This is a genomic window from Corynebacterium qintianiae, from assembly GCF_011038645.2.
Classification (GTDB): domain Bacteria; phylum Actinomycetota; class Actinomycetes; order Mycobacteriales; family Mycobacteriaceae; genus Corynebacterium; species Corynebacterium qintianiae.
Window position 1 is genome coordinate 110887 of record NZ_CP064955.1, and the last position, 55995, is coordinate 166881.

Consider the following 55995-nt stretch of genomic DNA (forward strand, 5'->3'; position numbering starts at 1 on the left):
TGCAACGGATACGCAGGGGAGAAGCTTTGAATCTTGTCGCGCTTAAGTGCTGAAAGCTCATCAATTCGAGAGTTCATTCTCTTGAGAAGCGTTTCCAACACTGTCAAGTATTGGTCTGCATCTCGCGTCCCAGTAGCAGAAAGACCACTGGCACCAACTTCATTGAACGGAGCTGCTAACAGGGTTGTGATGTCTAGAAAATGAATTTCGACACCTCGGTGGCCTGCAAGTTCACTTAAGAAGTAATAGGTGGTAGCGCTCTTCCCACTCCGAGTCATACCCTGGATTGCAATATGAGTCGGCTCATCTATCGAAAACGACACCGGCCGTCCAGTTTGTGTTACGCCTAATTCAATGGCGCGATTCTTTTTCTCCTCCTCTATAGCCATTCCGTTGCATCCTCCAGGGCAAACTGGAACCACAGGTAACCCAAGTTCCTCCTAGCATCGGGTACCCGCACTTCGAAAGACGCCATGCCGAGAATGTCGCAAAGACTAGCGCCGTAGTTCTCCGCATTGGATGTCGACAAACCGCCATCATTTGTTCGAATCGGAATCGCTAGTTGGCCATCTTGAATTTTAGGATGGACCGAGATTTGCTTTACAACTCGGAAAGTACGGGTTGCTTCTTCCTTGTGGAATCGAGCGTGTACGAGCCCCCCGGCCCTGGCGTGGGCTATCCAAGTGTTCGGTATCACCACCACCAAAAGCGAATTCAAAAGTGGGTTTCGTTTTGTTACGAACCAGGAAACCACCGGGCACAAGAGAAAAACGACTACTAAGACCGCGAGCCACAGCGAGAACTCCTCCATTAGCCACGAACTCGCCTCATCCCATGCCAAAAGACTTAAAATTAGCAAAGCAACTAGCGAATAGGTCGTGGCAAGCGTTGCTACAAATAGCGGATAGCGTTGAAAGAAACTAATTCCCATACGCTCACCTACCTAATTAGACCCCGTTTCTACGAGGGTAAAATTATCGGTGTTGAAGTCCGCGGGAATACATCCGACGGATTGGAAAAAGAGTTTTGGGCCGCGTTCGGTTTCGAAAACTCCGCAATAGAGTTCCGGAAAGATTACGTATTCTCCGGGTGAAACGGCTGGCTTTTTAGCCGCAAAGATAGTCACTCGTTGAGTGTCAGACTCGACTTCCCGTATTAGCGAACCATCCGGCAGAGCGACCTCGTGTTCCTGCCGTATAACTTTTACTTCGGCTACGTACGGAACAAGGTCAGGAAATGCCGCTGACTTTTTCGAGCTCCCATCTTCGTTTCGCTTTTCTTGAAGTGAGATTAACCTGACCGCGTTGGTCAATTGTCCAACCGGAAATAAATAATGAGGTATATTTAACATAAAGTTCTCCTTGAGTAGTAAAAATTTTTTTGGGGAGTTTTCCTCCCAATGATTAAATATCGGAATTTTTTATTCACACCATTTGCAAAATGGATTTTTCCATTAACCGCTCTACATCCGAGCTCTTAAAACGGCGAACCCGCCCGTATGGGACTGAGCAGGGTAGTACACCATCGGCTACCATCCTGTTGAGCGTCGCTTTGGAAATCGACAAAAACGCCATGACCTCTTCTGGGGACATGTACCAATAGTTGCCTTTGTAAGTTTTTCGATTTTTATCTGACATTAGAATCTCCTATAAGTATATTAAGTGCTACCAAACGGCGCGGAGATAATATATCACACTTATGCATAATATGCAAACAGAATGAATAATTAATTCTCTTGTTCGGGAAATGGACCAAGGCTCTCAGCAACGAGGTTTGCGAGTGATTCTTCTCGACCTTGGGCGGTGTGTTGATAAATCATCGCGGTCTGAGGGGTTGAATGGCCCAGGCGGTCCATAATTTCTTTAATAGTCGCCCCGGATTGTGCATATGTTGTTCCGGCTAGATGCCGCAAAGAGTGGAAAGTAATGTCCTCCGAAATGTTTGCCCGAGCGCGCGCATCGCGGAAGCGTGTGCCCCAGCTACTCTGATGAACCTGCTTGCGGGCAGAAGTGGTGAAAATGAGCTGCTCAGGGGAATTTCCCTCGCAATACTTCTCGATATGGCGTTCCAAAACCTCGAAAGTTTGGTGGTCGAGCGCCACGCGCCGCAGTCTATTATTCTTCGGAGGGGTAATTAGCTTTTCGGATTTGCCGTTCCCTTTCTTGTTCCACACAACCTGACGAGATATGCGGAGATAGTGGGCTCCCCCCACAGTCTCTAGGTCCTTCAATCGAAGCTCGAGAATCTCGTTCCGTCTTAACCCTGTTGTGCCCGCGAGCCAGTACGCGGCCTGGTATCTAGGTGAAGCAGCGGCGATTAGAGCCCGAAATTCACTAGGTGTGGGAATGACCTTTTCTTTATGGGGAACTTTCTTCTTGCGGCCTGCTAGTTTCGCTACGGGATTTTCTTTTAGGATTCCCTCATTGACAGCATCTTCCGAAATTGAGTTGAGAAGCTCGGCGCTGCGTTTATGCGTAGTGAGTGTGTCTTTCGACGACGTTAACTCTTCCCACCAGTCGTGACAGCGCTCCACCGTCCATTGTTCGAGAGTCACGCCGGTCAAAAAAGGTGCGAAATTGTTTTCGTAAAGGGTCAGGTAGTTTGCCTGAGTAGTTTGAGCAATTTCTCCAGCCTTTGCGCGGTTTTCAATTTTTTGAAGCGCAAAGTCGAGCAGTAATACTGATTTCCGCTGCTTTTCTAACTGCTCCTTCGCTCGACGAGATTTAGGTGAAGTCCATCCCCCGACGGCGATTAGCCGTTCCTCTTTTTCCAACCACGCATGAGCGTGTCCTTTTGACCGGAAGGTTGGGCTGTAGTGCATGACTCCACCATGCCGGTATTTGGACCGCCACCGTATTGCTTTCCCTTTGTCGTCTTTCTTTCGAATCTCGACAGTCCCGAAAACCATAACGCCTCCTGATTAAGGGTTTGAATCAATTGATACGTTACAGAAAACCGCAGGCCAAGGGAAGATTTAGGAAAATTGCGAACCCAATTTGGGGCGCATGCTAGGGATTGCGTGTGATTGAATCAAAGACGAGAACCGCCCCGTAATCCTTTAACGCGCTAGAAAGAAGATATCGATGCCAAAACTCGCTTTGGAACCGTTCGAAGATTTAGTACGAATTCTCATCAAGGAACTTCAGCTCGTTGAATCACAAATCAAGTTGGACAAGCGTGTCAGCCCGGAGGACCAGCTAAAGCTGCCTGTGCGACGATTTCTGGCTGCCGTTGCCGAGCAATTAGGGCGGAAGGTCCATTTGGTGACGGAGCACCGTCAGCTAAGCACCGACGAAGTGAGTGCCGTTCGGCTTGACATTGCAGTGAAGAAATCTACTGGGCCCACAATCGGGCATATAGAACTGAAATCCACCAACAAGGGCGCGAACCCCTACCAACCGTTGGGGTGGTCGAAGCATGACCGGAAACAGTGGCAGAAAGTCAAGAACCACTCCAACCTAGTTTACACAAACGGATGGGAGTGGACGCTGGTACGTCGTGGGCAAAAGAAACCCGTCTACCACTGTTATTTAATTCCAGACTCTTCCGATGAGGTACCCGACTCTGTTATCGCCGACCTCAGAACACTGCTCACCGTCTTTTTTCGATGGGAGCCCAAGACCCCTTCAAGTCCGAAGGCCTTGGCTGAAACGTTAGCGCCGCTAACTGCCTATTTACGGGACAACGTGAGGGAAGTTATCGAAGATGACAATCACGATGCGTTGGACCAACTTTATTCGCGGTGGAAAGTAGATTTGATGCCGGGGGCGAGCAAAGCACAATTTGCGGACTCGTTTGCCCAAACGTTTACCTACGCGCTCTTGCTAGCACGAGTGGAGACAGCGCTTGCTCCAGATGAATTCTCGGTGTCTGCATTACCCGATTCGCTGAGGAGCAACGGGCATCGGTTACTAGGTTCCGTACTCGAGCTCATGGCTCAAAACCAGTACCGACAACTGGTGGAGGACCCTATCGCTCTTTTGGAAGCAACCATCGGGGCAGTTGAGTCCAAACGGTTTAACGATGTAGTCGACGCGTGGCTGTACTTTTACGAAGACTTTCTTGCAGAGTATGACCCAAAAATGCGGAAAGCGTCGGGGGTTTATTACACCCCGGTAGACATTGTCCAGGCTCAGGTCAAGCTAGTAGACCATGCACTCAGAACTCGGCTCGGTAGGCAGCGAGGGCTCGGGTCCACTGACGTAAACATCTTGGACCCCGCTGCGGGTACTGCCACGTATGGTTTAGCGATTGCAAATCACGTGCTCCATCGTGCCGATGCCAAACTGGACGCAGCCCGGTCCCTGGCAAGGCGTTTGAGCGCTTTCGAGCTACTAGTTGGCCCATATTCCGTGGCACATCTCAGATTGACACAGCTACTCGAATCCACTGGATTAGTCCTAAAAGATGAAGGTGTTCGTGTATATCTCACAAACACCCTATTAGCGGCGGGGGACCTCTCCCAAGATTCAGCACAATTCGCCCTATGGCAGGTTGAAAGTGACCTATCTGCAGAGGCTCGTAAGGCTGGGATTATCAAGGACAAACAGACCTCTGTTCGTGTCATTATTGGTAATCCGCCGTATAAGCGCGGTAAAGCTGTAGAGGCCCACGGGACTGAAAGTATTCCCAATGTCGTCCTACAACCATTTGGAGAGGAGACACCGCTCCTGGATGATTTCATCGTCCCCCTAAGGAGGACAGGTGCGGGTGCGCAAGCGAAAAACCTTTATAACCTTTACGTCTACTTCCTACGCTGGGCGCTTTGGAAGGCGTGTCAACAGAATCCCGAGGAGCCGGGGATTGTTTCTTTTATCACCGCTTCGTCTTATTTGAGGGGACCCGGTTTCGCTGGCGTGCGAGAACTGATGCGTCGCGTTTTTGATGAAATCTGGATTATTGATTTGGGGGGTGACAACAAAGGGGCACGCCCCGAAGAAAACGTTTTCAAGATTGAAACGCCGGTAGCTGTATTTGTAGGGATTCAACACGAAAACACGGTCAATCGGCAGACTGGCCAAATCACGAAAAAACGCCATAGCAACCGAATGACTCAGAAGTCCAGAGTATTGTATAGGCGAATTTATGGCACGAGGGCAGAGAAATTAGCCGCGATGCAGACCATCGAACCACCCGAAAAAAAGGAGAAATGGGTGGAAATTACGGCTGAGGACTGGAGTGCGAAATTCGTTCCTTCGACCGTTGCGGCGCTCGGTGATGGAGTCCCGCTGACCTCCGTGTTTCCGTGGTCATTTTCTGGCTCTAAGACGGGGAGAACCTGGGTTGTGAGCCCAGACGAAACGGCTTTAAGGGAAAGGCTGCGCCAACTTCAAGATGCGGGTGACCGTGAAACGGGGGGTGAGCTATTTGCGGATTCGCCGACCGGCCGCAAATTTGACATGCCGGTGAAGTCTGACCTGATACCGGGTTCTACTGCCTCAACTCCTATTTCTGAAGAACAGGTGTTGGAAGGGCTGCATATAGCACGATATGGATACCGCGCCTTCGACAGGAGCTTCTGTGTCGCTGACCATCGTGTTATCGACCGCCCGGGTCCAAGCTGGCGGCTCGCGGAGAACCCGGGGCAACTCTTCCTAGTATCACTAACGACGACAGCTCTCGGCTCTGGCCCCGCGATAGCGGTATCACCCTATCCGGTTGACCTCCATTTCTTCAGGGGGTCCTACGGAGCCAAAGATGTCATGCCTTTGTACAAGCGCCCACGCTCTATGGAACCGAACATCTCATCAAAGCTCTTGAGCGCTCTTAGCTCCGCTTATGGCGTCGAAGTCTCACCTGACGAAGTTGCGGGTTACGTCGTTGGGCAACTGGGCACCTCTGCGTATACAGAACGCTTTTCTGAGGAACTCGTCGAGTCGAACGCCTGCGTAATTTTCACCGCTGATTATGAGCTGTTCACGGCGGTCGCCGCGTTGGGCCGCAGCCTGATTTTTGAGGCCACCTGGGGTGAGCGATTTGGAGAAGTGAATGAGTTCGGACAAATCGAAAGTCAGCGTTATCGGGGTTCAGCCAGACTATCGGTATCACCGAACGAGGGTGACTACCCCTCCGATTGGTCGTACGACGCTGAAAAGCAAGTGCTTAAGGTTGGGGCTGGCATTTTCACAGACGTACGGCAAGACGTACTTGAGTTTTCCATCTCCGGGATGAAGGTCATTCCCTCATGGCTTGGCTACCGTATGGAGAACCCGGCTGGTAAATCCACATCGCCTCTTGACCGAATCTCTGCCGATGAGTGGACCCATGATACGGCTCTACTCGAACTGTTATGGCAGGTTGAGTTCGTGGTGGACACCAAGGAAGAGGGGGCAAGTCTCCTAAGTTCCGTAATTGGAGGAGAAATAATAGACCCATCGCAAATCGGTACTCCAGAGGAATACGAAACCATGGAACCTCGAGATGCTCCCGACGGCCAGGGGGTGCTCGAGGTCTAAGGCGGAAGGAAAGTTCACTGCAGGGACAAAAAGGGGGATAATTTCAGATTTTTTGGGAGTCATCCCGAAGCGTTGAGATTCTGTTGTTCTGCTGGTTAAACAGCATAAACGAGTAAAACCCCTGGACTCTGAAGCCCAGGGGTTTTACCTATGCGGAGGATGTGGGATTTGAACCCACGAGGGTATTGCTACCCGCACGCGTTCCAGGCGTGTGACATAGGCCGCTAGTCGAATCCTCCAAAAAGCAACGCCTAGAGCGTCGGGGAATAACTTTAGCCCATTCCGATTTACTGGCCAAAACGGCAGGTCACTCCGCGACCGGGGAGGGCTTTTGAGGTTGCCAGGCCAAGCCGCTAGAGTGTGATGCAGGATCCCACGCGGTGCTTATCTTGTGAACTCCCCCAGGGCGGGAACGCAGCAAGGGTCAGCGAGCTCTGGCAGGTGCGTGGGGTCCCTTTTTTGTGCCTGTGGCCCGCCCGTCGCAAATGTCTAAAACCAGATGTCTACTTTAGACGTTCGGAGCGAGGTAAGTCGCAAGAGCCAGACATAGGCGCGCTGTTCCTGTCTAAATTAGACGCCTGGAATTAGGCATTTGGAAGACACCACCCGCTGGCCCGAAACCCGCGCAGCCCCCAGGTAGCATGGTGTGAGAAATCCGCACCGACGAAAGTGATGCCTCCATGTCTCTGCTTGACCTCGAGAAGAACGAGCTAGACCAGCTCGCAGCCGACGTCCGCGCCCGCTACGACGCGCTGAAGGCGAAGGATCTCAGCCTCGACCTGACCCGCGGCAAGCCCTCCTCCGAGCAGCTCGACTTTAGTAACGTGCTGCTCGCTCTGCCGGGCGAGGGCAACTACAGGGACCAGACCGGTGCAGACGTGCGCAACTACGGAAACCTCGCCGGTATCGGCGACATCCGCGAGCTGTGGGCTGAAGTGCTCGGTGTGGACCACGCGAACGTCATCGCTGGCGATTCGTCCTCGCTCAACATCATGTTCGACCTCATCTCTTACTCCTACGCCTTCGGCAACAACGATTCCGAGCGCCCGTGGAAGGACGAGGAGAAGGTCAAGTGGGTGTGCCCGGTGCCGGGGTACGACCGCCACTTCACCATCACCGAGCAGTTCGGATTCGAGATGGTCCAAGTGCCCATGCTCGAAGATGGCCCGGACGTGGACGCGATCGAAAAGTTAGTGCAGGATCCCCAGGTCAAAGGAATGTGGGCGGTACCCATCTTCGGCAACCCCACCGGAATCAGCTACTCCAGTGAGGCCATCGAGCGCCTCGCCACGATGGAGACCGCGGCACCGGACTTCCGCATCGTGTGGGACAACGCCTACGCGGTGCACACGCTGACCAACGAGTTCCCGGACAACCCCGATGTGATCTCTATCGCGGCCGAGAAGGGCCACCCCAATCGCTTCTGGTACATGAGCTCGACCTCGAAGATCACTTTCGCCGGTTCGGGTGTGTCCTTCTTCGCCTCGTCGAAGGAGAACCTGAACTGGTACTCGCAGATTGCGGGCGTGCGGGGGATCGGCCCGAACAAGGTGAACCAGCTGGCGCACGCGCGGTTTTTCGGCGACGCCGAGGGTGTGCGCGCGACCATGCGCAAGCACGCGGCGTCGCTGGCGCCGAAGTTCGAGGCGGTCCTGGAGATCCTCAATGAGCGCCTCGGCGAGTACAACGTCGCCACGTGGACGGAGCCGAAGGGCGGTTACTTCATCTCCATGGACGTCATCGACGGCACGGCGGACCGCGTTTGGGAGCTGGCCAAGCAGGCGGGCATCACCCTGACCAAGGCGGGTGCCTCCTTCCCGCACGGTAAGGACCCGCGCGGGCGCAACATTCGCCTCGCCCCGTCGCTGCCGCCTCTCGACGAGGTCCGGGAGGCGATGGACGGTGTGGCAACCTGCGTGCTGCTCGCGGCCTTCGAGAAGCTGGGGGCATGACGGGCGACGAGGTCGCGGCCTGGCTCGCGGGTATCTTCCCCGGCTTGAGCCTCTCGCTTGTCGACGCCCGCCCCGTCGCCTTGACCTCCCTGAACGGCCTGCCCGTCGCGGTGACGGCGGGGTTCTCCGGGGTGGACACGGGCCTAGTCATGCAGGGTGACCAGCGCACGGAGGTGCGCTGCGAGATCGTCTGCCGCGCGGATGCGGATCCGCACGCGGTGGGGGAAGCAGTTGTGGCGGCGACCCGCATGATCGAGCGTCTCGGCGTGCCCGCCCAGCCGGGCGTGCTGCTGGAGGACCTTGCTCCCGGTAAGAACGTGCGCCACGGCCTGCTGCGCGAGCCGGAGCTGTTCGAGCGCGGCACGCCGATTTTCAACGAACCGGGCCGGATGACGTTGCTGCTCGAGCTCGTCATGCTCACCGGCGACGAGTTCGAGATCGTCTCCGAGCGCGGATATCCGGCGCTGGCGACGAGGCTGCGGCGCCGCGGTGCCCGAGTCAGTGACTGGGGCCGCGACGCCGATTAGCCGGAGCTTCTAGTTGGGGCTACTTCTTCAATGTCTGTTCGTACTGGGCAAGCGCGATACCGACGGTCATGAACGTCGGAGCCCACTGGCCGACGAAGATGCCCCAGCGGTCGGACTGGGCCTTCGAGTTGGATCGCTTGAACTGGGACAGGGCCCAGGAGGTGAAAGAGAGAGCGATGGAGCCGAAGCCCGCGGTGTAAGCGTGCTCGGAACGCAGTCCCATGTTGTGCAGTGACTTCAGGATCATGATGGATCTCCTTGAGAAAGGTGTGTGTTGCAGTGGGGCAACCGACGTATGCGGTATTTCTTACATTAGGGCTTAGATAGCGCGCCGGACGGACTTGTGCGCAGGTTCACACCCACTTACCGCGCCCCGGGTCTTGTCCACCCCGTCGGCTAAGCTGACTGCCGTGGCTTTGTACCGGAAATACCGCCCCGCGTCGTTCGGCGAAGTGATCGGCCAAGAGCAGGTCACCAGGCCGCTGTCCACCGCGCTGGACAACGGCCGCATCAACCATGCGTACCTGTTTTCCGGGCCGAGGGGCTGCGGCAAGACGTCGTCGGCACGTATCTTGGCGCGCTCGCTCAACTGCGTCGAAGGCCCGACGTCGACGCCGTGCGGGAAGTGCGCGTCGTGTATCTCGCTCGCGCCGGGCGGGCCGGGCAACCTGGACGTGATGGAGCTCGACGCCGCGTCGAACGGCAGCGTCGACGATATGCGTGAGCTGCGCGAGCGGGCGCTGTTCGCCCCGGCAGAGTTCCGCTACCGCGTCTTCATCATCGACGAGGCCCACATGATATCGACGCAGGGCAACAACGCACTGCTGAAGGTGGTCGAGGAGCCGCCGGAGCACCTCATCTTCGTTTTCGCCACCACCGAGCCGGAGAAGATGCTGGGCACGATCCGCTCGCGCACCCACAACTACCCGTTCCGCCTGCTCACTCCGCAGGCCATGCGGGAGCTGCTGGAGAACGTGGTGCGCGAGGAGGGCGTGCGCGTCGAGGACGCGGTGTACCCGCTGGTCATCCAGGCCGGCGGCGGTTCGCCCCGCGACACGCTCTCCATCCTGGATCAGCTCCTCGCCGGTTCCGGCCCGGACGGGCTGACGTACGACCTGGCTATCCCGCTGCTCGGGGTGACTGAGCTTTCGCTTATCGACGCCACAGTCGACGCCCTGGCCACCCGCGACGCGAGCGCAATGTTCGCGACAATCGACGACGTCATTGAGGCCGGCCACGAGCCGCGCCGCTTCGCTTCCGACTTGCTCGATCGCCTGCGCGACCTGATGATCATCCGCACCGTGCCCGACGCCTTTGGCCAGGGCCTAGTCAACGCGCCGACGGAGCGGGAGGCGGTGCTGCGCGGGCAGGCGGAGCGCTTCTCCGGAAACGAGCTGGCTACCCTCGCCTCCGAGGTCAACGAGCGGATGGTGTCGCTGCGCGGGGCCACAAGCCCGCGCCTGTTGCTCGAGGTGATGATGGCGCACCTCATCACCACGCCCGAGGTATCCGCGCCCTCGCAGATTCCGGGGCCCGACCTTCCGTCGCAGCCTGCGCGGCTCGCGCCGGAATCGCCGGCACCAGTCACAAAGGGTGCTTCCGGAGCCAGCGCCGCAGCCGCGGCGGCTGCTGCAGCAGGGGAGAGGAGGGCGCCCCGCTCTTCCTCGACGCCCGGGCCGCAGCGTGCCCCTGAGCCTGCCAAGCAGCCCGAGCAGCAACAGTCAGCGCAGCAGCCAGCACAGTCGGACGCGGAGGACGTGTTCGAGAAGGTGCGTGCGGATTGGACGCGGATGCGTCAAGCCGTCGGTGAGCGCAACAAGGTCGCTGAGATTATGCTTACTGAGGCCACGCCACTGGGGATGGATGGCACCACGCTCGTCGTCGGCCACAATACGGGAGCACTCGCGGAGCGCATCAACGCGGAGAAGAACAACGCCGATATCGCCGCGGTGTTCTCAGAGCACCTTGGGCGCACAGTGAAGGTGCGCTGTGTCGTGGGCACGGATCCTACCGCGGCGGGCTTGTCGGCTCCGGCGCCCGCAAGGGTGTGGAACCCCAATGTGCTGTCCACGGAGCGCGAGCCGGAGCCGGAAGATCCTGCGCCGGCCCGAACCGCCGCCAAGGAGGACTGGCGCCAAGCTGCAGCGGCGGCTAGCAAACGCGCCGCTACGCGCGCCCGTAAGGAACGCGAGGAGATCCCGCTGCCGCCGGAACCGGACGAGCCCGACGACCCGGAGCCCGATCCCGAACAGGCCCCGCCGCAACCGCAGCAGCCCCCGCAGGCTCAGTCATCTGCGCAAGCGCCGTACACGCGCGAGGACGAGGAGCGCGATATGGCAGACCAGGCGCGGGAGCAAGGGACCAAGGACCGTCGAGACGCGACGGCGGTGGCTATGGAGCTGCTCGCCTCCGAGCTTGGGGCGCGGCCGCTCTAGCGCAAGTACACTGGCGGTCAAAAATCACCGTGAAGCGAACCAACTTTCAGAAAGGGTGTAACCCACCATGACCCAGCCGAACATGCCGAACGACATGCAGGAACTCATCCGCCAGGCCGCCGAAGTCCAGGCGCAGCTGCAGAAGGCTCAGGAAGAGCTGCTCAACACCACCGTGGAGGGAACCTCCGGCGGCGGTCTCGTCTCCGTCACCATGACCGGTGGTGCTGAGATCCGCGACCTGATCATCAAGCCGGAGGCCGTGGACCCGGAGGACGTCGAAACGCTGCAGGACCTCATCCTCGCCGCCTACCGCGACGCCCACAACAAGGCCGGCCAGCTCGCCCAAGAAAAGATCGGCCCGCTGGCGAACCCGGGCGCGGGTGCGTCACAGCAGGCCCCCGGCGAGATTCCCTTCGGCGGCATTATCTAAGCTGTTAACTGTTTCACCGGATTCGGGCGCTCGGCACGCTGCCGGGCGCTTTTTCCGGCCTTCGTTTGGAGTTCGAGGAAGGTGCGCCGATGTTTGAAGGACCGCTGCAGGACCTTATCGACGAACTGTCCCGCCTGCCCGGCGTCGGGCCGAAAAGCGCCCAGAGGATTGCCTTTTACCTGTTGAAACAGGACCCGGATGACGTGGACAGGCTGGTCAGCGCGTTAAATGCCGTGCGCGACGGGGTGACATTCTGTCGCATCTGCTCCAACGTCTCCCGGGAGGAGGTCTGCCGCATCTGCGCCGACTCCGGCCGCGATGCGGGCCTCGTCTGCGTCGTGGAGGACGCCAAGGACATCCAGGTCATCGAGCGCACCGGCGAGTTCCGCGGCCGCTACCACGTCCTCGGCGGTGCACTGGATCCGTTGGCCAACGTGGGCCCCAAGGACCTGTCCATCGCGCCCCTGCTGCAGCGGATCGGTGCGGTATTGCCCGATATCGATGGCGCAGAGGCACCCAACATCTACGAGGTCATCATCGCCACTGACCCAGACACCGAAGGCGAGGCGACGGCGTCCTACCTGGCGCGCCTGCTCAAGGACTTCCCGGACCTGGTGGTGTCCCGGCTGGCCTCGGGCATGCCACTCGGCGGCGACCTGGAGTTCGTCGACGAACTGACGCTGTCGCGCGCGCTAACGGGTCGGCTCACACTGTAAGAGCGGCGCTAGCGCAGCCGCTCCAGTCGCAACCGGTCGATCTCGGCGAGCTCGAGCGGCTCCAGGTCTGTCAGGGCCACGTCGAGGGCGTGTGCCAGGAACAGGTCCGCGAGCTGCGGGTTGCGCGCCAGTGCGGGGCCGTGCATATAGGTGGCGATAACGCTGCCCTGCACCACGCCCTCCACGGACGCGTCCACATTTCCGACGCCCCGCTTCACGGTGCCCAGCGCCGACGCCTCGGGGCCGAGGACCGTTCCGCCCATATGGTTCTCGAATCCGGTCAGGGTCTCTGTCAACCCGGCGGTGATGCCCGCGCGGGTCGGTGCGGAGGACACCTCGCCGATGGCTCGCTTCTCCATGGCGGTGGTGGTGACGTCGATAAGCCCGAGCCCGTCGACGACGGTGCCGTGGGCGTTGAACGTGCGGCCGAGCACCTGCATGCCCGCGCAGACGGCGAAGATGGGGCGGCCGTCGGCGGCTGCGGACTGCAATCCGGGCGAGGCGGCGAGGCGCGCGGCTGCGATGACCTGTGCGGAGTCCTCCCCGCCGCCGATGGTGTAGACGTCGCAGTCGTCGGGCACGGGGTCGTCGAGAAGCACGCGCTCGACCTCGGCGTTCATCCCGCGCATACGCGCGCGCTGGCGCAGCACGAGGGCGTTGCCGTCGTCCCCGTAGGTGCCCAACACGTCCGGCAGGATGAGTCCGATGCGAAGTTGCTTAGCCACGGTAGTCCTCCTGCTTGGTCAAATCCTTCTTCAGGTCGCGGAAGGCGGTGTAGTTCGCCAACACTTCGACGCGTCCTGGCGGGCAGGCGCGAATCGCGTCAACCGGATCGTGGATCAGGGAGTGCTCGATGTCCGCGTAGAGCAGGCGCACCGCCAAGTCAGTTCCGCGCTCGCCGGCTGCGACGACCTTGAGGCCCTCGAAGTCCTCGAATTTCACGTCCCACAGCCACGACAAGTCCTCGCCGTCCGCGACCTGGCCGTTGGTGGCAATCACCAGGCCGTCCGCGCTGCGGTCGACCATGCTCAGCGCCTCCTGCCAGCCGGCCGGGTTCTTGGCCAGAAGCAGGTGCACCTCGCGCTCTCCCAGGCGGACGGTGGAGTAGCGGCCCGCGACGTTGTCCACACCCTCGGTGGCGCGGACCGCCTGATCGAAGGGCACATCGAACGCCTCGACAGCGGCCGCAATGGCCTGGGCGGCGTTACCGAGGTTGGCGCGGCCCGGCAACTTCAGGTTCAGCTCGGCGCTCCCATGCGGGGAATGCAGCGTAGTGCCTTCGAGCCAGTAAGAAGGGGTGGGGCGGCGGAACTCGCGGCCGTCGGCGAGCTTCTCCACGCCGTACCAGTCGCCCTCGGTCTGCACGACGTGGCCGCCGGAACGCGGGTTGGTCACGGAGTCACCCAGCCAGCCAGCTCCCGCCGCGACCCAGACGACGTTGGGGTGGTCGAAAGCGACCGACGTCATCAGCACGTCGTCGCAGTTGGCAATCACCTTCATCTCCGGGTGTGCCTCCACCGCCGAGCGCAGGGCGCGCTCGATCTTGTTGATCTCCCCGACGCGGTCCAGCTGGTCGCGCGACAGGTTGAGCAGAACGAGGGCCTGCGGGGACAAGCGCTGTGCCACCGACGGCACGTGCAGCTCGTCGACCTCCAGGACGACGTGGGAGGCCTTCCGGCCAGCCATCAGCGCGGAGATGATTCCCGCGTCCATGTTGTCACCGCCGTCATTGGTGGCAACCGTGTGCTTCGCCGACATCGCTCCGGCGAGCATCCGGGTCGTCGTGGACTTTCCGTTGGTTCCCGTGACCAGCACGGTGGGACGGCCGCCGCCAAGCGACTGCATGATCGAGGGGTCAATGGCGTTGGCCACAAGACCGCCGATCATTCCGCCAGCGCCGCGGCCGGTTGCGCGGGATGCGGAGGTGGCTAGCATCGCCGCGGTCACCGCCGCCCGCGAGCGCAACCGGGAGAGAGGACCTTTTTTCATGCGCTCCACCCTACGCCTAACGCGCTTTAACCCAGTCGTGCCACAGCGGAGTGGAACTCCTCCGCCGACAGTACCGGGATTCCCTTCCGGTCGGCGTGCATCGCCTTGCCGCGCAGCTCCACTCCACGGGCCTTGGCATCCGAAACCACGAGCGACGTTTGGCGCGTGAGCTTCTCGGCGTAGTTCAGGCCGTTGTCCACGGCGCCGGCGATGATTACGTCCGGGTCGGCGGCGATGTCGTCCGAGACGACGATTTCCATCCCCTCCTTCAACCCGCCGCCCACTGTGTAGGGGCCCGGGTTCTCCACCTCGAGGGTGTTGTTCTCCGCATCCACCCGTACGGCAGTGCGCTGCAGACCGAACCGATCCGGCACAAGGTCCTCGGTGGCCATCGTGGCCATCGCGCCGTTGCCGCACAGCGCGAAGTACAGCTCTTTCACCAACAGAGTCTCCGCCCGGGAGGTCTCCTCCTCGGGGCGGCTGGCACGCTCGACGGATGCAACCGGGTCCGCTGCCTCCAGACCGATCAGGCGCGCGACAGCACCGGGGCGGATGTCGAGAGGGATCACACCCTGCAACCGGGCGCTGGCGAGGGTGTCCACGATCGTCTCCGGTCGCGGGATGTGGCCCACGCGCTGGCGGCGCCGACCGTTGCGCTTCGCCCGCGAGCGGTTCGCCCGCGCCGCGGCGTTCATCGCGCGCCGGGCCTCGGCGACGATGAACCCCCACGCAAGGGGGGCGTCGTGAAGCACGATCGTGCGCTTGTCCACGAGGCGGTCCAGCGTCTTCAGGTGCCGGGAAAAGCGAGGGGCCTGCGCAAAATCGCTTGGCTCGAGCCCGTGGTTGTGGCGCGGGCCGGCGTCCGAACCAGTACTGAACACGGAGTGGAAGTCCTCGCCGATCTCACCCGCCTCGTTGAACGTGACGGCGTCGAGGGTGAGCATCCGACCCGTCGAGGGGTGGATGCCCGTGGTCTGGACGGTCACCGCCACGTAGGGAAATTCATCGGGCAAGATCTAGACCCCACCCATCTTCGCACCGGTCAGCCCGCGGTTGACCGAGGAAACGATCGCCTTGAGCGAAGCGCGCGTCGTCGAGCCCGCGACGCCCACACCCCAGGCCGTGGCGCCGTTGACGTCGGCCTGGATGTAACAGGCCGCGTCGGCGTCGTCGCCGGCGGAACGGGAACGCTGCGTGTAATCCTGCACCTCGAAGTCGATGCCCACGGCCTCGAGCGCGGCGGCGAAGGCGGCGACAGGGCCGTTGCCGGTGCCGCTGAGCTGGCGGGTTTCACCGTTGTAGCGCACCTCGGCGGTGATGGAGGAGTCCTCGTCCTCGTTGACCGCACCGGTGACCTCGTAGCTCACCAGCTCCAGCGGGGAGTCGAGATCCAGGTAGGTCGCGGCGAAGATGTCCCACATGTTCTTGGAGTTGACCTCGCCGCCCTCCGTGTCAGTGATGTTCTGGACGATGGCGGAGAACTCCGGCTGCATGGCCTTGGGCATGTTGATGCCGTGGTCCGTCTTCATGATGTACGCCACGCCACCCTTGCCGGACTGCGAGTTCACGCGGATCACGGCCTCGTAGGTGCGGCCGACGTCCTTCGGGTCGATCGGCAGGTAGGGGACCTCCCACACCGTGTCGCGCAGCTCCTCCCAGCTCACATCGGTGGACGACGCGCCGGGGCGAACCTTTTGCGCCAGGGCGTCGAGGCCCTTGTTTACGGCGTCCTGGTGCGAGCCGGAGAACGCGGTGAAGACGAGCTCGCCTCCGTAGGGGTGGCGCTCCGGAACGCGCAGCTGGTTGCAGTATTCCACGACCTCGCGGATGCGGTTGATGTCGGAGAAATCGATCTGCGGGTCGACGCCCTGGGTGAGCATGTTCAGGCCGAGGGTGACCAAGTCGACGTTGCCGGTGCGCTCGCCGTTGCCGAACAGGCAGCCCTCGATGCGGTCCGCGCCGGCGAGGTAGCCCAGCTCGGCGGCAGCCACGCCCTCGCCGCGGTCGTTGTGGGGGTGCAGCGACAAGATGATGGAGTCGCGCTTGGCCAGGTTTCGGTGCATCCACTCGATGGAGTCGGCGTAGACGTTCGGGGTGATCATCTCCACCGTGGACGGCAGGTTGATGATCATCGGGTTGTCCGGGGTCGCGCCCATGATGTCGACCACCGCGTCGCACACCTCAAGCGCGAAGTCCAGCTCGGTGCCGGTGTAGGACTCCGGCGAGTACTCCCAGCGCCAGTGGGTGTCGGGGTAGTCGGTGGCGATGGTCTTGATCAGCTCGGCGGCGTCGGTGGCGAGCTTCTTGATCGCCGCGCGATCCTTGCGGAACACCACCTCGCGCTGCAGCTTGGAGGTGGAGTTGTAGAAGTGCACGATGACGTTCTTCGCACCCGCGCATGCCTCGAAAGTGCGGCGGATCAGGTGCTCGCGCGCCTGGACGAGGACCTGGATGGTCACGTCCTCGGGGATCATGTTCTTCTCAATGATCTCGCGCACGAAATCGAAGTCGGTCTGGGATGCGGAGGGGAACCCGACCTCGATCTCCTTGTACCCCATCTGCACCAGCAGGTTGAACATGCGGCGCTTGCGCTCGGGGCTCATCGGGTCAATCAGGGCTTGGTTGCCGTCACGCAGGTCCACCGCGCACCACTGGGGTGCAACAGTGATCTTCTTATCCGGCCAGGTGCGGTCCGGCAGGAGGATGTCCTCTACTTCGTCCGCAAAGGGGAGGTAGCGTTTGACCGGCATGTGCGAGCCGCGCTGCTTGTTCCAGGCGGGCTGGCCCTCACTGCGGGGGCCGGAGGGGGTGCGGATGTCGTTCGGGGCGGAAAATTCGGGGTGCAGGGGGCTCATGGCTTTAAGAAATCCTCGTGTTATCGGTGTGGTGTGTTCCACGGCCGGCAACGACAATCTCCGCGGCGGGGTGCCGGCCGTGCTAGATCGTGGTGGCCTGATTCCCGCCGCGGCATAGAAGGAGAAGAGCCTTCGCCGATGACATGGGCCACATCTTACACCTTTCGTGCAGTCAGGTCACCTCTATGGCGGGGCGCTCAGATTATCTGATCTAAAGGTGCTGGTGGTCGGATGTCGGGAGGGGTTAACTGGACGGTGCTCTATGGGGCCGCTAGCAGAGTGAAGTGTGGCTGGTGTGGGGCTGGTTTCGTTGAGGTATAGCTGCTAGACCTCAACGCGCAAGGAAGGTCTAAATCACAAAGCCACACACGCCTTTAAAGACGACGTGAGAAAACCGTCACACCGTGTCCATCCTTACGCCACCGGTTTGCGCGCCAACATGCCGGTCGCCACGAGCATGCCGCCTATCGACGCCCCCATGACCAGCCACCCGAAGACCGACTCAACCTGCAAGTATTCGCCCAGGATAGACAGGCCGAGGAAGAGTGCGATGAGCGGCTCCACGATCTTCATGGCGGGCAGGGAACGCGAAAGCACCCCTGCGCCGAAGGCGTACTGCTGCACCACAGTGCCAAACAGGGAGGAAACAACCATCGCCCAGAACTGCCACGTGGAAAGCATCGCGGGCAGGCCGCCAGCGACGAACGCGTCGACCGCCACCTTGGAAAACACCGCGAGGTAGCCGAAGACGGCGCCGCAGACGATGCCATAGAGGAGGGCCTGGGCGGCGGGGGAGCGTCGATAAGCAAGGGCGAAAATGATCGCGCACGCAACCGCCCCGACGCCGATGACCGCCGCCCACTCCCAGTCGGGCGCGGAGCGCGCACCCGGCAGCGGGCGGCCGAGGATGACCACGACACCAACGCACGCGGTGAGCACGAAGGCCCAGAGCGTCTCGGCAGGTTCCATCCGTCGGTGTTCGACGCGCGCGGCGAGAACCAGCGTAAACATCAGCGACAGGACCAGGATCGGCTGCACCACCAGCAGTGACCCGAAGGCCAGCGCGAGCGCCTGAAGGGCGTAAGCAACGAAAGCGAGCAGTATCGACAGCCACCACTGCGGGCGGCGCATCGCGCTCAATGGAGTGCTGTTGGCCTCGGTGTGGCTGAGCCCCGCCCGCAAGATGTGGTGGCGCCACACCGTGCCCACCGCAATCGTCACCGCGGACAGAAGCGCGAACGAGATGGCGAGGGCGTTGTTGTGCACGGGCATCCACAGTAGAGGGCAAATGGCACGATGGGTATTATCGGTATGCGCATTTTAAAAAACCGCGAACCGGAAGGTGACTGAAGAAGGCATGGCTCTGATTGTGCAGAAGTACGGGGGGTCCTCCCTCGAAAGTGCCGAGCGCATTCGCGCCGTCGCCGAGCGCGTCGTGGCCACCCGCAACGCGGGCAACGACGTCGTGGTCGTCTGCTCCGCAATGGGTGACACCACCGACGAACTGCTCGACTTGGCGGCCCAGGTCAACCCGACTCCGCCGCTGCGCGAGATGGACATGCTGCTCACCGCCGGCGAGCGCATCTCCAACTCCCTTGTCGCCATGGCGGTCGCGGCCCACGGCGTGGACGTGCAGTCGTTCACCGGCTCGCAGGCAGGTGTGATCACCACCGAGCGCCACGGCAACGCCCGCATCGTCGAGGTCACGCCCGGTCGCGTGCAGGACGCAGTGGAGAAGGGCAAGGTCGCCATCGTCGCTGGCTTCCAGGGCGTCAACCGCGACACCCGCGACATCACCACCCTGGGCCGCGGCGGTTCCGACACCACCGCCGTCGCCCTAGCGGCGGCGATGGGTGCCGACGAGTGCGAGATCTACTCCGACGTCGACGGTGTCTACACCGCCGACCCGCGCATCGTGCCCGACGCCCGCAAGCTGGACCAGCTCTGCTTCGAGGAGATGCTCGAGCTCGCCGCGAGCGGCTCGAAGATCCTCGTCCTGCGCAGCGTTGAATACGCCCGCGCGTTCAACGTGCCCCTGCGGGTACGCTCGTCTTACAGCAACGACACCGGCACCCTGGTCGCCGGAGCATTGGAGGATATTCCCGTGGAAGAAGCAGTCCTGTCCGGCGTGGCCACCGACGACTCAGAGGCCAAGATCACGATCCTCGGGATTCCGGACACCCCTGGTGAGGCCGCCAAAGTCTTCCGGGCCTTGGCCGACGCCGAAATCAACATCGACATGGTGCTGCAGAACATCTCCTCGGCCGAGGACAACAAAACCGATATCACCTTCACCCTCCCCGTGTCCGACGGTGAGCGCGGCGTGGAGCTCTTGAGCGCCATCCAGCGCGAAGAGGGATGGGACGACCTGGCGTACAACGACAGCATTGGGAAGGTCTCCCTCGTGGGTGCCGGCATGAAGTCGCACCCGGGTGTCACCGCCGACTTCACCGAAGCGCTGCGCGACGCGGGCATCAACATCGAGATGATCACCACCTCCGAGATCCGCATCACCGCCGTCGTCCGCCAGGAGGATCTTGCTGAAGCCGCTCGAGCCATCCACTCCAAGTTCGACCTCGGCGGCGACGAGCCGGCCGTGGTGTACGCCGGCACCGGCCGCTAAGACTCAAGCAAGAAGGGCTTTTCATGACCACCATCGCAGTAGTAGGGGCGACCGGCCAGGTCGGCCGCGTCATGCGCGAGATCCTCGTCAGCCGCAACTTCCCGGCCGACAACGTGCGCTTCTTCGCGTCCCCGCGTTCCGCGGGCACGATGCTCGAGTTCAACGGCGCCGAGATCGAGGTCGAGGACCTGACCCGGGTCACGCCGGAGACCGTGGCCGACGTCGACATCGCCCTGTTCTCCGCCGGCGGTTCCACCTCCAAGCAGTGGGCACCGGTTTTCGCGGAAGCTGGCGCGGCGGTCGTGGACAACTCGTCGGCGTGGCGGGGGGACGACGAGGTGCCCTTAGTGGTCTCCGAGGTCAACCCGGACGCCGTGGCCGATCTGAAGAAGGGGATTATCGCTAACCCCAACTGCACCACCATGGCGGCCATGCCGGTGGCCAAGGCGCTGCACGACGCCGCGGGGCTGACCACCCTCCGGGTGGCCTCGTACCAGGCTGTGTCGGGCTCCGGCCTCGCGGGCGTCGCTACGCTCGCGCGCCAGGTCGAGGAGATCGGTGACCGCGCCGCTGAGCTCACCCACGACGGCTCCGTCATGGCGCCGGAGGATCTCGGCCCGTACGTCGCCCCCATCGCCTTCAACGTGCTGCCGCTGGCAGGCAACCTCGTCGACGACGGCACCGAGGAGACGGACGAGGAGCAGAAGCTACGCAACGAGTCGCGCAAGATCCTCGGTATACCCGACCTCAAGGTGTCCGGAACCTGCGTTCGGGTGCCCGTGTTCACCGGCCACACCATGGCCGTCCACGCCGAGTTTGCCAACCCCATCACCCCGGACGAGGCCCGGCAGGTTCTCTCGCAGGCGAGGGGCGTGAAGCTTGTCGACGTCCCGACGCCCCTCCAGGCGGCCGGCATCGACGAATCGCTCGTCGGCCGCATCCGCCAGGACCAGGCGGTGGACGGCAATCGCGGCCTGGTGTTCGTGGTGTCCGGCGACAACCTGCGCAAGGGCGCGGCGCTGAACACGATCCAGATCGCGGAACTGCTCGTTCAGGCTACGGATTAGTTGCGTTCTGGTAAAGAAGAGCTGGATCGGGTTGCTTTCTGCGTCGATGCGATGACAATAGGCGTCATGAATTTTTCGGAACGCATGCGAATTGGCACCGTGGCACTCGTCGCGGCCGCCGCGCTATCCCACCCCGGGATCGCTCACGCCGCATCCGTGCCCGGTACCCCTTCCCCCACGGCGACCGTCGAGTACCGGCAGACAGAAACCGGTCGCGAGGTTGCAATCCAGCCCGGCCAGACCATCGCGCTAGAGCCCGAAGGCCAGGCCGTGGCCAAGTTCGTCATCGAGGAAGGTGAGGAATCGACCCTGCCGCCTGGGTGGAGCGTGCTCACTGCCTCGACAGGACTGAAGATCACAGCCGCCGCCACCGCCGCCGAAGGTGAGTTCGCCGCGGTGAAGGTGGTCGGTATCAATGGTGAGACCGGAGATCTGCGCGTCGTCGTCGAGCGCGCCGATTCCGCCCCTGCGCCCGCTGCGAAGCCGTCCCCGTCCAGCTCCTCCAGCTGGATTAACGAGCTCGTAGGCAGGGTCGTGACCTTTTTCGGCTCCTAAGCCGTTGATGTGCCGGTGCCCTCAATGAGGTCGCGCCGGGCGCGCGCCACCCGCGAGCGGATCGTGCCGATGCGCACCCCGGCGATGCGTGCGGCCTCCTCGTACGTGTACCCGAGAATCTGGGTCAGCACGATGGCCTCGCGCCTCTCGGGAGGCAGGGCGTCGAGAAGCGAGCGCGCGTCGATCACGTCGGACCAGGTGTTCGGGTTGTCGGGGCTCGGTTCCTGCGCGGCGACCTCGTCGTACTCCGCAACCGACTTCCTCGGCCGCGCCATGTCGTGGCGCACGGAGTCGATCCACACTCGCCGCGCGAGGGTGAGCAGCCATGTGCGTGCCGACGACCGCCCGGCGAAACGCGGCAATGAGCCCAGCACACGCAAGTAGGTCTCCTGTACGAGGTCATCCGCATGCTCGCGGCCGGCGAGGTGGGCGAGGAAGCGCCAGACATCGTCCTGGGTGTTCTCGATGAACTCGGTAAGCGCGCCCTTATCCCCCCGGCCGGCCCGCAAGGCCAGCTCGGTGACGAAATCGTCGTGGCTGCTCACAGGGGGAAACAATACCAGCAGCGGTTTTCGGTCCCCGAGTGTGCGAACACTCCCAAAACACTGAAACTCGTTGCCGACGCCATGGGCGCGACGTAGACTGGGGTGCGGATATCAAAAGTCCGCTTTTAATAGCTTTAATCTAAAGATTGCTAGGAGGCCTACCATGGCAGACCAGTCCAAGGCAGAGGGCATCGTCGCTCGCGGCGAGCGCCCTGCAGGCAACGGAAAGACCACCCGCCCGAGCGGCCAGCCGGTTGCGTCCGAGAACATCTCGATCACCGCAGGCCCGCAGGGCCCGAACGTTCTCAACGACATCCACCTCATTGAGAAGCTCGCGCACTTCAACCGCGAGAACGTTCCGGAGCGCATCCCGCACGCCAAGGGTCACGGCGCGTTCGGTGAGCTGCACATTACCGAAGACGTCTCCCAGTACACGAAGGCGAAGCTCTTCCAGCCGGGTACCGTCACCCCGATGGCCGCACGCTTCTCCACGGTCGCCGGTGAGATCGGTTCCCCCGACACCTGGCGCGATGTCCACGGTTTTGCGCTGCGCTTCTACACTGAAGACGGCAACTACGACATCGTGGGCAACAACACCCCGACCTTCTTCCTGCGCGATCCCATGAAGTTCGCCGACTTCATCCACTCACAGAAGCGCCAGCCGCACACCGGCCTGCGCGACGACGAGATGCAGTGGGACTTCTGGTCCCGCACCCCGGAGTCCGCGCACCAGGTCACCTACCTGCTGGGCGACCGTGGCACCCCGAAGACCTCTCGCCACCAGGACGGCTTCGGTTCCCACACCTTCCAGTGGGTCAACGAGGAGGGCAACGCCGTCTGGATCAAGTACCACTTCAAGACCCGCCAAGGCTGGGACACCTTCACCGACGAGGAGGCCACGGAGATGGCCGGCAAGAACGCCGACCACCACCGCCAGGATCTCTTCGACTCCATCGACCGCGGCGACTTCCCGGTCTGGGACGTCAAGGTCCAGATCATGCCGTTTGAGGACGCGGAGAACTACCGCTTCAACCCGTTCGACCTGACCAAGATCTGGTCCCAGAAGGACTACCCGCTCGTCGACGTGGGTTACTTCGTGCTCAACCGCAACCCGAAGAACTACCACGCGCAGATCGAGCAGATCGCGCTCGATCCGGGCAACATCGTCCCGGGTGTCGGCCTCTCCCCGGACCGCATGCTCCAGGGCCGCGCGTGGGCGTACGCCGACCAGCACCGCTACCGCATCGGACCGAACTACAAGGATCTGCCGGTCAACCAGCCGATCAACGCGGTCAACATCTACGCGGAGCGCGGGCCCATGGCGTACTTCTTCAACGCCGAGGGTGAGCACAACTACACCCCGAACAACACGGAGAAGGGTGCAGGTTACCTGGACAACAACGAGGACTCCTCCTCCAACCACACCACGTACGGCCAGGCCAGCGACCTCTACGTGAACCCGGACCCGCACGGCTCCGACCTGACCCGCGCGGCGTACGTCAAGCACGCCGAGGACGACGACTTCGGCCAGGCCCGCACCCTCTACACCGAGGTGTTCGACGACGGTGAGCGCGAGCGCTTCGTGCACAACGTCTCCAACAAGATGCTGCCGATCGAGAACAAGGACATCGAGGAGCGCACCTTCGCTTACTGGGGCAACGTGGACAAGGACCTGGAGCAGAAGCTCCGCTCCGAGGTTGCACGCAAGCGCCAGGAGGCCGGTTACGACGAGAAGGAAGAGCAGTCTTCCGTCTTCTAAGTTCCGCCACCGAAACCGGTAAAACCCGCCGCCCGATTACACGGGAGGCGGGTTTCGCCGTTGGGGGTTACTTCATCTCGGGCGGAACCTTGTCGACGACCGTGACTCCGTAGATTGAACGGCCGATGACGAAAGTGGCGACGGACGCAACCACCCAAACGGCCGCCACGGCGACGATCGCGCGGAGAAAATCGTTGAGGTCGAACCCTGTGGTGGCCCAGGAATGGATGAGTTTGGCCAGGATGAGCAGCGGAAAAGCGACGCACACGAGCGGGCCGAGCAAGTTCGCGCGGGTCAAAGCGTCGGGTGCCCGCAGCTGGAGGACTGTTGTGGCGACGACGCACACCGTGGCGACGATCACCAGCACGGCGACGATGATTTCTGCGATAGCCATCAGCGGCGCCCCCTCGAGATAATACGGGCCATGGACACGGTCGGGATGGTGCCGCACACGAGCGCGGCGAGGATGGCGACCTCGTAGCCGATCATCGTGTCGTTCAGCAGCGTCCAGACCAGGAAGATGGCGACCATGGCGTAGAAGACGAGGTCTGCCATCACGGCGCGGGACAACTCGTCTTTTGTCAGGATCAGCGCTCCGAGTCCGATGAGAAGGCACAGCGCCATGACGATGATGCACGTGGTCAGGATTGTCTCAAACATGGTTGTCAATCCAGCCTTTCAGCGGGAGGCAGATCCCGCGGGGGTTGATCGGGCCCGAGATCTCGATACGGCTGCCACTCGACGGATGCGGGATCGAGCTGGATGTCGGCCACGGAGGGTTTCAACCGCTCCTCCATGTCCATGAGCCCCTCGACCAGACCGACCGGGTCGGCACCGAAGACGGCTTGGACGATGAGGACCTTCTGGCCGGGGAGATCCGGATTGTGGCGGAAACCCAGCGAGAGGGTCCCCGGGGTCGCGGTGATCGACGTGGAGAACCAGAACAGCTCCCAATCCGTCGTAATGCGCAGCGGATAGTAGATGATGACGGGTCTGATGCCCGCCTGTGGTTTGAATGCTGCCGCCACCGCCGCGAACCCGGCGGCGAAGATCTCCTTCACCAGCCAGGCGGCGTAACCGAGCGTATGGCCGATTCCATGCAGCGACATTAGTTCTGACCTCCCTGAAGTTCGGCTGCGTCGGGGACACCGACGGGGTCGTCACCAAGCACTGTCGACGTATAGGAGGCGACGTCGAGCAGACTGTCGGCGGCCTCGAGAGAGATTGCCCAGATGAAACCGGCGCCGAAGAACATGGCTACGGACACGGCCATCAAGGCGCCGGACGGGGCGATGAGGCGGGGCCTGACATTGAGGGCCTCGGGATAGTGCTGCATCGGGCGTCCCCAGAACACTTGCTTCCACACTCGCATCATCGAGAGGAGGGCGCCGCAGGATGCGAGGACAATGACGGCGATGACGAGCCAGGAGCGCCAGTCTCCCGCTGCGGCGGCGGCGAGAACAACGGCGATTTTGCCGAAGGTGCCCGAGAACGGCGGCAGGCCCACGATGGAGAAAGCGCCGGCGGCGAAGATGGCCGAGGTTATCGGGTCACGCCGCGCCAAGCCCGAGAGCTTGGAAATCGTGCCCGTGCCGTACGTCTCCTCGATGGCGCCGGAGTTGAGCACGAGCGCACCTACCGTCACCATGTGGTGCAATGTGTACATCAACCCGGCAGCGAGGGCGTACCGTGGCTCGTCGTTCGTGAACGCCAGCATCACCAGGATGAACGGCATGCCGTTGACCATCTGGTAGGCCATTACGCGGCGGATTGTAGTCTCAGCCAGTCCCGCGAAGCCCCCCACCAGCATGGAGATGACCATGACCACGATGATGAGGGTGTTCCAGCGCGGGTCCATGTCGAAGAGCACGACCCAGAGGCGGAACAGCATGTACACGGCAACTTTGGTGTGCAGGCCCGAGAACAGGCCCATCACCGCCGCGGATGTCGACGGGTACGACCTCGGCAGCCACGTGTGGACGGGGAAGACACCGGCCTTGGTTGCGATGGCGATCACCACGATTCCGGCGGCCACGGTGGCGGGGCCGTTGCCCGCGGCGATGCCTTCAAGCGCCGCAATGTTGACGGCCCCGGTCACTGCGTAGAGGTAGCCGACACCCATCACCAGCAGCGTCGACGCCGCAAGGTTCACAATGACGAACATGCGCGCGGAGACGAGGCGGTAGCGCGAACCCGTCATCGCGATGAGACCGTAGGACGGTAGGAGCATGACCTCGATCATGACAAAGAAGTTGAACAGGTCCGCGGTCAGCACAGCACCGGAGACGCCGGTGACCAGCACCAGCGTCAGCGGAGTGTAGAAGCGCGCAGCTGTCTCACCCGCGGCGATGGCGAACCAGTTCGCGGTGAGCGCAACCATCATGGTGGCCACGAGCATTACTGCAGAAAACTCGTCGCCGGCGAATGAGATGCCCACTCCACCCTGGTAGAGGCCGATGACGTGGGCGATGGTGCCGTGCTCAGAGGTGTAGTTGTACAGCCAGATGCCGCCGGCGAGGTTGACCGCGGGGATCAGGACCGCGAGGACGTCGTTAAGCGGCTTCCACGGGTTGAGCGCCGTGACAGCCGAAACAATCAGTGGCAGCGCGACGAAGACGGGAAGAATAGCATCCACGGCCATTAGCCCTCCACCTCCTGGTGCGCGCCGATCTTCTTGGGGTTGAGCTGGGCGCTGCGCCCAGCCGTCGACAAGGCGGACGGGCTGAGGCGGTCCGGGTCATAACCTGGAGACGTGTCCACGGGGCGGTCGAAAGTGTCGTCGTCTTTACCCAGCGACGACAGCATCAACAGGATTGTCGTGGTCGCCATCGCGATGACGATGGCGGTCAGGACGAACGCCTGGGGGAGCGGGTCGGCCATGTCCTCGAGCGGCGTGCGGGAGGGGAACGCCTCGCCTCGCCACGAGCCGACGCCCGCGGCGAGGAGCGTCAAGTTCGTCGCATGTCCGAAAAGCGACATGCCGAAGACGATTCGGACCATGCCGCGCTGCATGATGAGGAACACCGAGCCGGCCACGAGAACGGAGATTGTCAACGCCATGATCATGAGCTTTTACACCTCCTTCGATCCGACCGGCCGGGGGGCGGCCGCGGGGTTGATGGGTTCGGGGTGGTCCGGGTCTACGTCGTCAGGCGCCTCCGGTTCCGGGACCTCCGGCAGCGGGTTATCGGGCCCGCGGCGGTAGGTCAGGTTTTCCAGCTCGGTTCCCGGGCGGAGGTAACCTCCCAGCTGGTTGATAGCCTGGGTGATCATGCCGAGAACGGCGAGATAGATGCCGAAGTCGAAGATCAGCGACGTGGTGAAATGCTGGCCCGCGATCTCACCGTGGATGGCGTACATGAATCCGCCCTCGATGAATCCGAGGAACCCGGACGCGATGGCGATGATGATCCCCCACCCGGCGAGGCGGGACGGGGACAGCTGTTTGACCACGTAGGAGTCTGCGCCGCGGGAGAGGTAGTTGAGCGCGAACGCGGTGGCCATGACCAGTGCCGCAACGAAACCGCCGCCCGGTGCGGTGTGCCCGCGGAAGAAGATCAGGACGGAGAGCACGAGCAGGATGGGTGCGACCAAAGCGCTCACCTTGCGGACAGGAAGTGAGTTGAGCTGGGACTGGCCGAAGGGCCGCGGGCGGGTGCCCGCCTCGAACATGTGCCTCGGCATCGACTGCGTCACCGCGAGGATGACCACGGCCGCCATGCCCAGCACCGAGAGCTCGCCTAATGTGTCGAAGCCGCGGAACTCCACGATGATCACAGCGACAATGTTGTCAGCCTTAGTAGCCAACCCGCCCTCGGTGAGGTACCACTGCGCCAGTTCGGAGCGGCCGCGGCGTCCGGTCAGCCCATAGACGCCGGCGAAGGCCACGATGCCCGCCAGCAGCGCGAGGCCGGCCGCCGCCCACTGCCGCGGTGCGGGTGTCTTCGGGAAGGCGCGGGGCTGATAGCGCAGGACAAGCATGATGACAACCACGGTGAGCGATTCGACGAGGAACTGCGTCAGCGCGACGTCGGGGGCGCCGAGCAGCATCATCTGCAGCGACATTCCCACACCCACGGTGCCGAGGAGCACTGCGGCGGCGAGGCGGCTGCGGGTCAGCACCAGGGCGAGGACCGACATCGCGATGATGGCGAACGGGATGAGGTCCCACAGGTTGGTCAACCCGTCGACACGCGGTGCTGGGTCGACGCCGTCGATGCCGTCGGACAGCAACACGCTCACGCCGAGCACGACGGTGAAGGCGACGAGCCAAACTAGATGGCGCGAAGGGTTGAGCCCGTCCGCCATGGCACCCAGTGCGCGGCCCAGCTTTGCCGCGCCCGAGCTGAGGGCCTCCAAGATGGCGTTTCCGCTGGTTGGCAGTAACTGGCGGTTGTTTAGCACTGCGTACACCTTCTTCCGGCCGAAGAGGAAAGCGACGCCCGCGGAAAGGACCGCGATGGAGACGATGAACGGTGCGTTTATGCCGTGCCAGAGGGAAAGGTGGGATTCGTAGCCTTCTTGGCCGGTGATGGCGCGCACGCCAGCGTCGATAGGCGCATCCACCGACCCCAGGAAGAAGGGCAGGACCAGGGACATTAAGCCGGGAAGAGCGGCAGGTAGCCACAGTGAGGCAGGCGCTTCCCGGACGCCCGTCATGTCTTTGGGGCCGTCGATGAAGGCACCGAACACGATCTTGGCGGAATAAATGAAGGTCAAAAAAGCCGCGAACCCGGCGACCGTCAGCAGAATCGGGCCAGTGGGCGTGCCTTCGAAGGCGGCGAGGATGGACTCCTTGGACACGAAGCCGAACAGCGGCGGTACGGCGGCCATCGACGCCGCCGCAACGACGACAGAGCCGAACGTCCACGGCATCTTGTCGTACAGTTTGCCCAGCCGGCGAATGTCGCGCGACCCGGCTTGGTGGTCGACCACGCCGATGAGCATGAACAGACTCGACTTGAACAGGGCGTGGGCGAGGGTGTGCACGAGCGCCGCGGCAAGAGCGAAGTCGGTGCCGACACCGATCGCGGCCACGATCCAGCCGAGGTGCGACACCGTGGAGTACGCGGTGAGGTGTTTCAAGTCTGTCTTCGTGATGGCGAAGATCGCGGACATGACAGCGGTGAACAAGCCGACGACGATGAGCAGCCAGTTCCAGACCGCGACGTCGTGAAAGACCGTCGAGAAGCGCAGCAGGAGGTAGATGCCCGCTTTGACCACCGCCGCCGCGTGGAGGAAAGCGGAGACAGGGGTCGCGGCCGCCATTGCTTCGGGCAGCCAGAAGTGGAAGGGGAACTGCGCTGCCTTGGTGAACCCGGAGACGGCAACGAGCACGGCGACCGTCGTGGTCAACGCAGGTTGGGCGGCCCACACATCGGAGGTGAGCACCTCGCTGAGGCGCGTCGTACCAGCGGCCGTGGATGCCACGGCGAGAGCCGTCAGCAGCGTCAGGCCACCGAAGAAAGTCAGCGCCAGGGTCCGGTACGCACCGGCCTCTCCTCCTGAGCCTGAACGGGCGATGAGCAGGAATGACGCAATGGAGACGAGCTCCCAGCCGACGAACAGAAGGACCGTGTCGTCCGCCAGAACGAGGAGGAGGACGGACAGCGTGAACGCGGTCATAATGGTGTAGAAACTCGTGTTGCCTTGCCGCTCGGGCAGGTACGCCGCCGAGTAGACGAGCACCACACCGCCGATAACCAAAGCGAGCAGAGCGAAGAACATGCCGAGCCCGTCGGCGCGGAGAGCCAGATCTACTTGGGTGCCGAAAAAGTCGCGGGCCCAGGTTACCTGCCAAGTAACGGCGCCCCCGTCCGCGACTTTGGGGTATTCGCGCCCGAGGAGGACAGCTCCGGCGAAGAGCAGCAGCGCAAGGGGCCACCCTGCCCTTCGGTCCATGACCCGCACCAGCACCGGCGACAGGATCACGGCCGCGCCGACCACTGCGAGCACGAGAGGTAACGTAATCAAAGTTTCTCCAGCATGTGGCGGCACAATGCCGCGCGTTCAGAGGGCATCAAGGTTAGGTAAAGGGTAGCAACTAAGTCAGTCGCGTCACTAACAACCGTAACGCCAGCTCGCCGCGGGTGCGGTGTGCCTCACGCGTTTTTGCTGGAAGCGGGGCTATATTTGCCTTCCATGAAATGGCGTCTTCTCGTTGCCCTGCTCGTCCTCATCGCCGGGGTTTTTCTGCCGATGGCCCCGGCGAGCACGTGGTCCTCTGGGGAAAGCGCGACGGGCGCGCCGACGGTGACCCCGGGACCGGACGGGCTTGTCGACGCCCGCCGCGCCGCAGGTGAGGCCGCCGCACAGGCCAGCCTGCTGACGACGGGCACGGGCCAGCTCAAGGACGGGGTGGTCCAGCTCGATGAGGGTTCTGCGCAGCTTATCGACGGCATCTCTGCCGCGAACTCAGGTGCCCAGGAACTCTCCACTGGGATGGTGCAGCTGCAGGCGGGAACCGGGCAGCTCGCTTCGGGGGCGACGCAGGTGGCGGACGCCGTCGGCGGCGTCGTCGACCAGGTGGTCGGGTTCGAGGTGGTCCGCGGCCAGGTTATCTCCACGATCGATTCGACGCTGGAGAAGCTGAAGGACTCCCGGGAGCCCGATGTCGTCGCTGCGCGCGAGGCTCTGCAGGGGCTGCGGGAGCAAGCCCGCACTGCGGAGCTCCCCGCGGATGTGGTGTCTCAGCTCAACGAGCTGAAGAACGGGTCGCGTGAGGTTGCCAACCAGCTGTCTGTGCCCGGGTTCGCGTACCACGACGGGGTGTACTCGGCGACGAACGGCGCCGCCGAGCTGGCCAGTGGCCTCGGCGAGCTCGACGGCGGGGCCGGCCAAGCCAAGGACGGTATCGCCCAATTGCGCGAGGGATCGGAAAAACTCGACGGCATGGCAACGCAGACCTCCGACACGATCGACACCGTGCGCCGCGCGATACCGGCGCCGGCGCCCGTCGCGGCCGCGTCCGGCACAGCCGATGAGGACGCCCCCGCATCCGCGCTCGCACCCCTGGCAGCGATGCTTATCGCTGCCCTGATTACGGTGGGCGGCTTCGGCATGGCGGGGGCGGCGGGATACGCGCGACGCAACCGCTGGTGGATCGTCGCCGCCGGAACGGGCCTTTTAACCGTGTCCGGCCTCGTTCTCGTCATGGTGCTCGGCATCTCCCTGCCGCCGGCGGCAGTGCTCATTTCCGCGCTCGCGCTCGCAGTGGCCTCCCTCGCCTCCGCGGGGCTGACGTGGATGCTCATGTCCACCTTCGGTAACGCAGCGGGTCTCGGCGCGGGTGCTGCGCTTTCTGTGCTGCAAATCGGTCTCGTCGGCTGGGTGTGGAAGTCAGCTGCGGCCGGCGCGGTATCTGACATTGTGGCGGCGTCGTCGGGTGCGGCGCCTATGCACTGGCTCACGACGGCGCTATCCGCTGCGGGCAACGGCGGATCGGTTGCCGCGATGTGGACCGGCGTGGGGTTGAGCGCGGTAGTTGCAGCTCTTGGCCTGATGGGGCTCAACCGACCGCGCAGCTGATTTCCGCCCGGCGGGTATCCCCGCTGTAATACACGTTATAGAAATAATTTCGTGTACCTAAGGAGATTGAGTTGTGGAGCAGAGCCCATTTATTGAAATCGGTTTGCCCATCGCGTTGTTCGTGATCATGATCGGTATTGGCCTGAGCCTGACAAGTAAAGACTTCGTGGCCCACGCGAAGCGCCCGCGGGCGACGATTCTCGGGCTCCTCGGCCAGCTCATCCTACCGCCGCTGGTGGCGCTGGGTCTGGCGTGGGCGTTCGATCTGCCCCCGCTTATGGTGCTCGGCGTCGCACTCGTGGGGGCGTCACCGGGCGGGGCCACCTCAAACTTGGCCACCTACCTGGCTCGTGGGTCGGTGGCGCTGTCCATCATCCTCACCGTCGCCGCGTCCTTCGCCGCGATTGTGACGCTGCCGCTCTGGATGGGCTTCGCGTCGCGTGTCGTACCCGGTGTGGAGCAGCTGGAGATCACCATGCCGCTGGGTCAGACGTTCGCGCTGCTCTTCGGCATCGTGCTCGTCCCGGTGGCGGTGGGCATGTTTGTGCGCGCCACACGGCCCGTGCTGGCGGAGCGGATGGAGCGTTTCGTCGGCATTGTCGGCGTGGTAGTGCTGGTCCTTCTCATCGTCTTCATTGTCATCGACGTGCGCGAGCAACTGACTGACCTGCTCATCACGATCGCTCCGATCGCATTGCTGTTAAACGTCTGTTTCGTTGTGCTGGGCGGTCTCGTTGGGTGGCTCGGGCGCCTTGACCGAGCGGACCAGCTGGCGATCGCCATTGAGTACAGCATCCGCAACACGACCCTGGGCATGGTTCTCGCGTTCACCGTCATGCAGAGCCCGGAGGTCGGGGTTGTCTCGGCGGTGTACTCGATCGTGATGTACGTGTCCATGTTCGCGGTGATTGCGGCTGGGCGCAGGATGATGTCGCGCGGCACACGCGGGGGAAGACCTCAGCGCGAAATCAAGGCGGAAAAACAGCTCGAAGCGCTCTGAGGTCTTCACCGCAGTAGGGTGGCGCTTGATGAGGGAGCTGAGTGCGAACTCGACCTCGACACATGAAAGTTCGACGAGCGGGCGCACTCGGACTGGCGATCGCTGTCGACTTGATGAGAAGGCGGGAGAGTCAATTCGGCTGAGAACGAGAAATCCGCACCGTAAAGGGTGCGGATTTTAAGTGGTCGGGATAACAGGATTTGAACCTGCGACCTCTTCGTCCCGAACGAAGCGCGCTACCAAGCTGCGCCATATCCCGGTGTACGTCAAGTACTCGGAATACTTTACTCCAGCCCCGACGGCGCACCAAAACGGCTGTTCAACGTGTTTAGGCTGGGCGCTCCGTGACGTGGATCAGCGCCGCCGACGGGCGGCAGAAAATGCGTACGGGCGCAAACTTTGACGTGCCGAGCCCGTTGGAGACTTCCATCCACATCGACCCGTAGCGGTGCATCCCTGAGGCGCGCGCGCGATCGATGTCGGCGTTGGTGACCAGCGTGCGCTCGCCGGGCAGGCAGATCTGGCCGCCGTGCGTGTGGCCCGCGAGGGCTAAGTCGTACCCGTCGCCCTCGAATGCGGAGAGAACGCGCCGGTAGGGCGCGTGGAGCAGCCCGATGGACAGGTCGGAGTCCGCATTTGGGGCACCGGCGATGTCCTCGTACCGGTCCAGGTCGTGGTGGGGGTCATCCACACCCGCGAGTGCGAGGCGGACCCCGGAGGTCTTGAACTCCAAACGCTGATGGGTCGCGTCGCGCCAGCCGCGCTCGATGAACGCGGCGCGCATGCCTTGCCACGGCAGGTTCACGTAGGAGGGTTCGCGCTTAAAGCCGAGGACGTATTTCAGTGGGTTGACCGGCCGCGGCGCCCAGTAGTCGTTGGTGCCGAAGACGAACACCCCGGGGCGGTCCAGCAGCGGGCCAAGGGCCTCCAGCGCGTAGGGCACGCCGCGGATGTCGGAGAGGTTGTCACCGGTGTTGACTACCAGGTCCGGCTCCAGCACGTCGAGCTCGCGGACCCACGCGATCTTGTCGTCCTGTCCCGGAATCATGTGCAGGTCGGACACGTGAAGGATTTTGAAGGAATCCGCGCCGCGTAGCGTGCCGGGCGCAAGCAGGGGGAGGCGGTAGGTCTTGAGCCGGAACTTGTTCAACTCGGTTGCGCCCCACGAGAGCGTCGCTAAGCCCGCTGCCAGCGTGGCCGCCGCTGATGCCGTAAGAAAGTGTCGAAGCTTCATCCCACCCAACGTTACAGGTCGCGTAACCTCGGTTTCATGAGTGAGCTGAAAGACAAAATCCGCGCTGACCTGAAAGAGGCCATGAAGGCCAAGGAGAAGCAGCGCACGGGTACGATCCGCATGCTGTTAGCCGCGATCCAGGCGGCGGAGACCGAGGGCACGAAGCACGAGGTGGGCGACGACGAGATCTTGAAGATCATCGCGCGGGAGATCAAGAAGCGCCGTGAGTCCGCGGAGATCTACCGCGAGAACGACCGCGCGGACCTCGCCGACAACGAGCTTGCCGAGGCAGAGGTGCTCGAGGGCTACCAGCCGCAGCAGCTTGACGACGCTGAACTCGACGCCCTGGTCGAAGCGGCCATCGCCGAGACGGGCGCCGATTCAATGGCGCAGATGGGTGCGGTAATGAAGGCGGCCACGGAGAAAGCCGCCGGCCGCGCCGACGGCAAGCGCCTGTCCGCTGCCGTGAAGGCTCGCCTGGGTTAACTGGGCTAGCCGGGGGTTAGCCGAAGATCTCGTTGAGCTGGCTGCGCGCGTCGTCGATTTGGCGCTGCAGTTCCTCGAGCTCCGGCGGCGGTCCCGACTGGCCTGACGGAGCGCGCGGGGCAGTGGGCGGCTCACGCCGCTGGGTCTCGCGCGGGGGTGCGCCGTCGGAGATGCTGAGCTTGATAAGCGAGCCGGGTGCCAGGTTCGGGTCCACCGGTTCGGCGGACACGACCGTGCCGCGCGGCCTGCCGTCGCCGAACACCGTCTGCAGGACAACGCGCAGGCCCTGTTCCTCAAGCTGCTTGCGGGCGGCCTCAGTCTCTAGGCCAACGACGGTATCCAGGGCCGCCTGGCGCGTGCCGCGCTCATACAGAGAACTCGACTCGGGCAGTCCCGCGTCGCGCGCGCCGGGCACGCCGTTGGCCATCTGGAACCAGGCGTCCGCGGCTTCGTTGCCGCCGAACAGGGTGCCTTCCGCGCACTGCCGGACCGGGCTGGTGCATAGCGGAGTGGTCTGGGTGCCGTCGTTGAAAATGTAGGGGGCGCCCGCGAGTGCGCGGTTGAACGCGAAGAACGCCGAGGACTGGTGGGATTCGGTGGTGCCGGTCTTGGCCGCGAGGGGGGCGTTCCACCCGTTGGCGGAGGCGGCGCGGCGCGCGGTGCCGGTCTTGACGTCCTCCGACATGCCCTGGGAGAGGGCGCCGGCGATGTCCTTGTCCACCACCTGCTCGCACGGGGGCCGCTCGATGAACACTTCCTGGCCGTGTTTGTCGGTCACCCGCGCGATGGGGTTCGGCTCGCACCAGCGGCCTCCCGAGGCCAGGGTCGCGCCGACGTTGGACAGCTCCAGCGCGTTGACGGCCACGGGGCCGAGGACGAAGGAGCCCATGTTGCCGTCTACCACGGCCTGCTCGACGGAGCGTTCTCCGTCGTAGGTGCCGTCGGCGATATAGGAACGCAGACCGAGACGAACCGCCATGTCAACGGTCGGCTCGACGCCGACCTTCTGCACCAGTTCAATGAAGGTGGTGTTGGGGGACTGCGCGAGGGCGTCGCGAAGCGTCAGCTCGGGGGCGTAATCGCCCGCGTTTTCCACGCAGTAGGCGCCCGGAGGGCAGTTGGCGGCACCGCCCGCGCCCATGCCGTAGACCACGGATCGCTCCGGGGTGGGTAACTTCGTCTCCAGGCCCATGCCCTGTTCGAGCGCCGCTCCGGCGGCGAAAATCTTGAACACGGAGCCGGCGCCGTTTCCCACGAGTGAGGTGGGTTGCGGCATGATGGTCTGGTTCTGCGCCAGGTCGAGGCCGTAATAGCGTGACGACGCCATCCCGGCAATGTCGTGCGAGTCCTCGCCGGGGCGCACGACGTTGAGCACTCCTGCGACGCCGGCCGCGTCGGGTGAGACGTTGTTGCGGATGGCCTTGACCGCGCTGGCCTGAACAACTGGGTCGAGCGTGGTGGTGATGGTGTACGCCCCCTTTTCCAGCTCGTCTTGAGGAAGACCCTTACTCGCGAGGTAGCTCAGGGCGTAGTCGCACATGAACCCGCTGTCGCCGGCGGCCACGCAGCCGTCGGGAAGCAAATTCGGCTGCGGGAGTGTGTCCAGGGGCTCCGCGGCCAGCGCGTCGGCTTCCTCCTGGCTGATGGAGCCGTAGGCGGCCATGTTCTGCAGCACCGTGTTGCGGCGCTCGGTCGCACCCTCGGGGTTGGTGTACGGGTTGAGGTACTCGACGGACTGGAGGAGGCCGATGAGCAGCGCCGCCTGCTTCGGGCCGAGGTCGCGGGCGGGGATGTCGAAGTAGGTCCGGGCTGCGGCCTCGATGCCGTAGGAGTGGTTGCCGAAGGACACGAGGTTAAGGTATCGGGTGAGGATCGTGTCCTTGTCTAGGGTCTTGTCCAAGTCGGAGGCCATGCGCATTTCGCGGAGCTTGCGCGGGATGGACTGCTCGGTGGCGGCGATGGCGTCCTCGTTCGACTCGGCGTCGACAAGCCAGAGGTAGTTCTTCACGTACTGCTGGTTGATGGTCGACGCGCCCTGCTCGACGCCGCCGGCGAGCAGGTTGGTCACCATCGCGCGGGCGAAGCCTTGCATGTCGACGCCGTCGTGCTCATAGAAGCGGCGGTCTTCGGTGGAAACGAGCGCGTCCTTGGCGTAGGGGGAGATGCCTTCGCTCGGAACCTCGTAACGGCGTTGGTTGAAAACCCAGGCCATGGGCGTGCCGTTGACGTCGGTGATCGTGGTGACACCGGGGACGTGCCCGTCGGCAAGGTCCGAAAGGTTCGTCTCCATCGTCTCGGCAGTGCGTGCCACTGCGACACCTCCAAGCCCGGCAACGGGGGCGAGGCACAGCGCGATGGCGAGGCCCGCCGCGAGGATCGCGACGAGGAGTTTTCCGAGCGAGGTGAGTGCTGACACCCCCTTACCCTAAACCACGCCTCGGACGCGGGGGAACCGTCAATCCCCCAAAATGTGTGACTCATTCGACAATTCCCAACCGCTGTGAATACACTTACAGCCACTAATTAGTTCGGTTATGAAAAATAACTTTGCCTCGAAGGAGACGCTATGACGACAACGCTCAGTCGCGCTCGAACCACTGAAACGTCCCGCAAGTGTGATGCCGCGGGCCAGCTCGTCTTCGACCGCGGTGAGTGGGTCACCCTGGCGACGTGCCGTTCCGGCGACCCGGACGCGTTGTTCGTTCGAGGCGCGGAGCAGCGTAAGGCGGCCGCGATCTGCCGCCGCTGCCCCGTACAGATGGAATGCCGCGCCGACGCGCTGGACAACCGCATCGAGTTCGGCGTGTGGGGCGGGCTGACGGAGCGCCAGCGACGCGCCGTTCTGCGCCAGAACCCGCACGTCACCGATTGGGCCGAGCACCTCGCCTCCGGCGCCGAGGTCGCGGGCCTGTAACCGACAGGGAACAGGTAGGGTGAACCCATGACCAAATGGGAATATGCCACCGTGCCGCTTCTAACTCACGCCACCAAGCAGATCCTGGACACCTGGGGTGAGGACGGCTGGGAGCTCGTCACCGTGACACCGGGCCCCACACCCGAAAACCTCGTCGCCTACATGAAGCGCGAGGCGTAGGAGATGGCCGAGAAGTGGAGTGAAAGGCTCGCAGCGCTCGGCCTCGAACTGCCCGAGGTAGTCGCTCCCCTCGCCGCGTACGTTCCCGCCACGCGCGTCGGTGACCAGGTGTGGACCTCCGGACAACTCCCGCTTGTCGACGGCTCTCTGCCGGCGGCCGGAAAAGTCGGAGCCGAAGTGTCCGAGGAGGACGCGTTCGGTCTCGCGGTGCAGGCGTGCCTGAACGGCCTCGCGGCAATCGACAGCATCGCAGGTATTGATAACGTCTCTCGCGTGCTCAAGGTTGTCGGTTTCGTCGCCTCCGCGCCCGATTTCACTGGACAGCCGAGGGTAATCAACGGCGCAAGTGAACTCATCGGGGCCATTTTCGGCGAGTCAGGCGCCCACGCCCGCTCGGCTGTCGGCGTGGCAGTTCTTCCGCTCGATTCCCCTGTGGAGGTCGAGCTGGTGGTCGAGTTGCGCGACGCGGCTGTCTCACAGCTGTAGGCTGGCACTTATGCAGCATCCCGCCTACAGCCAACTGCGTCCCGTCACCGCCTCCGCTTCCGTCGTGCTCTGCCCGAACCCGAGCTACGCGGCGCTGGAAGGAACCAACTCGTGGGTCATTAGCGGCCCTGAGGACGAGTTCAGCATTGTGATCGACCCGGGCCCCGAGGACGAGGGCCACCTCAACGTGCTGAGCGCGAAGGCAGAGAAAGTCGCCCTGATCCTCCTCACCCACCGGCATCACGACCACGCCGACGGCGCGCAGCGCTTCCGCCAGCTCACCGGCGCCCCGATCCGCGCGATGGACCCCCAGTACTGCGCCGGCGGTGAGCCGTTGACTGACGGGGAGGTCATCTCCATTGACGGAATAACGCCCCAGATCAAGGTCGTCGCCACGCCGGGGCACACCCGGGACTCGGTGAGCTTCTTCATCTACGCGGGGGCGGCGGGGGAGACTGAGCTCGAGGGAATTGTCACCGGAGATACGATCGCGGGTCGCCACACCACCATGATCTCCGAGACAGACGGGGACCTGGGTGACTACCTGGACACCCTCACCATGCTCGAGGAGAAGGGCGACGGCGTGCGCTTGCTTCCGGGCCACGGCCCCGAGGGCGACAACGTAGCGTGGTTTGCGCGCAAATATCTCGACCGACGCACCCAGCGTCTGGAGCAGATCCGCCGGGCGATGAAGGAGCACGGGCAGGACGCGGATATCAATACGCTGGTCGACGCGATTTACGACGACGTCGATCCCGTTCTGCGCGGTGCCGCGGAGCAGTCCACGCGAGTGGCTTTGCGCTACATCCGCAACGAGGGCTAAGCCCTTCCTAACGCGCGCGCCGGGCGAGGTGCTCAGTGTCAACGATGAGGACGCTCTTGCCCTCAAGCCGGATCCATCCGCGGTGCGCGAAAGTGGCGAGCGCCTTGTTCACGGTCTCACGGGATGCACCGACGAGCTGGGCAATCTCTTCTTGGGTGAGGTCGTGGTTGACGCGCAGCGCACCGCCCTCCTGAGTGCCGAAACGGTTAGCCAGCTGCAGCAGGGTTTTAGCCACGCGGCCGGGAACGTCGGTGAAGATAAGGTCGGCGAGCGAAGCGTTGGTGCGGCGCAGGCGGCGCGCCAACACCCGCAGAAGCTGCTGGGAGATCTCGGGGTAGTCTTCGATCCACTTCCGCAGTGAATCCGAGTTCATTGTCGCGGCGGTGACCTCGGTGACGCAGACCGCCGAGGAGGTGCGCGGACCCGGGTCGAAGATGGACAGCTCACCGAACATGTCGGATGGGCCCATCACGGAAAGCAGGTTCTCGCGGCCGTCGGGTGCGTGGCGGGCGAGTTTCACCTTGCCCTGGATGATGATGTAGAGGCGGTCACCGGGTTCACCCTCGTCGAAAATCGTGGTGCCGCGCGGGAAATGGACGTCCTCCATCTCGCCGATGAGGGCCGTCACAGCGTCCGCCTCGACGCCCTGGAAAATCCCAGCGCGGGCGAGTATGTCGTGTTCGCCTTCCATCATTCCTCCTCCGGTGAACCCCACTTTTACAGCAGCAACAGTACCACTAGCGTGGGAGATGCGTCACAAAAGGGCGCAAATGTGGTCACTCCGAGAAGATAGCGGATTCCAACCGCTCCATGCCCACAGCGAAAGAACCGAGGACCGCGGGTACGAAAGCTACGAGCACGACCGTCATGGGCGCGATAGTACCCGGCACGTCATTATAGTTGCCCGTATGACTGACCCCACGGCCTCCGCTTCGTCTATCTCCCGGACTCCACAGCGCCGTCGCCGCCCGGGTTCACACCCCGCCGCCAAGGGCCGGGAGACGGAGATCGGCCGGAAGAAGCGGGCCCGCCGCATCAACCGCACGCTGGCTGCGGTGTTTCCCGACGCCCACGCCGAACTCGATTTCACCAACCCCCTCGAGCTGCTCGTTGCCACCGTGCTTAGCGCCCAGACCACTGATGTCAGGGTCAACCAGGTCACCCCGGAGCTCTTCGCCCGCTATTCGACGCCCGCCGCGTACTCCTCGGCCTCGCAGACCGACATCGAGGAAATCATCCGACCGACGGGGTTCTACCGAGCGAAGGCCGCCAACCTCATCGGGCTGGGACAGAAACTGGTCGCGGATTACGGCGGCGCGGTCCCGACGGCGTTGGAGGACCTGGTCACCCTGCCCGGTGTAGGCCGCAAGACGGCTCACGTTGTGCGCGGCAATGCCTTCGGCAAGCCGGGTCTGACGGTGGACACCCACTTCCAGCGGCTGGTGCACCGGCTCATGCTCACCGAGGAGAGGGACCCGGTGGCTATCGAGCACGCCATCGGCGCCCTGGTGGAAAAGAAGGAGTGGACGATGTTCTCCCACCGGATCATCTTCCATGGCCGCCGTATCTGCCACGCCCGCACGCCGGCCTGTGGCGCGTGCCCGCTCGCGTTCGACTGCCCCAGCTTCGGCGCGGGCCCGACCGACCCGGTGGAGGCAGCCGCGCGCGTCACCGGCCCCGAGCGCGAACACATCCTCGCCTTTGCGGAAACGGAGAAGAAGCAGTGAACAGGCCCGTAGTTCTCGGGGTGATCGCCGCCGTGGTGGGGACAGTCGTCGTTCTCGCCGGTGCCCTGTTCCTGCTGCGCCCTGCGGGTGGTGCGGGAGAGGGGCCGGATGCGTCGGGAGGGGCGTCGACAAGCGCGGCTCCAAGCATTCCCTCCCGCCCCGACTGCCCCGGGACGAGCGTCGGCGGGGTAGAGCTCGACTGCCTCGGCGGCGGATACACGCAGCCCGCGAGTGGAATCACCGTGGTCAACGTCTGGGCGTGGTGGTGCGAACCCTGCCGCGACGAGCTGCCCGTCATCGAACAGTTCGCGGCCGAGAACCCGGACATCAGCGTCGTTGGAGTTCACGCGGACGCCTCTGCCGCACAGGGTGCAGCGCTTCTCAACGAGCTGGGCGTCGGGTTGCCCAGCTACCAGGACCACGACAACACCTTCGCCGGCACGCTGGGCCTGCCCGGCGTCATTCCCCTCACCCTGGTGTTCCGCGGCGGGGATCGGATCGGCCTCTTCCCGACGGTGTTTCACTCGGCGGCGGAGCTCGACGCCGCGGTGAGAGGAGTGCTGTAGATGGCGGATGTTGCACTGCGGCCAGAGCTCGCCCCGGTCTGGATGGAGGGAATGGTCGCCGGAATGAGAAGCGCGCACCGTTCCGAGCGCGCGCGCAGGATTCTGGCAAAACGCGCGCCGGAGAAAGGCTCCCCCGACGAGGCGGCCGTCCTCATGCTTCTGACCGGTGCGAACGCCGCGGACGCCGAGATCCTGATCACCCACCGCACGCCCACGATGCGCAGCCACTCCGGGCAGATGGCCTTCCCCGGGGGCCGCATTGATGCCACTGACCGCGGCCCGGTGGACGCCGCGCTGCGCGAGGCGTGGGAGGAGACGGGACTCGAGCGAGAACGTGTCACGCCGCTGGCGGTGCTGGCGTCACTGACCACGGGAGGAAGCCGCCGCACCGTGCGCCCCGTCCTCGGTTACTCGGAGGATCCCGGTAGCCCGCACGCCGCCAGCCCCTTCGAGACCGACGACGTCTTCTTCGCTCCCGTATCGCACCTGATCAACCCGGATAACCGCCTCAGCGTCGGTGTTTACGGCTTCACCGGCCCGGCATTCCGGATCAACGAGTACCTCATCTGGGGGTTCACGGGCGTGCTACTCGACGTCCTCTTCGACGCCGCCGGTTGGAATCAGCCATACGACTCCGAAGTTGTGCCCCTCCGCCGCGCGCTGAAGACTTCGCGTAACGGTGAGCACCACTTTTGACGCCGCCGGGAGTAACATAAGCCGGAATTGACCGTGCACGCCTAGACATATGTGAGGGAGAGCCGCCGCGTTGGATGCAGCCTTCATTGTCGACTCCGCCCTCGTCGTCATCATCGCCGCCTCGTTCATCAGCGGCTGGCGCCAGGGCGCGCTAAGCGCCATCTTCTCGATGGTCGGGGTTGTCGCCGGCCTGATTGTCGGCCTCGCCATCGCCCCCCTGCTGGTCAATCTCGCTGACACGCGCGCACTCAAGCTGGTGATCCTGCTCTCCGTGGTGGTGCTGTTCGTTGGCATGGGCAATCTCGTCGGACTCACCGTGGGTACGCGGGTGCGCGACCGCGCCCGCTTCCGCTCCACACAGATCCTCGACTCTGTAGCGGGTTCGGTGTTCCAAGCTGCCGCGGTGGCCGTGGTGGTGTGGTTCATCTCGATCCCGCTCGCCTCCACCGTGCCCGGCAGAGTCGGTGACGGCATCCGCCAGTCGGCGGTCCTCGGCGCCATTAATTCGGCCGCCCCCGCAGGGATGGAGCAGCTTCCCGCGCGGCTCGCGGCGCTTCTCGACGAATCCGGGTTGCCTCCGTTGGTCTCTCCGTTCGCGCCGCCGGTGGGCCAGCAGGTGGACGCTCCCGACCCAGCCGCGGTGGACGCCGATGTCACGGCGCGCCTGCGCCCGAGTGTCGTGCACGTGATGGGGGACGCGGAGTCGTGTAGCCGCAGGCTCATGGGGTCGGGTTTCGTCGCCGCGGAGGATTACGTGGTTACCAACGCGCACGTCGTCGCGGGAACCGACACCGTCAACTTGGACACGGTGCTCGGTGTCAAGAGCGCCGAGGTGGTCTACTACAACCCCGACGTGGACATTGCGGTCCTGCGCTCCGAAAAGCTCGGTCTCGACGCGATCCCGCTGGCGCGGAACGAGCTCGCGTCGGGGGATAATGCGGTGGTCATGGGCTTTCCCCGCTCCGGCCCCTTCGAGGCGTCGCCGGCGCGCATCCGGAGCCGGATCAACATCGCAGGCCCGGACATTTACGCCACGGGCCGTGTGGAACGCGAGGCGTACACGCTGCGCGGCAACATCCGCCAGGGGAACTCGGGTGGCCCGTTAATCACGCCAAAGGGCGAGGTAGCAGGCATGATCTTCGGTGCCTCCGTCGATTCCAGCGACACCGGTTACGCCCTCACGCTGGAGCAGGTTCTCGATGAGGTAGGGCCGATCACCTCCCACACAGCCCCGGTGGATACCCGGGCCTGCGTCGCGGGCTAGGCGCGTCCGGCGAAGCGGGCGACGGCGTCGACGAAGCCGCCGGGGTTCTCGATGTGGGGCAAATTCTTTGCTTCCGGGATGCTGAGCTCCCGGACTTCTCCCCTCGCCCTCCTGCGCTGGCGGGCGACCAGCCGGTCCCACAGGCTTTGCGGGGGATGGAGGAGAAGAACCGGTGCTGTGACGGGCGCCCGCCGGGCCCCTGGTCGCCCAAACGAGGCGATCGGCGGCGTGAGCAAGCGCGAGTTGTGGACGCTGTGGATGAAGGCGTTGTCGATGGCAGCGGCGGTGCGCCGTAGTTCCAGCACCCGGTTGAACCTTCCGCTGTGCTGGAATGCGCCCGTGGTGTTGATCGCAAGGTTGTCGCGGTACAGGCGGCGGCGCGTGCGGGAAAAGCGCTGGAGAATCCGGGACGGGACCCGGGCCAAGGTGACGCGGCCGAGCATGGGCACGAAATCCCAGGGCCGCGCAGACATCGCCTCCCGCAGGTCGGCTGGGTGGGCGGCCGAGATAGACACTAAGCCACTGACGATCTCCGGGTGCATCGCCGCCGCAACCCAGGCGACTGCGCCGCCGGTGTCGACCCCGGCGAGAACCGCTCTGGTGTGGCCGAGGGTCGTGATCGCCCCCTTGACGTCACCGACGGCGATGAGCATCTCGTTGCCCGACCGGGGCAGGGGCTTGTCCGACATCCCGTACCCTCGCATATCCAGGGCAGCCACGTAAAAACCCCGCTCGGCGAGCGAGGTGATGACGTCGACGAAATCGAACCACCCGCCGAACGTGCCGTGCAGCAGCAGGATCAGCGGGTTATCGGGCTCACCCGCGGTCACCGCGTGCAAGCGGATGCCACGGGTGTGCAACATGCGGTGTGTGAACTCGCCCTCAAGCTCCACGACCGTGGGTGGGAGCCGGTGGTTGAACGCGGGCACCGTGTTGGAGGGAAGAATTAGTCCCTGGTTACGGCGGTGGAGCCGCCGCGGCTGGGTACCGTAGTGGTGACCGTGCGCTTCTCGGTGACAACGCGTCCGCGGCCGGTGGGGGCGGGGCCGCCGGTGTAGAGTGCGCTGTCGTCCTCGGCGAGGTTCTTCTGCGCCTGGCCCGGGACGAGATTTTTCAGCTCGTTGACGGAACCGATGGTACGCTCGGGCGCCTTGATGTTCTTGAACTTGCGGAACCCGATGAAGGCGAGGATTCCAGCGACGGCGAGCATGATCAGGAACACGATGAGGAATGCTGCCCACCACGGCATCCACAGGTGAAGAAGCGCTGCGAGGAAGAAGAAGAAAAAGAAGGTGGAGTACAGCGCGACGGCGCCAGCTGCGGCGAACAGCCCGCCACCGATGGCACCCTTCTTGACCTCGCCGACAACCTCGGTCTTGGCCAGCTCAATCTCGCTGCGGACCAGGCGGGATACCTGCTCGGATGCGTTAGAAACCAGGTCGCCGATGGAACCCTGGCCTGGCTGAGTGACATCAGTGTCGCGCAGCGGAATGGAGTCGACCTTGGCGGAAATGGCGGTCGAACCGTTTGTGTACAGACCCTTGTTGCTCACGATAATTACCTTCCTCGGTGGCTCGTGCCAGCTAATTCAACGTAAAACCACTCTAGCTTCTATTCGAACGTACCCAATCCTAGAGGATTATGCGCTCCTGCCGTCCCTCATTATGCGCTGGGCAACCCACACTCCGGCCACGGCGAGCGCTGTGACGCCAGCCACGACGCTCGCGCCGATTCCGACTTCGCGCGCATTGGGCATTTGAATGAGTGGCTCGGGATTTTTGAATATCCGGACCTCCCACTCGTTCTCCTGGGAATACTTGCGCAGGGCGCGGTCGGGGTTGACGGCGACGGGGTGGCCGACCATGGCGAGCATCGGGATATCGGTCGCGGAATCGGAGTAGGCGTAGCTCCCCTCCAGGTCGTATCCGTGGGCTTCGGCGATGTCGGCGACCGCCTCAGCCTTCGCGTCCCCCTTGAGGTATCGGGTGATTTGGCCCGTTAGCTTTCCGTCGACAACCTCGAGTTCGGTGGCCACGATTATGTCGATACCGAGCTCGCGGGCAATCGGCTCCACCAGGATGTCCGCGGAGGCCGAGATGATGATGATGTCGCGGCCGTGGCGTTTGTGGAAGTCGATCAGCTCCCTGGCCTCCGCGTAAATGGCGGGAGTCACCACGCTGCGCATGGTTTCGGTGGTGATGCGGTTAATATCCTCGACGGACCAGCCGGTGACCATCTGCGCCAAGTAATCCCGCGTGGTGTCCATCTGCTCGCTCGTATGACCGGTGAGCATGTAGGACGCCTTGGTCATGTAGATCTCCACGGCCTCCTGGCGGGAGATAAGCCCGTTATTCAGGAACTCTTTGCCGAAGGCGAACGCGGACGATGTCGCGATGATCGTTTTGTCCAGGTCGAAGAAGGCGGCGGCGCGTCTTTCAGCAACGCCGTCCCCGGAGCGATCTGCGGCAGTCATGAGCTCCAGTGTAGACCCGGGCAAGTCGCACCGACAGTGTGACACGTAGGGGAGGAGTGACGGGAGGATACTTATGAGGTGTATGTGGGACCGGCCGCACACTTTCGAAAAAAAGTACGAAAAATCTTGTTGATGTGCTTGCAACTGTTTCGGGGTATATGTCATAATCATTCCCGCAAGGCCCCGATATACAGTGTGGCCTGCCCCGGTCCGCCCCCCGAGACCGGGTTACCGACGGCCCGCGCACACCCCCCCCCGAGGCGCGGGCCGTCTCTTATTCCCGGGTGCAGTCTTATCCCCAGGGTCTCGGTGAAACATCACCTAACGGCCGACTTATCCACAGGCCCCGGTGGGAGGTCTTGTCTCCGCGCTTGTGCTGGATGACAGTCAGGTTCATGGCACACACTTCACCCATCCTCATCGCGGTCGACGACGTCACTGTCCACTCCGAGGCCACACACCTCGCTGCCGCCGCGGGCCGCGCGGTCGTGGATGCGGGAACCGACCCGGGCGCGTTCCAGCGCCACTTCGACTCATCCTTTGCGGTTCTCATCGACGCCGACGCCCCGGCGCCGCTGCACAATCGATCGGGAATCTTCGTCGTGGGAGGGGATGCCGCCGCGATTGCGTCTCAGCACGCGGCACGCCCCGAGGCCGAAGCCGCCTTCGTCCTCCCCGCACAGGCGGCGGATCTGTTGCGCGCCCTCGGGTCCATGGCGCGCAGCCCCGGCATCCCCCGCGAAGAGGGGAAGGTCGTGGCCGTGGTGGGGGCTGCGGGCGGGTCCGGGACTTCGACGCTGGGAGCCTCGCTGTGCCGCGCCCGCACGCAATCTCACGCGCCCACGCTTGTCGACGCCCACCGGTACTCCGGCGGGATCGATTTGCTCCTGGGCATCGAAGAGCGGGTTGGGGCCCGGTGGGGCGACATTGCGGTGGGTGAAGGCGCAATCGCGCGTGAGGACATTCGCAGAGCCCTTCCGTCCACTCCCGACGGAATCGCGGTCTTGACGTGTTCGCGCACCACGATCCGGGATCCGTTTGTCCTCGACACGCCTGCGCTGGAACGAACGGTGGCCGCGCTCGGTGCAACCGGGTTGACGGTTGTGGACTGCCCGGCGCGCCTCGTGCCCCAGCGCTGCGATCTCGCGGTGATTGTCACACCCGGGGAGGTGCGCGCGGCAGCGGCGGCGGCGCGTATCGCGGCGGAGCTCGCGGCGCAGAGCGTCCCGGGGGTGATCGTGGCGCGGCGTCGGACGTGGTCGGGTCTTACGGCGAGCGACATCGAGCGTGTGACCAAGGTCCACGTCGTCGCGGAGGTGCCGGACGCGCCGGGACTCACCCGCAAGGTGGAGACGGGCGGTCTCCCCCGGCATCTTCCCCGGGGGATTGGGCGGGCCGCCGCTCAGGTGCTGGCGGAGGTGGGACTGTGAAGCTTGTCGAAGGCCAGCCTGCTTCTGGCGCGGACGAGATTATCGCGCGCGTCAAACGCCGATTGGCCAACGAGCCCGAGGTGGATCCGACCAGGCTTTCCGCGCTAATCCGCGAGGAAGCAGTTGTGTTGAGCGATGTCGACGTGCTGGCCATCATGCGAAGGCTGCGTGACGATACCACCGGGGCAGGCCCGCTCGAACCGCTGCTGGCTGACTCGAACGTGACAGACATATGCGTGAATGGGCCGTTCGAGGTGTACGCCGACGCGGGCCGGGGCCTGGAGCGGACACCAGTGACGTTTGGTTCGGATGCGGACGTGCGGCGCCTCGCCACCAGGTTCGCGGCGAGCTGCGGACGCCGGCTTGATGATGCTCAGCCGTTCTGCGACGGCCACCTCGCGCGTGACAACGGCACGCTGTTGCGCTTCCATGCGATCCTCAGCCCCGCGGCGCACGCGGGGACGTGCCTCTCCCTGCGCGTGCTGCGTAACACCACGGTCACGCTAGACGAGTTATGTGAGCGCGGCGCGATGGATACCGAACGCGCCGACGCCCTGCGTCGCGTAGTACAGCGGCGCCGTGCCTTCCTCGTCCTCGGCGGGACGGGCGCGGGTAAGACAACTTTGCTGTCGGCGATGCTTGCCGAGGTGGACCCGGTGGAGCGCATCGTTGTCATCGAGGACACCCTCGAGCTCACGCCGCGTCACCCGCACGTGGTCAACCTGACATCCCGGGGCCCCAACGCGGAAGGGGCGGGACAGATCACGCTGACCGACCTGCTCCGTCAGTCTTTGCGGATGAGACCCGACCGGATTGTGGTCGGGGAGATCCGGGGCGCGGAGGTGGTCGACCTCTTGGCCGCCCTGAATACCGGCCACGACGGTGGCGCGGGCACGCTGCACGCCAATTCCATCCACGAGGTTCCCGCCCGAATGGAGGCGCTTGCGGCGCTCGGAGGTTTGGACCGGTTGAGCCTGCATTCCCAGCTCGCGGCCGCGGTGGATGTAGTTGCGGTGGTCACTAGGCGCCCTGACGGCTCCCGCGTCCTCCAGCAGCTCGGGGTTGTGGAGGGCAACCCGGTGACCGCCCGGGTCGTGTGGGATGCGGATGCGGGAGAGCTCGAAGGCTACCGGGAGGTATTTGGAGTATGAGTGGTGTTACCGCATGCAGCGTCGTCCTGCTGTCGGTGGTCGTGGCCACGGTCCCGGTGCGGCCGGCCTGTCGCCTCGGCGGAGCCCAGCGGCCCTCGGTTCTGCACCCGGCAGTTATCCCCGTCGTCGTCTTCGGCGTCTCGTTCGCGGTGATCGTCGCCGACCGCTTCTCGCTTGTCGCGTCGGCGGGCATCGCCGGGTTCACCCTGCTCCGCGCCACCAGTACGTATCGGGAAAACCGCATGGCAGTGCGCCGGAAAGCGGCCGTGGCCGCCTTCCTCGGGCACGTTGTGACTAACTTGGAAGCGGGATCCTCGCTGGCGCAGTCGTGGGAGCGTGCCGCCCGCCACTTGCCGGAGGAGTGCCCCGCGCCGCTGGCCAAGGAGATCCACCAGCTCATCTCCGCTGCGCGCACGGGGGCGGATCCGCAGGACGTTCTCGCCGCCGGCAGCTCACCTGAACTAGGTGAGGTGGCTGCGCTCTGGGCATTGGCGATCAACCGGGGCCTGCCCATGGCGGCCCTTCTCAACCGCGCCCGCGGCCGCATCGATGCGGCGCAACGCCACCGCGCGGCGACGGAGGCTGCTCTGGCGGGGCCGAAGACCACGGCCGCCGTCCTGTCCCTTCTCCCGCTGGCGGGTGTGGCGATGGGTTCAGCGATGGGTGCGAATCCGCTCGGGTTGCTAGCGGGAGGCGGTGTGGGCGGTTGGTTGCTCGTTACTGGAACGGCCCTGGTCTGCGCGGGTTTCCTGACGTGCCAGCACATCATTCGCAGGGCTGCGTCATGACCCTGATCGCTGCAAGCCTCGCCGCCGTTGCGCTGTGCCTCGCCCGCGAGCGCCCCGCCACCCGGTTACGCACCGGAGTCCGCGGCCTCACACCCAAGATTCCCCGGGACGGGCCGCTTGCCCGTCGCGCACCGGCCTACGACCGGCATCGGGTGGCATCCGACATCTCACTGTTCGGGGTGTGCTTCGCGGCGGGACTTCCCGCCCAGTCCGCGGCCGCAGCGGTGGCCGACTCTTATGGACAGGGAAAGACCGACCCGCTCGCGGAGAAGTGGCGCACGGTATCCGCGCTGTCGGCGCTCGGCGTCGAGGCGGAAAAGGCGTGGGCCGACTTCCACGAGGTGCCTGGTGGAAGCGACCTCGCCAGCTTGGTCGCACTATCGCAGGCTTCGGGCACCGCCGTCACCGCGGGGTGCGAACGCATCTCGGCGCAACTCAGGGACGCTGCTTCCGACGACGCGACCGCCAAGGCGGAACGCGCCGGAGTCCTGATCAGCATTCCCCTCACCGCATTTTTCCTACCCGCCTTCTTCGTTCTCGGACTCATTCCGACGGCAATCAGCCTCGGATCATCACTCACTTAAGGAGCACAAACATGCATCGAATCACCGCCGTAATCATCACCCATATCCATTCAAAAATCTCCAATGAAAAGGGAATGAGCACCATTGAATACGCCTTCGGATCGCTGGCCGCAGCCGCACTCGCCGGGGTGCTGTACATGGTGGTCAACGGCAACGGCGTCACCTCAGCCATCGAAGGCGTGATCACCGACGCTCTTTCCAATACCCCGGGTTAAAGGCGCAAGGCATGCTTATCGACGACCGCGGCTCCGTCACCGTCGAAGCCGCCCTGTCGCTGGCGGTTCTGGTCACCGTGGCGGCCGCGATCGTCGCGGGCATCGCCACCATGGCCGCCTACATCTCCGCTGTGGACATTGCCGGGGCAGCAGCCCGCTCCCACGCCATCGGGGTTGACTTCACCCCGGCGCGGGGTAGCGTCAGGGTGTCGGAAACCGGTGGGATGGTCGAGGTCACCGCAGTTGTCCCCGCACCGATTTCCCCGATGACCGCGACGGCCTCTTTTCCCGTGGAGTTCCGATGAGCCGACGGATTGTCTTGGGGGACGAGGGGTATGCCACGGTCACGTCGGCGGGGATCGTCGCGGCCGTCGCCAGCCTTTGCGTTGTAGTCGCGGCACTGGGTGCGCATGTGGCGAATGACCACCGCGCCCAGGTGGCGGCGGACCTTGCCGCGGTTGCGGGGGCCGAAGCGCACTACCGCGGCGGGGAAGCTTGCCGCGCCGCGCGCGATACGGCGCTGTTGAACTCCGCCACTGCGCAATCCTGCGAAGTTGTGGGCGGCGACGTGATCGTAAGTGTCTCTGTCGGCGCAGCCTCAGCGAGGGCGCGCGCCGGCCCCCTGTGACATGCTCACCAGCGCGCCAAGCAATTTCAGAGCGGCGTGCTTGTCCAGGGGCTGGTTGCCGTTGCCGCACTTCGGGGACTGCACGCATGACGGGCATCCCGCCTCGCATCCGCAGGACTTCACGGTGTCGTAGGTGGCGCTGATCCACTCGTTAAAGCGCGCGAATCCCTCGTCGGCGAACCCGGCCCCACCGGGGTGTCCGTCGTAGACAAAAACCGTCGGCAACAGGGTGTCCTGGTGCAGTGCGGTGGACACCCCTCCAATGTCCCAGCGGTCACACGTCGCCAGCAGCGGGAGCAGGCCGATTGCGGCGTGTTCCGCAGCGTGCAGCGCGCCGGGGATCTCACCCGCGCTGATGCCGATCTTGTCCAAAACCAGCGGATCCACGGTGTACGCGACGGCGCGGGTGACCAGGCGCTGCTCGGGAAGGTCGAGCGGAATGTGCTCGGACACGGTGCCGTCGGGAAGCCGCACCACGTACCCCGTGACGCGGTCGACCACCTCGACGTCCACGCACGCAAGCCACAGCCCGGGGGAAGGGTTGGCGATTTCGTGGGCCTCTCCCAGGATCGTGATCTCGGTGGTCGAGCGAGCGTGGGTGGAGTAGTCGGGCGTTTCCGGTGCCGCCAGCGCGACGTAGTCGTCCAGGTCCAGGGTCTCGATGACGTAGTACTCGCCCTGGTGGATATACACGGCCCCGTCGTGGACCTGGCTCATCGCACGGGCCGCGTCAACGGTGCCGAGCAACCTCCCGTCCGAGACGTCGACAATCATCACCTGCTCGCCCGAGCCGCCCCGCAAACTTACCGTTGCGTGGGCGTTCTCCGGGGTCACGTCCCCTTCGAGCTGCGGCACCGCGAACCAGCCTGCACGGCGGCGGCGCAGGAAACCCTCGGAGACGAGGTCGTTGACAACCTCGTCGGCGCCGAATGCCTCCACGTCCTTCTCCGTGAGCGGCATCTCCACCGCGGCGCAGTAGATGTGCCCGCGAAGGATGTGCGGGTTGGATGGGTTGAACACACTGTTTTCCACCGGCGTGCCCAGCAGTGCTGCGGGGTGGTTGACCAGGTAGGTGTCCATCGGTTCGTCGCGGGCGATCATGACCACCACCGCAGCCTGGCCGCGGCGGCCCGCCCGGCCGGCCTGTTGGCGGAACGAGGCGACAGTGCCCGGGAAACCCGCCATAACCACGGCGTCGAGCCCGCCGACGTCAATGCCCAGTTCGAGCGCATTGGTCGTCGCCACCCCCAGTAGGTCACCGTTGTCCAGCGCGCGTTCCAGCACGCGGCGGTCCTCGGCGAGGTAACCCGCCCGGTAGGAGGCGATACGCTGGGCGAAATCCGCCCGACCCGCCACGACGAGGTCTTCGGCGGCCCGCATCGCAACGACCTCGGCTGCGCGCCGGGAGCGCACAAACGTCAAGGTGCGCGCACCATGCCGCACTAGCGCGGCCATCACGCCGGCGGCCTCGGTGGTGGCGGCGCGTCGCACGGGCGCACCGTGTTCTCCCTCGGCGCCCTCGATGAACCCCGGCTCCCACAGGATGAGGGACTTCTCGCCGGTCGGCGCTCCGTCGTCCGTGACGGCGACGACCCCGCGGCCGCACAACCGCGAGGCTTGGGCCGCCGGGTCGGCGGCAGTGGCGGAGGCGAAGATGAGTGTGGGCGACGAACCGTAGGCGGCGCACAAACGCAGCAGGCGCCGCAGTACCAGTGAAACGTTGGCGCCGAACACCCCGCGGTAGGTGTGGCATTCGTCCACCACCACGTAACGCAAGTGGCGCAGGAGGCGGGCCCAGCGGGCGTGACCGCTCAAGATTCCGGCGTGCAGCATGTCGGGATTGGTGAATACGAAGCGGGTCTGTTCCCGAATACCCGCGCGCGCCTCCACAGGGGTGTCGCCGTCGTAGGGGGCGGGGTTTACCCCCGACAACCCCCGTATAGACCGCACGAGCCGCGTGGCCGCCTGCAGCTGGTCTGACCCGAGGGCCTTGGTGGGGGTGAGATACATGGCGCACGCGGCCGGGTCGGACGCGAGGCTGGTCAGAACCGGAAGCTGGTAGCACAGCGACTTGCCCGAGGACGTTCCGGTGGACACGATAACGTCACGTCCCGCCCACGCCAGGTCAGCGGCGGTCCGCTGATGTGAATAGAGGTGCGTGAGGGAGGCGTCGATAAGCGAGCGCTTGAGCGCGGGGTCCACCCACTCCGGCCATGCGGCGAACCGGGCGGGGGACGCGGGGATCTCCTCGACGTGCGTGACGGTGGCGGATGGGAAGCGCTCGCGGAGCTGCGCGAGAATTTCGTCACCGTAGGAAACAGACATCGGGGGAAGATTACGCCACAACACTCGACGGGGCGAAAGATTCATGGCACAATAGTTGTTGGTCGCAGATTCTGTGTGCGCCTTGCTAGGTGCTCGCGAGTTTTTGTACGCGGGCACCAGGTCCATTTCTGGCCTGGTGGTTCCTCGACCGAGTTTCAACCACAATTTTTTGAAAGGCACATTAATGGCTACCGGAACTGTCAAATGGTTCAACGCTGAAAAGGGCTTCGGCTTCATCGCTCCGGAAGACGGCTCTGCCGACGTATTCGTCCACTACTCCGAGATCCAGGGCAACGGCTTCCGCACCCTCGAGGAGAACCAGCAGGTCGAGTTCGAGATCGGTGACGGCGCCAAGGGCCCGCAGGCTCAGGCCGTTCGTCCGCTCTAACTAGCAGGCGCTAACACGCTTCAACCCCCTCCCACGAGGGGGTTTTCGCATGCCGGGCCCTTTACAGCTTGGACACGCCGCGGCGCACGTCCAGCCACTCGAACAGGCGGACTTGCAGTTTCTGGATGACGAAGCCGACGAGCGAGCCGAGGGTGACGCCCACGATCATGGCGAGCAGCGGCCAGTCGGCGAACAGTGAGCCGCCCAAGTAACCTACGCCCACGCTGAGGAACGCCCAGATGACGACACCGATGGTGTCGTAAAGGAAGAACGCGAACCAGTTGTAGCCGACCGAGCCGAGAACGATCGTGGCCACCCACCGCGCCCACGGGATAAAGCGCGCGACGATGATGGTCACACCGGCCCGGCGCTTCATGTTCTTGCGCACCCACGTGATTGCGGCACCCGCCTTGGAGTCCGGGTTAAGCCGGTTGACCACTCCGATGAGCCGTTTGCCCAGCAGGTAGCAGATGTTGTCCCCAATTACGGCACCGATAATCGCCGCGACGATCACCCCCATGGGGTTGGGAACCCCGACAGACGCGGCGAAAGCGCCGGCGAGGTTGAGCACGGTTTCCGACGGAATGATGGGGGCGAGGGCGTCGCCGATGATCAGCAATGTGACCAGCGGGTAAAAGATCGGCATCTGCATGAGCTGCTCAAGGAAGCCGATCAGGGAATCGATCATCCGGTGCCTCCTTTCGGGCGCGGTCGGGGGTGCGAAATCTCCCAGCGATTCTAATGCGCCGGGCGTGCTCGCGCCTGGGAGGTTGCACCGAAGGTCATATTTCTCTGATACAACTAAGTGAGTTTTACTCCTGCACGCGCACAGGCGCATGAGGCGCTATTAATAAGGTGCAGATCGAGCAAGCACGAAGTGAGGTGTCACCCAGCGTGGCGGAAAACGGCAAGACCCTCGTCATCGTCGAGTCGGCGACGAAGGCCAAGAAGATCCAGAAATACCTGGGGGGCGACTACATTGTCGAGGCCTCCGTCGGGCACATCCGCGATCTCCCCGGCCGCGCGGCCGACATCCCGGAGAAGTACAAGAAGGAGCCGTGGGCCAAGCTGGGTGTGAACCCCGAGGCGGGGTTCGAGGCCATTTACGTCGTCAGCCCCGACAAGAAGAAGAAGGTGGCGGACCTCAAGGCCAAGCTGAAGCAGTCGGACAAGCTCCTGCTCGCGACAGACCCGGACCGCGAGGGCGAGGCCATCGCGTGGCACCTGCTGGAGACGCTGAAGCCCAAGGTGCCGGTGGAGCGCATGGTGTTCAACGAGATTACCGAGTCCGCCATCCTCGATGCCGCCGAGAACACCCGCGAGCTCGACCACCACCTGGTCGACGCGCAGGAGACCCGCCGCATCCTCGACCGCCTTTACGGTTACGAGGTCAGCCCGGTGTTGTGGAAGAAGGTCATGCCGCGCCTGTCGGCCGGCCGCGTGCAGTCGGTGGCCACGCGTGTGATCGTGGAGCGCGAGCGCGAACGCATGGCGTTCATTTCCGCGGAGTACTGGGATCTGACGGCCACGCTCAACGGCGATAGCGAGTTCGACGCGAAGCTGGTCTCGGTGGATGAGCGCCGCGTCGCGCAAGGCCGCGACTTCGACGACCGCGGCCGCCTGAAGTCGGACGGGGTCTACGTGGTGGACCAGCCCGCCGCGGAGGCGCTGGCCGAGGGACTGAAGGGCCGCGACATGACGGTCGCGAACGTGGAGGAGAAGCCGTATTCCCGCCGGCCCTACCCGCCGTTCATGACATCGACGCTGCAGCAGGAGGCGGGCCGCAAGCTCCACTTCACCTCCGCGCGCACGATGCGCATCGCGCAGCGGTTGTACGAGAACGGCCACATCACGTACATGCGTACGGACTCCGTCGCGCTGTCTGCCCAGGGACTCGACGCCGCACGTTCAGCGGCGACCGAGCTTTACGGTTCGAACTACGTCACATCCTCTCCCCGCACCTACGCGCGCAAGGCCAAAAACTCGCAGGAAGCGCACGAGGCGATCCGCCCGGCGGGCGAGCGCTTTGCGACGCCCGGCCAGCTCGCGTCCTCCCTGGACGCCGAGGAGTTCAAGCTCTACGAGCTGATCTGGCAGCGCACCGTCGCCTCCCAGATGGAGGACGCCCGCGGGACGTCCATGAAGGTCACCGTCGCTGGTTCCGCGTCGGGCGGCGAGAAGGTCGAGTTCGCCGCCACCGGCCGCACGATCACCTTCCCGGGCTGGCTGCGCGCGTATTCGGACTCCCAGGATTCCGAGACGCACTTGCCGCAGCTGAGCAAGGGCGACACTCTCGCGGCGACGAAAATCACAGCCGACGGCCATTCGACGAACCCGCCAGCGCGGTACAACGAGTCGAGCCTGGTCAAGAAGATGGAGGAGCTCGGCATCGGCCGCCCGTCGACGTACGCCTCCATTATCAAGACGATTCAGGACCGCGGTTACGTGGTCACCCGCGGCAACGCGCTTGTGCCCACGTGGGTCGCGTTCTCCGTGATCGGGTTGATGGAGAACAACTTCGACGCCCTGGTGGACTACGATTTCACCTCCTCGATGGAGGATGAGCTCGACGAGATCGCCCACGGGAACGAGAACCGTACCCAGTGGCTGACCGGTTTTTACTTCGGTGATGCTGAGGCGGATGACAACATGGCCGACGCCATCGCGCGTCGCGGCGGCTTGAAGAACATCATCGAGAGCAATCTTGAATCCATCGACGCTCGCCAGGTCAATTCGCTCAAGCTTTTCGACGACAACGAGGGCCGTCCCGTCAACGTCCGCGTCGGCCGCTATGGACCGTACATTGAGCGCGCCGTCGGTACGACCGCCGACGGTGAGCCGGAGTACCAGCGCGCCAACCTGCCTGAGTCGGCTACCCCGGACGAGATCACCCTCGAGATGGCGGAAAAGCTCTTCGCTACCCCGCAGTCCGGTCGCGAGCTGGGGGAAAACCCCGCCAACGGCCGCGTGGTGGTGGCCAAGGAGGGCCGCTACGGCCCGTACGTCACCGAGCTCGTGCGTGACGACGAGCGTGCCAGCGCCGAGGCGAAAGCCGAGGAGGTCGTGGCGGCCGAGCGCGCCCAGGAGGATGCGCAGCGGGCCGAGGAAGGTAAGCGGGCCAAGAACTGGGAGACAAAGACTGCTGCTGCCCAGAAGGAAAAGCGCATCGCGGAGCTGGTCGATGAGCAGCTCAAGCCCGCGA

Annotated in this window: 55 protein-coding genes, 2 tRNA genes and 1 other RNA gene (2 of these 58 cut by a window edge); 31 read left to right on the plus strand and 27 right to left on the minus strand. The window is 63.9% G+C overall.

The annotated features are described in order from the left end of the window. The 4 genes from G7Y29_RS00580 to G7Y29_RS00595 form a co-directional block, all read right to left on the minus strand. Window positions 1-389: the beginning of an FtsK/SpoIIIE domain-containing protein gene (locus G7Y29_RS00580; RefSeq protein WP_165002948.1), read on the minus strand. It extends 460 nt beyond the left edge of the window; only the first 389 of its 849 coding nucleotides appear in the window; the start codon lies at window positions 387-389; the stop codon falls past the left edge of the window. Further along, window positions 380-931: a hypothetical protein gene (locus G7Y29_RS00585; RefSeq protein ID WP_165002946.1), complete on the minus strand. Its 552-nt coding sequence runs from the start codon at window positions 929-931 to the stop codon at window positions 380-382. Before G7Y29_RS00585 ends, G7Y29_RS00580 begins: the two co-directional genes overlap by 10 nt. A gap of 493 nt (window positions 932-1424) precedes the next feature. Further along, a complete protein-coding gene (locus tag G7Y29_RS10985; RefSeq protein WP_165002944.1) occupies window positions 1425-1637 on the minus strand; it encodes a helix-turn-helix domain-containing protein in 213 nt (70 codons plus the stop codon). An 89-nt stretch (window positions 1638-1726) separates the two neighbouring features. Continuing rightward, entirely contained in the window at window positions 1727-2821 is a 1095-nt protein-coding gene (locus G7Y29_RS00595) for a tyrosine-type recombinase/integrase (RefSeq protein ID WP_165002942.1), read from the minus strand. A 262-nt stretch (window positions 2822-3083) separates the two neighbouring features. Between G7Y29_RS00595 and G7Y29_RS00600 the strand changes: the two genes are divergently transcribed. After that, complete coding sequence (locus tag G7Y29_RS00600) at window positions 3084-6455, plus strand: type ISP restriction/modification enzyme (RefSeq protein ID WP_165002940.1); 3372 nt, start codon at window positions 3084-3086, stop codon at window positions 6453-6455. A gap of 153 nt (window positions 6456-6608) precedes the next feature. On the opposite strand, the gene G7Y29_RS00605 is transcribed toward G7Y29_RS00600, so the two are convergent. Further along, window positions 6609-6694, minus strand: a tRNA-Ser gene (locus tag G7Y29_RS00605). A 125-nt stretch (window positions 6695-6819) separates the two neighbouring features. Here G7Y29_RS00605 and ffs point away from each other — a divergent pair. The 3 genes from ffs (at window position 6820) to G7Y29_RS00620 (ending at window position 8934) form a co-directional block, all read left to right on the plus strand. Continuing rightward, window positions 6820-6916, plus strand: an RNA gene (gene ffs / locus G7Y29_RS00610) — signal recognition particle sRNA small type. Window positions 6917-7135: 219 nt separating this feature from the next. After that, a complete protein-coding gene (locus G7Y29_RS00615) occupies window positions 7136-8407 on the plus strand; it encodes an aspartate aminotransferase type Ic (protein WP_165002938.1) in 1272 nt (423 codons plus the stop codon). Further along, the gene (locus G7Y29_RS00620; protein WP_165002936.1) at window positions 8404-8934 is read left to right on the plus strand and encodes a suppressor of fused domain protein; all 531 of its coding nucleotides are present in this window, start codon (window positions 8404-8406) and stop codon (window positions 8932-8934) included. The genes G7Y29_RS00615 and G7Y29_RS00620 overlap by 4 nt, the downstream gene beginning before the upstream one ends. Before the next feature lie 19 nt (window positions 8935-8953). Here the strand turns inward: G7Y29_RS00620 and G7Y29_RS00625 are convergent, their stop codons facing one another. Then, window positions 8954-9181, minus strand: a complete 228-nt coding sequence (locus G7Y29_RS00625; RefSeq protein WP_165002934.1) for a hypothetical protein — start codon at window positions 9179-9181, stop codon at window positions 8954-8956. Window positions 9182-9344: 163 nt separating this feature from the next. Between G7Y29_RS00625 and G7Y29_RS00630 the strand changes: the two genes are divergently transcribed. The 3 genes from G7Y29_RS00630 to recR all read left to right on the plus strand — a co-directional run bounded on the left by G7Y29_RS00630 (window position 9345) and on the right by recR (window position 12515). After that, a complete protein-coding gene (locus tag G7Y29_RS00630) occupies window positions 9345-11369 on the plus strand; it encodes a DNA polymerase III subunit gamma and tau (RefSeq protein ID WP_165002933.1) in 2025 nt (674 codons plus the stop codon). A gap of 67 nt (window positions 11370-11436) precedes the next feature. Further along, window positions 11437-11799 (plus strand): YbaB/EbfC family nucleoid-associated protein, encoded by a 363-nt coding sequence (locus G7Y29_RS00635; protein WP_165002931.1) that lies wholly within the window; start codon window positions 11437-11439, stop codon window positions 11797-11799. Between the two features lie 89 nt (window positions 11800-11888). Continuing rightward, the gene (gene recR / locus G7Y29_RS00640; protein WP_165002929.1) at window positions 11889-12515 is read left to right on the plus strand and encodes a recombination mediator RecR; all 627 of its coding nucleotides are present in this window, start codon (window positions 11889-11891) and stop codon (window positions 12513-12515) included. 8 nt (window positions 12516-12523) lie between these two features. Here recR and G7Y29_RS00645 read toward each other — a convergent pair whose 3' ends face one another. The 5 genes from G7Y29_RS00645 to G7Y29_RS00665 form a co-directional block, all read right to left on the minus strand. After that, the gene (locus G7Y29_RS00645) at window positions 12524-13240 is read right to left on the minus strand and encodes a type 1 glutamine amidotransferase (RefSeq protein WP_165002927.1); all 717 of its coding nucleotides are present in this window, start codon (window positions 13238-13240) and stop codon (window positions 12524-12526) included. Continuing rightward, on the minus strand, window positions 13233-14504 hold the full coding sequence (locus G7Y29_RS00650; protein WP_165002925.1) for a Mur ligase family protein: 1272 nt from the start codon (window positions 14502-14504) through the stop codon (window positions 13233-13235). Before G7Y29_RS00650 ends, G7Y29_RS00645 begins: the two co-directional genes overlap by 8 nt. 26 nt (window positions 14505-14530) lie before the next feature. Beyond that, window positions 14531-15517, minus strand: coding sequence for a DNA polymerase III subunit epsilon (locus G7Y29_RS00655; protein ID WP_235933521.1), 987 nt, complete (start codon window positions 15515-15517; stop codon window positions 14531-14533). 3 nt (window positions 15518-15520) lie between these two features. Continuing rightward, window positions 15521-17359 carry a 2-isopropylmalate synthase gene (leuA, locus tag G7Y29_RS00660; RefSeq protein WP_165002923.1) on the minus strand — a complete coding sequence of 613 codons (1839 nt, stop codon included), beginning with the start codon at window positions 17357-17359 and terminating at the stop codon, window positions 15521-15523. A 414-nt stretch (window positions 17360-17773) separates the two neighbouring features. Next, complete coding sequence (locus tag G7Y29_RS00665; RefSeq protein WP_165002922.1) at window positions 17774-18631, minus strand: DMT family transporter; 858 nt, start codon at window positions 18629-18631, stop codon at window positions 17774-17776. Between the two features lie 85 nt (window positions 18632-18716). Between G7Y29_RS00665 and G7Y29_RS00670 the strand changes: the two genes are divergently transcribed. From G7Y29_RS00670 to G7Y29_RS00680, 3 genes are all read left to right on the plus strand, one after another. Continuing rightward, complete coding sequence (locus G7Y29_RS00670) at window positions 18717-19982, plus strand: aspartate kinase (RefSeq protein WP_165002920.1); 1266 nt, start codon at window positions 18717-18719, stop codon at window positions 19980-19982. Window positions 19983-20005: 23 nt separating this feature from the next. After that, entirely contained in the window at window positions 20006-21049 is a 1044-nt protein-coding gene (locus tag G7Y29_RS00675) for an aspartate-semialdehyde dehydrogenase (protein WP_165002918.1), read from the plus strand. 66 nt (window positions 21050-21115) lie between these two features. Next, on the plus strand, window positions 21116-21604 hold the full coding sequence (locus tag G7Y29_RS00680; RefSeq protein ID WP_165002916.1) for a hypothetical protein: 489 nt from the start codon (window positions 21116-21118) through the stop codon (window positions 21602-21604). Here G7Y29_RS00680 and G7Y29_RS00685 read toward each other — a convergent pair. Next, entirely contained in the window at window positions 21601-22149 is a 549-nt protein-coding gene (locus G7Y29_RS00685) for an RNA polymerase sigma factor (RefSeq protein ID WP_165002914.1), read from the minus strand. The two genes, G7Y29_RS00680 and G7Y29_RS00685, sit on opposite strands and share 4 nt — an antisense overlap. Window positions 22150-22312: 163 nt before the next feature. Between G7Y29_RS00685 and G7Y29_RS00690 the strand changes: the two genes are divergently transcribed. Next, the gene (locus tag G7Y29_RS00690) at window positions 22313-23908 is read left to right on the plus strand and encodes a catalase (RefSeq protein WP_165002912.1); all 1596 of its coding nucleotides are present in this window, start codon (window positions 22313-22315) and stop codon (window positions 23906-23908) included. A 67-nt stretch (window positions 23909-23975) separates the two neighbouring features. Here G7Y29_RS00690 and G7Y29_RS00695 read toward each other — a convergent pair whose 3' ends face one another. The 6 genes from G7Y29_RS00695 to G7Y29_RS00720 are packed head-to-tail and all read right to left on the minus strand — an operon-like array spanning window position 23976 to window position 29878. Beyond that, a complete protein-coding gene (locus G7Y29_RS00695; RefSeq protein WP_165002910.1) occupies window positions 23976-24302 on the minus strand; it encodes a Na+/H+ antiporter subunit G in 327 nt (108 codons plus the stop codon). Continuing rightward, a complete protein-coding gene (locus G7Y29_RS00700; protein WP_165002908.1) occupies window positions 24302-24568 on the minus strand; it encodes a cation:proton antiporter in 267 nt (88 codons plus the stop codon). Before G7Y29_RS00700 ends, G7Y29_RS00695 begins: the two co-directional genes overlap by 1 nt. A gap of 5 nt (window positions 24569-24573) precedes the next feature. Next, on the minus strand, window positions 24574-25017 hold the full coding sequence (locus G7Y29_RS00705; RefSeq protein ID WP_165002907.1) for a monovalent cation/H+ antiporter subunit E: 444 nt from the start codon (window positions 25015-25017) through the stop codon (window positions 24574-24576). Then, the gene (locus G7Y29_RS00710) at window positions 25017-26549 is read right to left on the minus strand and encodes a monovalent cation/H+ antiporter subunit D family protein (protein ID WP_165002905.1); all 1533 of its coding nucleotides are present in this window, start codon (window positions 26547-26549) and stop codon (window positions 25017-25019) included. The genes G7Y29_RS00705 and G7Y29_RS00710 overlap by 1 nt, the downstream gene beginning before the upstream one ends. Continuing rightward, a complete protein-coding gene (locus G7Y29_RS00715) occupies window positions 26549-26974 on the minus strand; it encodes a cation:proton antiporter subunit C (protein ID WP_165002903.1) in 426 nt (141 codons plus the stop codon). Before G7Y29_RS00715 ends, G7Y29_RS00710 begins: the two co-directional genes overlap by 1 nt. A 6-nt stretch (window positions 26975-26980) precedes the next feature. After that, window positions 26981-29878 (minus strand): DUF4040 family protein, encoded by a 2898-nt coding sequence (locus G7Y29_RS00720; RefSeq protein WP_165003285.1) that lies wholly within the window; start codon window positions 29876-29878, stop codon window positions 26981-26983. Window positions 29879-30049: 171 nt separating this feature from the next. Between G7Y29_RS00720 and G7Y29_RS00725 the strand changes: the two genes are divergently transcribed. Both G7Y29_RS00725 and G7Y29_RS00730 read left to right on the plus strand, forming a co-directional pair. After that, window positions 30050-31435: a hypothetical protein gene (locus tag G7Y29_RS00725; protein WP_165002901.1), complete on the plus strand. Its 1386-nt coding sequence runs from the start codon at window positions 30050-30052 to the stop codon at window positions 31433-31435. 73 nt (window positions 31436-31508) lie between these two features. After that, complete coding sequence (locus tag G7Y29_RS00730; protein WP_165002898.1) at window positions 31509-32435, plus strand: bile acid:sodium symporter family protein; 927 nt, start codon at window positions 31509-31511, stop codon at window positions 32433-32435. Between the two features lie 182 nt (window positions 32436-32617). Here G7Y29_RS00730 and G7Y29_RS00735 read toward each other — a convergent pair. Next, window positions 32618-32694: transfer RNA gene (locus tag G7Y29_RS00735), tRNA-Pro, on the minus strand. Between the two features lie 69 nt (window positions 32695-32763). After that, window positions 32764-33669 (minus strand): metallophosphoesterase, encoded by a 906-nt coding sequence (locus tag G7Y29_RS00740; protein ID WP_165002896.1) that lies wholly within the window; start codon window positions 33667-33669, stop codon window positions 32764-32766. 36 nt (window positions 33670-33705) lie between these two features. Here G7Y29_RS00740 and G7Y29_RS00745 point away from each other — a divergent pair, with 36 nt between their 5' ends. Beyond that, the gene (locus G7Y29_RS00745; protein WP_165002894.1) at window positions 33706-34155 is read left to right on the plus strand and encodes a GatB/YqeY domain-containing protein; all 450 of its coding nucleotides are present in this window, start codon (window positions 33706-33708) and stop codon (window positions 34153-34155) included. Window positions 34156-34171: 16 nt separating this feature from the next. Here G7Y29_RS00745 and G7Y29_RS00750 read toward each other — a convergent pair whose 3' ends face one another. Further along, window positions 34172-36571, minus strand: a complete 2400-nt coding sequence (locus G7Y29_RS00750; RefSeq protein WP_165002892.1) for a transglycosylase domain-containing protein — start codon at window positions 36569-36571, stop codon at window positions 34172-34174. A 150-nt stretch (window positions 36572-36721) separates the two neighbouring features. Between G7Y29_RS00750 and G7Y29_RS00755 the strand changes: the two genes are divergently transcribed. From G7Y29_RS00755 to G7Y29_RS00770, 4 genes are read left to right on the plus strand one after another with little or no spacing between them, the layout of a single operon-like run. Next, window positions 36722-37069: a WhiB family transcriptional regulator gene (locus G7Y29_RS00755; protein WP_196820158.1), complete on the plus strand. Its 348-nt coding sequence runs from the start codon at window positions 36722-36724 to the stop codon at window positions 37067-37069. Window positions 37070-37096: 27 nt separating this feature from the next. After that, window positions 37097-37249 carry a Sp36 family protein gene (sp36, locus tag G7Y29_RS00760; protein ID WP_165002890.1) on the plus strand — a complete coding sequence of 51 codons (153 nt, stop codon included), beginning with the start codon at window positions 37097-37099 and terminating at the stop codon, window positions 37247-37249. A gap of 3 nt (window positions 37250-37252) precedes the next feature. Continuing rightward, window positions 37253-37735 carry a RidA family protein gene (locus tag G7Y29_RS00765; protein WP_165002888.1) on the plus strand — a complete coding sequence of 161 codons (483 nt, stop codon included), beginning with the start codon at window positions 37253-37255 and terminating at the stop codon, window positions 37733-37735. Window positions 37736-37745: 10 nt separating this feature from the next. Then, window positions 37746-38558, plus strand: a complete 813-nt coding sequence (locus tag G7Y29_RS00770; protein WP_165002886.1) for an MBL fold metallo-hydrolase — start codon at window positions 37746-37748, stop codon at window positions 38556-38558. Window positions 38559-38565: 7 nt separating this feature from the next. On the opposite strand, the gene glxR is transcribed toward G7Y29_RS00770, so the two are convergent. Further along, window positions 38566-39249 carry a CRP-like cAMP-activated global transcriptional regulator GlxR gene (glxR, locus tag G7Y29_RS00775; protein WP_165003282.1) on the minus strand — a complete coding sequence of 228 codons (684 nt, stop codon included), beginning with the start codon at window positions 39247-39249 and terminating at the stop codon, window positions 38566-38568. Window positions 39250-39466: 217 nt separating this feature from the next. Here glxR and nth point away from each other — a divergent pair, with 217 nt between their 5' ends. The 4 genes from nth (at window position 39467) to G7Y29_RS00795 (ending at window position 42811) form a co-directional block, all read left to right on the plus strand. Beyond that, window positions 39467-40285 carry an endonuclease III gene (nth, locus tag G7Y29_RS00780; protein WP_165002884.1) on the plus strand — a complete coding sequence of 273 codons (819 nt, stop codon included), beginning with the start codon at window positions 39467-39469 and terminating at the stop codon, window positions 40283-40285. Continuing rightward, the gene (locus G7Y29_RS00785) at window positions 40282-40851 is read left to right on the plus strand and encodes a TlpA family protein disulfide reductase (RefSeq protein ID WP_165002882.1); all 570 of its coding nucleotides are present in this window, start codon (window positions 40282-40284) and stop codon (window positions 40849-40851) included. The genes nth and G7Y29_RS00785 overlap by 4 nt, the downstream gene beginning before the upstream one ends. Then, on the plus strand, window positions 40852-41547 hold the full coding sequence (locus G7Y29_RS00790; protein WP_165002880.1) for an NUDIX hydrolase: 696 nt from the start codon (window positions 40852-40854) through the stop codon (window positions 41545-41547). It begins immediately after the preceding gene. Window positions 41548-41617: 70 nt separating this feature from the next. Further along, window positions 41618-42811, plus strand: a complete 1194-nt coding sequence (locus G7Y29_RS00795; RefSeq protein WP_165002878.1) for a MarP family serine protease — start codon at window positions 41618-41620, stop codon at window positions 42809-42811. Here G7Y29_RS00795 and G7Y29_RS00800 read toward each other — a convergent pair. The 3 genes from G7Y29_RS00800 to G7Y29_RS00810 form a co-directional block, all read right to left on the minus strand. Continuing rightward, complete coding sequence (locus G7Y29_RS00800) at window positions 42808-43740, minus strand: alpha/beta fold hydrolase (RefSeq protein ID WP_346727129.1); 933 nt, start codon at window positions 43738-43740, stop codon at window positions 42808-42810. The two genes, G7Y29_RS00795 and G7Y29_RS00800, sit on opposite strands and share 4 nt — an antisense overlap. Window positions 43741-43757: 17 nt before the next feature. Next, on the minus strand, window positions 43758-44363 hold the full coding sequence (locus G7Y29_RS00805; RefSeq protein ID WP_235933522.1) for a phage holin family protein: 606 nt from the start codon (window positions 44361-44363) through the stop codon (window positions 43758-43760). An 87-nt stretch (window positions 44364-44450) separates the two neighbouring features. Further along, on the minus strand, window positions 44451-45284 hold the full coding sequence (locus G7Y29_RS00810) for an HAD family hydrolase (RefSeq protein WP_165002876.1): 834 nt from the start codon (window positions 45282-45284) through the stop codon (window positions 44451-44453). Window positions 45285-45679: 395 nt separating this feature from the next. Here G7Y29_RS00810 and ssd point away from each other — a divergent pair, with 395 nt between their 5' ends. Genes ssd through G7Y29_RS00845 form a run of 7 tightly spaced genes read left to right on the plus strand, consistent with a single transcriptional unit; the run spans window position 45680 to window position 50080 of the window. Beyond that, window positions 45680-46714: a septum site-determining protein Ssd gene (gene ssd / locus G7Y29_RS00815; RefSeq protein ID WP_165002873.1), complete on the plus strand. Its 1035-nt coding sequence runs from the start codon at window positions 45680-45682 to the stop codon at window positions 46712-46714. Next, window positions 46711-47865, plus strand: a complete 1155-nt coding sequence (locus G7Y29_RS00820; RefSeq protein ID WP_165002871.1) for a TadA family conjugal transfer-associated ATPase — start codon at window positions 46711-46713, stop codon at window positions 47863-47865. The genes ssd and G7Y29_RS00820 overlap by 4 nt, the downstream gene beginning before the upstream one ends. Further along, on the plus strand, window positions 47862-48653 hold the full coding sequence (locus G7Y29_RS00825; protein ID WP_165002869.1) for a type II secretion system F family protein: 792 nt from the start codon (window positions 47862-47864) through the stop codon (window positions 48651-48653). Before G7Y29_RS00820 ends, G7Y29_RS00825 begins: the two co-directional genes overlap by 4 nt. Next, window positions 48650-49237: a type II secretion system F family protein gene (locus G7Y29_RS00830; protein ID WP_165002867.1), complete on the plus strand. Its 588-nt coding sequence runs from the start codon at window positions 48650-48652 to the stop codon at window positions 49235-49237. The genes G7Y29_RS00825 and G7Y29_RS00830 overlap by 4 nt, the downstream gene beginning before the upstream one ends. A gap of 11 nt (window positions 49238-49248) precedes the next feature. Next, window positions 49249-49452 (plus strand): DUF4244 domain-containing protein, encoded by a 204-nt coding sequence (locus G7Y29_RS00835; protein ID WP_165002865.1) that lies wholly within the window; start codon window positions 49249-49251, stop codon window positions 49450-49452. An 11-nt stretch (window positions 49453-49463) separates the two neighbouring features. After that, a complete protein-coding gene (locus G7Y29_RS00840; RefSeq protein ID WP_165002863.1) occupies window positions 49464-49757 on the plus strand; it encodes a hypothetical protein in 294 nt (97 codons plus the stop codon). Continuing rightward, on the plus strand, window positions 49754-50080 hold the full coding sequence (locus G7Y29_RS00845; RefSeq protein WP_165002861.1) for an Rv3654c family TadE-like protein: 327 nt from the start codon (window positions 49754-49756) through the stop codon (window positions 50078-50080). The genes G7Y29_RS00840 and G7Y29_RS00845 overlap by 4 nt, the downstream gene beginning before the upstream one ends. Here the strand turns inward: G7Y29_RS00845 and G7Y29_RS00850 are convergent. Then, on the minus strand, window positions 50051-52405 hold the full coding sequence (locus G7Y29_RS00850; protein WP_165002859.1) for a DEAD/DEAH box helicase: 2355 nt from the start codon (window positions 52403-52405) through the stop codon (window positions 50051-50053). The genes G7Y29_RS00845 and G7Y29_RS00850 overlap by 30 nt on opposite strands. 184 nt (window positions 52406-52589) lie before the next feature. On the opposite strand from G7Y29_RS00850, the gene G7Y29_RS00855 reads away from it, so the two are divergent. After that, the gene (locus G7Y29_RS00855) at window positions 52590-52793 is read left to right on the plus strand and encodes a cold-shock protein (protein WP_165002857.1); all 204 of its coding nucleotides are present in this window, start codon (window positions 52590-52592) and stop codon (window positions 52791-52793) included. Window positions 52794-52854: 61 nt separating this feature from the next. On the opposite strand, the gene G7Y29_RS00860 is transcribed toward G7Y29_RS00855, so the two are convergent. Then, window positions 52855-53481, minus strand: a complete 627-nt coding sequence (locus G7Y29_RS00860) for a DedA family protein (protein WP_165002855.1) — start codon at window positions 53479-53481, stop codon at window positions 52855-52857. A gap of 206 nt (window positions 53482-53687) precedes the next feature. Between G7Y29_RS00860 and topA the strand changes: the two genes are divergently transcribed. Continuing rightward, on the plus strand, window positions 53688-55995 hold the 5' portion of the coding sequence (gene topA / locus G7Y29_RS00865) for a type I DNA topoisomerase (protein WP_196820159.1). 605 nt of this gene lie beyond the right edge of the window; the window shows 2308 of its 2913 coding nt (coding positions 1-2308); the start codon lies at window positions 53688-53690; its stop codon lies beyond the right edge, outside the window.

Bases quoted from the DNA above. Each gene is read 5' to 3' on its own strand.
- G7Y29_RS00585 (WP_165002946.1), bottom strand. From the start codon at position 931: ATGGGAATTAGTTTCTTTCAACGCTATCCGCTATTTGTAGCAACGCTT.
- G7Y29_RS10985 (WP_165002944.1), bottom strand. From the start codon at position 1,637: ATGTCAGATAAAAATCGAAAAACTTACAAAGGCAACTATTGGTACATG.
- G7Y29_RS00595 (WP_165002942.1), bottom strand. From the start codon at position 2,821: ATGCACTACAGCCCAACCTTCCGGTCAAAAGGACACGCTCATGCGTGG.
- G7Y29_RS00600 (WP_165002940.1), top strand. From the start codon at position 3,084: ATGCCAAAACTCGCTTTGGAACCGTTCGAAGATTTAGTACGAATTCTC.
- G7Y29_RS00615 (WP_165002938.1), top strand. From the start codon at position 7,136: ATGTCTCTGCTTGACCTCGAGAAGAACGAGCTAGACCAGCTCGCAGCC.
- G7Y29_RS00620 (WP_165002936.1), top strand. From the start codon at position 8,404: ATGACGGGCGACGAGGTCGCGGCCTGGCTCGCGGGTATCTTCCCCGGC.
- G7Y29_RS00625 (WP_165002934.1), bottom strand. From the start codon at position 9,181: ATGATCCTGAAGTCACTGCACAACATGGGACTGCGTTCCGAGCACGCT.
- G7Y29_RS00635 (WP_165002931.1), top strand. From the start codon at position 11,437: ATGACCCAGCCGAACATGCCGAACGACATGCAGGAACTCATCCGCCAG.
- recR (WP_165002929.1), top strand. From the start codon at position 11,889: ATGTTTGAAGGACCGCTGCAGGACCTTATCGACGAACTGTCCCGCCTG.
- G7Y29_RS00650 (WP_165002925.1), bottom strand. From the start codon at position 14,504: ATGAAAAAAGGTCCTCTCTCCCGGTTGCGCTCGCGGGCGGCGGTGACC.
- leuA (WP_165002923.1), bottom strand. From the start codon at position 17,359: ATGAGCCCCCTGCACCCCGAATTTTCCGCCCCGAACGACATCCGCACC.
- G7Y29_RS00665 (WP_165002922.1), bottom strand. From the start codon at position 18,631: ATGCCCGTGCACAACAACGCCCTCGCCATCTCGTTCGCGCTTCTGTCC.
- G7Y29_RS00670 (WP_165002920.1), top strand. From the start codon at position 18,717: ATGGCTCTGATTGTGCAGAAGTACGGGGGGTCCTCCCTCGAAAGTGCC.
- G7Y29_RS00675 (WP_165002918.1), top strand. From the start codon at position 20,006: ATGACCACCATCGCAGTAGTAGGGGCGACCGGCCAGGTCGGCCGCGTC.
- G7Y29_RS00680 (WP_165002916.1), top strand. From the start codon at position 21,116: ATGAATTTTTCGGAACGCATGCGAATTGGCACCGTGGCACTCGTCGCG.
- G7Y29_RS00690 (WP_165002912.1), top strand. From the start codon at position 22,313: ATGGCAGACCAGTCCAAGGCAGAGGGCATCGTCGCTCGCGGCGAGCGC.
- G7Y29_RS00695 (WP_165002910.1), bottom strand. From the start codon at position 24,302: ATGGCTATCGCAGAAATCATCGTCGCCGTGCTGGTGATCGTCGCCACG.
- G7Y29_RS00700 (WP_165002908.1), bottom strand. From the start codon at position 24,568: ATGTTTGAGACAATCCTGACCACGTGCATCATCGTCATGGCGCTGTGC.
- G7Y29_RS00705 (WP_165002907.1), bottom strand. From the start codon at position 25,017: ATGTCGCTGCATGGAATCGGCCATACGCTCGGTTACGCCGCCTGGCTG.
- G7Y29_RS00710 (WP_165002905.1), bottom strand. From the start codon at position 26,549: ATGGCCGTGGATGCTATTCTTCCCGTCTTCGTCGCGCTGCCACTGATT.
- G7Y29_RS00715 (WP_165002903.1), bottom strand. From the start codon at position 26,974: ATGATCATGGCGTTGACAATCTCCGTTCTCGTGGCCGGCTCGGTGTTC.
- G7Y29_RS00725 (WP_165002901.1), top strand. From the start codon at position 30,050: ATGAAATGGCGTCTTCTCGTTGCCCTGCTCGTCCTCATCGCCGGGGTT.
- G7Y29_RS00740 (WP_165002896.1), bottom strand. From the start codon at position 33,669: ATGAAGCTTCGACACTTTCTTACGGCATCAGCGGCGGCCACGCTGGCA.
- G7Y29_RS00745 (WP_165002894.1), top strand. From the start codon at position 33,706: ATGAGTGAGCTGAAAGACAAAATCCGCGCTGACCTGAAAGAGGCCATG.
- G7Y29_RS00755 (WP_196820158.1), top strand. From the start codon at position 36,722: ATGACGACAACGCTCAGTCGCGCTCGAACCACTGAAACGTCCCGCAAG.
- sp36 (WP_165002890.1), top strand. From the start codon at position 37,097: ATGACCAAATGGGAATATGCCACCGTGCCGCTTCTAACTCACGCCACC.
- G7Y29_RS00765 (WP_165002888.1), top strand. From the start codon at position 37,253: ATGGCCGAGAAGTGGAGTGAAAGGCTCGCAGCGCTCGGCCTCGAACTG.
- G7Y29_RS00770 (WP_165002886.1), top strand. From the start codon at position 37,746: ATGCAGCATCCCGCCTACAGCCAACTGCGTCCCGTCACCGCCTCCGCT.
- glxR (WP_165003282.1), bottom strand. From the start codon at position 39,249: ATGGAAGGCGAACACGACATACTCGCCCGCGCTGGGATTTTCCAGGGC.
- nth (WP_165002884.1), top strand. From the start codon at position 39,467: ATGACTGACCCCACGGCCTCCGCTTCGTCTATCTCCCGGACTCCACAG.
- G7Y29_RS00790 (WP_165002880.1), top strand. From the start codon at position 40,852: ATGGCGGATGTTGCACTGCGGCCAGAGCTCGCCCCGGTCTGGATGGAG.
- G7Y29_RS00810 (WP_165002876.1), bottom strand. From the start codon at position 45,284: ATGACTGCCGCAGATCGCTCCGGGGACGGCGTTGCTGAAAGACGCGCC.
- ssd (WP_165002873.1), top strand. From the start codon at position 45,680: ATGGCACACACTTCACCCATCCTCATCGCGGTCGACGACGTCACTGTC.
- G7Y29_RS00825 (WP_165002869.1), top strand. From the start codon at position 47,862: ATGAGTGGTGTTACCGCATGCAGCGTCGTCCTGCTGTCGGTGGTCGTG.
- G7Y29_RS00830 (WP_165002867.1), top strand. From the start codon at position 48,650: ATGACCCTGATCGCTGCAAGCCTCGCCGCCGTTGCGCTGTGCCTCGCC.
- G7Y29_RS00835 (WP_165002865.1), top strand. From the start codon at position 49,249: ATGCATCGAATCACCGCCGTAATCATCACCCATATCCATTCAAAAATC.
- G7Y29_RS00840 (WP_165002863.1), top strand. From the start codon at position 49,464: ATGCTTATCGACGACCGCGGCTCCGTCACCGTCGAAGCCGCCCTGTCG.
- G7Y29_RS00845 (WP_165002861.1), top strand. From the start codon at position 49,754: ATGAGCCGACGGATTGTCTTGGGGGACGAGGGGTATGCCACGGTCACG.
- G7Y29_RS00850 (WP_165002859.1), bottom strand. From the start codon at position 52,405: ATGTCTGTTTCCTACGGTGACGAAATTCTCGCGCAGCTCCGCGAGCGC.
- G7Y29_RS00855 (WP_165002857.1), top strand. From the start codon at position 52,590: ATGGCTACCGGAACTGTCAAATGGTTCAACGCTGAAAAGGGCTTCGGC.
- G7Y29_RS00860 (WP_165002855.1), bottom strand. From the start codon at position 53,481: ATGATCGATTCCCTGATCGGCTTCCTTGAGCAGCTCATGCAGATGCCG.